The sequence below is a fragment of the Kinneretia sp. DJ1R-11 genome, from assembly GCF_025717595.1.
Taxonomy (GTDB): domain Bacteria; phylum Pseudomonadota; class Gammaproteobacteria; order Burkholderiales; family Burkholderiaceae_C; genus Paucibacter_A.
Genome location: NZ_JAJIRR010000008.1, coordinates 1 through 56,733, shown reverse-complemented (window position 1 = coordinate 56,733; position 56,733 = coordinate 1). Strand labels below are relative to the sequence as shown.

The 56,733-nt window shown below is 65.5% G+C and carries 50 protein-coding genes (1 of these 50 only partly in view); 13 read left to right on the top strand and 37 right to left on the bottom strand.

Annotation, left to right across the window (positions count from 1 at the left end; translation table 11 throughout):
• The 5 genes from LNV23_RS14360 to LNV23_RS14340 all read right to left on the bottom strand — a co-directional run.
• Positions 1–304, bottom strand: the 5' end (the start) of a protein-coding gene (locus LNV23_RS14360) for a cytochrome c oxidase assembly protein (protein ID WP_263563591.1). The gene continues 320 nt to the left of window position 1, outside the view; only the first 304 of its 624 coding nucleotides appear in the window; the start codon lies at positions 302–304; its stop codon lies off the left edge, out of view.
• A gap of 7 nt (positions 305–311) precedes the next feature.
• On the bottom strand, positions 312–428 hold the full coding sequence (locus LNV23_RS14355) for a cytochrome oxidase small assembly protein (protein WP_263563590.1): 117 nt from the start codon (positions 426–428) through the stop codon (positions 312–314).
• 4 nt (positions 429–432) lie between these two features.
• On the bottom strand, positions 433–2,061 hold the full coding sequence (gene ctaD / locus LNV23_RS14350; protein WP_263563589.1) for a cytochrome c oxidase subunit I: 1,629 nt from the start codon (positions 2,059–2,061) through the stop codon (positions 433–435).
• Between the two features lie 38 nt (positions 2,062–2,099).
• A complete protein-coding gene (gene coxB, locus LNV23_RS14345) occupies positions 2,100–3,266 on the bottom strand; it encodes a cytochrome c oxidase subunit II (protein ID WP_411910586.1) in 1,167 nt (388 codons plus the stop codon).
• Between the two features lie 235 nt (positions 3,267–3,501).
• On the bottom strand, positions 3,502–4,290 hold the full coding sequence (locus LNV23_RS14340; RefSeq protein WP_263563588.1) for a class I SAM-dependent methyltransferase: 789 nt from the start codon (positions 4,288–4,290) through the stop codon (positions 3,502–3,504).
• Positions 4,291–4,469: 179 nt separating this feature from the next.
• Here LNV23_RS14340 and LNV23_RS14335 point away from each other — a divergent pair, with 179 nt between their 5' ends.
• Together LNV23_RS14335 and LNV23_RS14330 are read left to right on the top strand one after the other, a co-directional pair.
• Complete coding sequence (locus LNV23_RS14335) at positions 4,470–5,225, top strand: ComF family protein (RefSeq protein WP_263563587.1); 756 nt, start codon at positions 4,470–4,472, stop codon at positions 5,223–5,225.
• 52 nt (positions 5,226–5,277) lie between these two features.
• A complete protein-coding gene (locus tag LNV23_RS14330) occupies positions 5,278–5,751 on the top strand; it encodes a tRNA (cytidine(34)-2'-O)-methyltransferase (protein ID WP_263517068.1) in 474 nt (157 codons plus the stop codon).
• A 3-nt stretch (positions 5,752–5,754) separates the two neighbouring features.
• On the opposite strand, the gene LNV23_RS14325 is transcribed toward LNV23_RS14330, so the two are convergent.
• The 8 genes from LNV23_RS14325 to LNV23_RS14290 all read right to left on the bottom strand — a co-directional run bounded on the left by LNV23_RS14325 (position 5,755) and on the right by LNV23_RS14290 (position 12,651).
• The gene (locus tag LNV23_RS14325) at positions 5,755–6,750 is read right to left on the bottom strand and encodes a Bug family tripartite tricarboxylate transporter substrate binding protein (RefSeq protein WP_263563586.1); all 996 of its coding nucleotides are present in this window, start codon (positions 6,748–6,750) and stop codon (positions 5,755–5,757) included.
• Positions 6,751–6,753: 3 nt separating this feature from the next.
• A complete protein-coding gene (locus tag LNV23_RS14320) occupies positions 6,754–7,782 on the bottom strand; it encodes an NAD(P)H-dependent glycerol-3-phosphate dehydrogenase (protein ID WP_263563585.1) in 1,029 nt (342 codons plus the stop codon).
• Positions 7,783–7,946: 164 nt separating this feature from the next.
• Positions 7,947–8,423 (bottom strand): protein-export chaperone SecB, encoded by a 477-nt coding sequence (gene secB / locus LNV23_RS14315; protein ID WP_263563584.1) that lies wholly within the window; start codon positions 8,421–8,423, stop codon positions 7,947–7,949.
• Positions 8,424–8,576: 153 nt separating this feature from the next.
• Positions 8,577–8,837, bottom strand: a complete 261-nt coding sequence (grxC, locus tag LNV23_RS14310; RefSeq protein WP_263563583.1) for a glutaredoxin 3 — start codon at positions 8,835–8,837, stop codon at positions 8,577–8,579.
• A gap of 71 nt (positions 8,838–8,908) precedes the next feature.
• A complete protein-coding gene (locus tag LNV23_RS14305) occupies positions 8,909–9,319 on the bottom strand; it encodes a rhodanese-like domain-containing protein (protein WP_263563582.1) in 411 nt (136 codons plus the stop codon).
• Positions 9,320–9,448: 129 nt separating this feature from the next.
• Positions 9,449–10,963, bottom strand: a complete 1,515-nt coding sequence (locus tag LNV23_RS23985) for a methyl-accepting chemotaxis protein (RefSeq protein ID WP_318023237.1) — start codon at positions 10,961–10,963, stop codon at positions 9,449–9,451.
• 57 nt (positions 10,964–11,020) lie between these two features.
• Positions 11,021–11,452, bottom strand: a complete 432-nt coding sequence (locus LNV23_RS14295; protein ID WP_263563581.1) for a type 2 periplasmic-binding domain-containing protein — start codon at positions 11,450–11,452, stop codon at positions 11,021–11,023.
• A gap of 11 nt (positions 11,453–11,463) precedes the next feature.
• The gene (locus tag LNV23_RS14290) at positions 11,464–12,651 is read right to left on the bottom strand and encodes a porin (protein WP_505191016.1); all 1,188 of its coding nucleotides are present in this window, start codon (positions 12,649–12,651) and stop codon (positions 11,464–11,466) included.
• A 241-nt stretch (positions 12,652–12,892) separates the two neighbouring features.
• Between LNV23_RS14290 and gpmA the strand changes: the two genes are divergently transcribed.
• Complete coding sequence (gpmA, locus tag LNV23_RS14285) at positions 12,893–13,636, top strand: 2,3-diphosphoglycerate-dependent phosphoglycerate mutase (RefSeq protein ID WP_263563579.1); 744 nt, start codon at positions 12,893–12,895, stop codon at positions 13,634–13,636.
• 53 nt (positions 13,637–13,689) lie between these two features.
• Here the strand turns inward: gpmA and LNV23_RS14280 are convergent, their stop codons facing one another.
• The 9 genes from LNV23_RS14280 to LNV23_RS14240 all read right to left on the bottom strand — a co-directional run bounded on the left by LNV23_RS14280 (position 13,690) and on the right by LNV23_RS14240 (position 21,994).
• Positions 13,690–14,841, bottom strand: a complete 1,152-nt coding sequence (locus tag LNV23_RS14280; protein ID WP_263563578.1) for an HD-GYP domain-containing protein — start codon at positions 14,839–14,841, stop codon at positions 13,690–13,692.
• 75 nt (positions 14,842–14,916) lie between these two features.
• Positions 14,917–15,816 (bottom strand): ribose-phosphate diphosphokinase, encoded by a 900-nt coding sequence (locus LNV23_RS14275; RefSeq protein WP_263563577.1) that lies wholly within the window; start codon positions 15,814–15,816, stop codon positions 14,917–14,919.
• Between the two features lie 20 nt (positions 15,817–15,836).
• On the bottom strand, positions 15,837–17,426 hold the full coding sequence (locus LNV23_RS14270) for a thymidine phosphorylase family protein (RefSeq protein ID WP_263563576.1): 1,590 nt from the start codon (positions 17,424–17,426) through the stop codon (positions 15,837–15,839).
• 47 nt (positions 17,427–17,473) lie between these two features.
• A complete protein-coding gene (locus LNV23_RS14265; RefSeq protein ID WP_263563575.1) occupies positions 17,474–18,211 on the bottom strand; it encodes a lysophospholipid acyltransferase family protein in 738 nt (245 codons plus the stop codon).
• A gap of 1 nt (position 18,212) precedes the next feature.
• Positions 18,213–19,526 (bottom strand): dihydroorotase, encoded by a 1,314-nt coding sequence (locus LNV23_RS14260; protein ID WP_263563574.1) that lies wholly within the window; start codon positions 19,524–19,526, stop codon positions 18,213–18,215.
• Positions 19,523–20,485: an aspartate carbamoyltransferase catalytic subunit gene (locus tag LNV23_RS14255; RefSeq protein WP_171825577.1), complete on the bottom strand. Its 963-nt coding sequence runs from the start codon at positions 20,483–20,485 to the stop codon at positions 19,523–19,525. Before LNV23_RS14255 ends, LNV23_RS14260 begins: the two co-directional genes overlap by 4 nt.
• Positions 20,486–20,490: 5 nt before the next feature.
• The gene (pyrR, locus tag LNV23_RS14250) at positions 20,491–20,991 is read right to left on the bottom strand and encodes a bifunctional pyr operon transcriptional regulator/uracil phosphoribosyltransferase PyrR (RefSeq protein WP_102767745.1); all 501 of its coding nucleotides are present in this window, start codon (positions 20,989–20,991) and stop codon (positions 20,491–20,493) included.
• Entirely contained in the window at positions 20,988–21,419 is a 432-nt protein-coding gene (ruvX, locus tag LNV23_RS14245) for a Holliday junction resolvase RuvX (RefSeq protein WP_263563573.1), read from the bottom strand. Before ruvX ends, pyrR begins: the two co-directional genes overlap by 4 nt.
• A complete protein-coding gene (locus LNV23_RS14240; RefSeq protein ID WP_263563572.1) occupies positions 21,416–21,994 on the bottom strand; it encodes a YqgE/AlgH family protein in 579 nt (192 codons plus the stop codon). Before LNV23_RS14240 ends, ruvX begins: the two co-directional genes overlap by 4 nt.
• Before the next feature lie 33 nt (positions 21,995–22,027).
• Between LNV23_RS14240 and LNV23_RS14235 the strand changes: the two genes are divergently transcribed.
• The 3 genes from LNV23_RS14235 to LNV23_RS14225 are packed head-to-tail and all read left to right on the top strand — an operon-like array spanning position 22,028 to position 24,111.
• Positions 22,028–23,527, top strand: coding sequence for a cryptochrome/photolyase family protein (locus tag LNV23_RS14235; protein ID WP_263563571.1), 1,500 nt, complete (start codon positions 22,028–22,030; stop codon positions 23,525–23,527).
• Between the two features lie 15 nt (positions 23,528–23,542).
• Entirely contained in the window at positions 23,543–23,827 is a 285-nt protein-coding gene (locus tag LNV23_RS14230) for a DUF2164 domain-containing protein (protein ID WP_263563570.1), read from the top strand.
• On the top strand, positions 23,824–24,111 hold the full coding sequence (locus tag LNV23_RS14225) for a hypothetical protein (protein ID WP_263563569.1): 288 nt from the start codon (positions 23,824–23,826) through the stop codon (positions 24,109–24,111). Before LNV23_RS14230 ends, LNV23_RS14225 begins: the two co-directional genes overlap by 4 nt.
• Before the next feature lie 13 nt (positions 24,112–24,124).
• On the opposite strand, the gene LNV23_RS14220 is transcribed toward LNV23_RS14225, so the two are convergent.
• The 13 genes from LNV23_RS14220 to LNV23_RS14160 all read right to left on the bottom strand — a co-directional run bounded on the left by LNV23_RS14220 (position 24,125) and on the right by LNV23_RS14160 (position 45,128).
• The gene (locus tag LNV23_RS14220) at positions 24,125–25,255 is read right to left on the bottom strand and encodes an alpha/beta hydrolase family protein (protein WP_263563568.1); all 1,131 of its coding nucleotides are present in this window, start codon (positions 25,253–25,255) and stop codon (positions 24,125–24,127) included.
• A 40-nt stretch (positions 25,256–25,295) separates the two neighbouring features.
• Positions 25,296–28,400, bottom strand: a complete 3,105-nt coding sequence (locus LNV23_RS14215; protein ID WP_263563567.1) for an efflux RND transporter permease subunit — start codon at positions 28,398–28,400, stop codon at positions 25,296–25,298.
• A 33-nt stretch (positions 28,401–28,433) separates the two neighbouring features.
• A complete protein-coding gene (locus LNV23_RS14210; RefSeq protein ID WP_263563566.1) occupies positions 28,434–29,636 on the bottom strand; it encodes an efflux RND transporter periplasmic adaptor subunit in 1,203 nt (400 codons plus the stop codon).
• Positions 29,633–31,105, bottom strand: coding sequence for an efflux transporter outer membrane subunit (locus tag LNV23_RS14205; RefSeq protein ID WP_263563565.1), 1,473 nt, complete (start codon positions 31,103–31,105; stop codon positions 29,633–29,635). The genes LNV23_RS14210 and LNV23_RS14205 overlap by 4 nt, the downstream gene beginning before the upstream one ends.
• 17 nt (positions 31,106–31,122) lie before the next feature.
• On the bottom strand, positions 31,123–31,956 hold the full coding sequence (locus tag LNV23_RS14200) for a CerR family C-terminal domain-containing protein (protein ID WP_263563564.1): 834 nt from the start codon (positions 31,954–31,956) through the stop codon (positions 31,123–31,125).
• A gap of 246 nt (positions 31,957–32,202) precedes the next feature.
• The gene (locus LNV23_RS14195; RefSeq protein WP_263563563.1) at positions 32,203–32,784 is read right to left on the bottom strand and encodes a porin family protein; all 582 of its coding nucleotides are present in this window, start codon (positions 32,782–32,784) and stop codon (positions 32,203–32,205) included.
• A 241-nt stretch (positions 32,785–33,025) separates the two neighbouring features.
• A complete protein-coding gene (locus tag LNV23_RS14190; RefSeq protein WP_263563562.1) occupies positions 33,026–34,123 on the bottom strand; it encodes a GGDEF domain-containing protein in 1,098 nt (365 codons plus the stop codon).
• Positions 34,124–34,232: 109 nt separating this feature from the next.
• Positions 34,233–40,985, bottom strand: coding sequence for a hybrid sensor histidine kinase/response regulator (locus tag LNV23_RS14185; protein ID WP_263563561.1), 6,753 nt, complete (start codon positions 40,983–40,985; stop codon positions 34,233–34,235).
• Positions 40,986–41,000: 15 nt separating this feature from the next.
• Complete coding sequence (locus LNV23_RS14180) at positions 41,001–43,304, bottom strand: methyl-accepting chemotaxis protein (RefSeq protein ID WP_263563560.1); 2,304 nt, start codon at positions 43,302–43,304, stop codon at positions 41,001–41,003.
• Between the two features lie 102 nt (positions 43,305–43,406).
• The gene (locus tag LNV23_RS14175; RefSeq protein ID WP_263563559.1) at positions 43,407–43,967 is read right to left on the bottom strand and encodes a chemotaxis protein CheW; all 561 of its coding nucleotides are present in this window, start codon (positions 43,965–43,967) and stop codon (positions 43,407–43,409) included.
• Positions 43,968–43,983: 16 nt separating this feature from the next.
• Positions 43,984–44,349, bottom strand: a complete 366-nt coding sequence (locus LNV23_RS14170; RefSeq protein ID WP_263517038.1) for a response regulator — start codon at positions 44,347–44,349, stop codon at positions 43,984–43,986.
• A gap of 127 nt (positions 44,350–44,476) precedes the next feature.
• Positions 44,477–44,890 carry a response regulator gene (locus LNV23_RS14165; protein ID WP_318023236.1) on the bottom strand — a complete coding sequence of 138 codons (414 nt, stop codon included), beginning with the start codon at positions 44,888–44,890 and terminating at the stop codon, positions 44,477–44,479.
• Positions 44,891–44,975: 85 nt separating this feature from the next.
• On the bottom strand, positions 44,976–45,128 hold the full coding sequence (locus LNV23_RS14160) for a rubredoxin (protein WP_263517171.1): 153 nt from the start codon (positions 45,126–45,128) through the stop codon (positions 44,976–44,978).
• A gap of 264 nt (positions 45,129–45,392) precedes the next feature.
• Between LNV23_RS14160 and thiD the strand changes: the two genes are divergently transcribed.
• The 5 genes from thiD to LNV23_RS14135 all read left to right on the top strand — a co-directional run bounded on the left by thiD (position 45,393) and on the right by LNV23_RS14135 (position 50,379).
• A complete protein-coding gene (thiD, locus tag LNV23_RS14155; RefSeq protein ID WP_263563558.1) occupies positions 45,393–46,370 on the top strand; it encodes a bifunctional hydroxymethylpyrimidine kinase/phosphomethylpyrimidine kinase in 978 nt (325 codons plus the stop codon).
• A 77-nt stretch (positions 46,371–46,447) separates the two neighbouring features.
• The gene (gene hemL / locus LNV23_RS14150; RefSeq protein WP_263563557.1) at positions 46,448–47,734 is read left to right on the top strand and encodes a glutamate-1-semialdehyde 2,1-aminomutase; all 1,287 of its coding nucleotides are present in this window, start codon (positions 46,448–46,450) and stop codon (positions 47,732–47,734) included.
• Positions 47,735–47,751: 17 nt separating this feature from the next.
• Positions 47,752–48,426, top strand: a complete 675-nt coding sequence (locus LNV23_RS14145) for an HAD family hydrolase (protein WP_263563556.1) — start codon at positions 47,752–47,754, stop codon at positions 48,424–48,426.
• 47 nt (positions 48,427–48,473) lie between these two features.
• Positions 48,474–49,922 carry a UDP-N-acetylmuramate:L-alanyl-gamma-D-glutamyl-meso-diaminopimelate ligase gene (gene mpl, locus LNV23_RS14140; protein WP_263563555.1) on the top strand — a complete coding sequence of 483 codons (1,449 nt, stop codon included), beginning with the start codon at positions 48,474–48,476 and terminating at the stop codon, positions 49,920–49,922.
• Positions 49,923–49,941: 19 nt separating this feature from the next.
• Positions 49,942–50,379 carry a GNAT family N-acetyltransferase gene (locus LNV23_RS14135; protein WP_263563554.1) on the top strand — a complete coding sequence of 146 codons (438 nt, stop codon included), beginning with the start codon at positions 49,942–49,944 and terminating at the stop codon, positions 50,377–50,379.
• Position 50,380: 1 nt separating this feature from the next.
• On the opposite strand, the gene LNV23_RS14130 is transcribed toward LNV23_RS14135, so the two are convergent.
• Positions 50,381–51,391 (bottom strand): transporter, encoded by a 1,011-nt coding sequence (locus LNV23_RS14130; RefSeq protein WP_263563553.1) that lies wholly within the window; start codon positions 51,389–51,391, stop codon positions 50,381–50,383.
• A 165-nt stretch (positions 51,392–51,556) separates the two neighbouring features.
• The gene (locus tag LNV23_RS14125; RefSeq protein ID WP_263563552.1) at positions 51,557–54,343 is read right to left on the bottom strand and encodes a zinc-dependent metalloprotease; all 2,787 of its coding nucleotides are present in this window, start codon (positions 54,341–54,343) and stop codon (positions 51,557–51,559) included.
• Between the two features lie 195 nt (positions 54,344–54,538).
• Between LNV23_RS14125 and LNV23_RS14120 the strand changes: the two genes are divergently transcribed.
• Entirely contained in the window at positions 54,539–55,147 is a 609-nt protein-coding gene (locus LNV23_RS14120) for a YqiA/YcfP family alpha/beta fold hydrolase (protein WP_263563551.1), read from the top strand.
• Between the two features lie 185 nt (positions 55,148–55,332).
• Positions 55,333–56,166 carry an N-acyl amino acid synthase FeeM domain-containing protein gene (locus LNV23_RS14115; protein WP_263563550.1) on the top strand — a complete coding sequence of 278 codons (834 nt, stop codon included), beginning with the start codon at positions 55,333–55,335 and terminating at the stop codon, positions 56,164–56,166.
• Positions 56,167–56,733: the final 567 nt, after the last annotated feature.

Sequence of the window (56,733 nt, the reverse complement as noted above, 5' to 3'; positions counted from 1 at the left end):
CCGCGTGAGACACCGCGGGCTTGAACTCCCAGGGGCCACGTGCATTGGCATCGAACTCGATGGTGATCTTGCGGCTGTAGTCGATCTGGCCGTTCTTCACGTCCTCGGCGCGCACCGCGTGCTGACGCTCACTGAGCGACAGCACATTGATGCCCAAGGCGGAGCAGATGGCGTTGTAGAGCGGCACCAGCGCGTAGCCGAAGCCGAACATCATCGTCACCACCACCAGCAGCTTGCCGACCAGGTGCAAGTTGTCCCTGCGCAGGGCAGAAGCCAAGGTCCACGGCAACTTGGGTTTGCTCATGTCGGGCTCAGAACCCCAGCAGGGCGATCTTGGTCACGAAGCCCAGTCCAAAGACCAGGGCCACAGTGAACAAGACCAGCGCCAAGCGCTTGTTGCTCTTGCGTTGCTCGGGCGTCGGGCTCATGGTTTCAGCCAATCACCTTGGTGGCGCTGGCGTTCAGCTTGGGCGGTTCTTCAAAAGTGTGGAAAGGAGCCGGCGACGGCACTTCCCATTCCAGGCCTTCGGCAGCTTCCCAGGGGCGCTGCGGAGCCTTCTCACCCTTGCCGCGCATCATAGGAATGACCACGAACAGGAAGAAATACACCTGCATCAAACCGAAACCAAAGGCGCCGACCGAAGCGATGGCGTTGAAGTCAGTGAACTGAACCGGATAGTCGGCGTAACGACGGGGCATGCCGGCCAGACCCAGGAAGTGCATGGGGAAGAAGGTGATGTTGAAAGTGATCAGCGAGCCCCAGAAGTGGATCTTGCCGCGGGTCTCGCTGTACATCACGCCAGTCCATTTCGGACCCCAGAAGTACACGCCAGCGAACAGGGCGTACAGGGAACCGGCCACCAGCACATAGTGGAAGTGGGCCACGACGTAATAGGTGTCCTGCACCTGGATGTCGATCGGCGCCATGGCCAAGATCAAGCCCGTGAAGCCACCCATGGTGAACACGAAGATGAAGCCAACGGCCCACAACATCGGAACTTCGAAAGTCATCGAACCGCGCCACATCGTGGCCAGCCAGTTGAAGATCTTCACGCCCGTAGGCACAGCGATCAGCATGGTCGCGTACATGAAGAACAGCTGGCCCGTCACCGGCATGCCGGTGGCAAACATGTGGTGTGCCCAGACGATGAAGGACAAGATGGCGATCGAGGCGGTCGCGTACACCATGGAGGCGTAGCCGAACAACTTCTTGCGCGCGAAGGTCGGAACGATCTGGCTGACGATGCCGAAGGCCGGCAAGATCATGATGTAAACCTCGGGGTGACCGAAGAACCAGAAGATGTGCTGGTACATCACCGGGTCACCGCCGCCAGCCGGGCTGAAGAAGCTGGTGCCGAAGTGACGGTCGGTCAGGGTCATGGTGATGGCACCGGCCAGCACAGGCATGACAGCGATCAGCAGGTAGGCCGTGATCAGCCAGGTCCAGCAGAACATCGGCATCTTCATCAGCGTCATGCCAGGCGCGCGCATGTTCAAGATGGTGACGATGATGTTGATCGAACCCATGATGGACGAGGCGCCCAGGATGTGCATGGCGAAGATGCCGGCATCCATGGACGGGCCCATTTGAAGGGTCAGAGGTGCGTACAGCGTCCAGCCGGCCGCAGGAGCACCGCCAGGCATGAAGAAGGACGCCACCAGCATCAGCGCGGCCGGAATCATCAGCCAGAAGCTGAAGTTATTCATGCGCGCGAAGGCCATGTCCGAAGCACCGATCTGCAACGGAATCATCCAGTTCGCGAAGCCCACGAAGGCCGGCATGATGGCGCCGAACACCATGATCAGGCCGTGCATGGTGGTGAACTGGTTGAACAGTTCCGGATTGAAGAACTGCAGACCGGGCTGGAACAACTCAGCGCGGATGCACAGCGCCAAGATGCCGCCGATCATCAGCATGGTGAACGAGAACAGCAGGTACAGGGTACCGATGTCCTTGTGATTGGTCGCGAAGACCCAACGACGCCAGCCCGTCGGGGCATGGTGATCGTGGTGGTCATGGTCATGAACGTCATGACCGTGGTGGTCAAGCACTGCACTCATCTTGTTTCCTTTATCAACGCTTGTCGACGTTCAGCCAATCACTTGCGCGCGGCCAGCACTTCAGCCGGTTGCACCGCTTGACCGGTCTTGTTGGACCAGCTGTTCTTGGTATAGGTGATCACGGCAGCGATCTCGGTGTCGCTCAACTGCTTCCAGGCCGGCATGGCGTTCTGGCCATTCAGCAGGACAGCCACTTGCTTGAGCTTGTCGTCGTTCAGCACCACGGCCGAACCATCCAAGGCCTTGATCGGACCAGCGCCCTTGCCGTCAGCCTTGTGGCAGACCGCGCAGTTGGCCGTATAGACCTTCTCGCCACGAGCCACCAGAGCCGCTTGCTCCCAGACTTTGCTCGGATCGTCCGCCTTGGCAGCCAGCTCCTTCTTCTTGCCGTCCACCCACTTGGAGTAGTCCTCAGCGGACACCACCTTCACATGGATGGGCATGTAGGCGTGTTCCTTGCCACACAGCTCAGCGCACTGACCGTAGAAGTCACCGATCTTTTCCGCCTTGAACCAGGTGTCACGCACGAAGCCGGGAATGGCATCTTGCTTGACGCCGAAAGCCGGCACCATCCAGGCATGGATCACGTCATTGGCGGTGGTGATGATGCGAACCTTCTTGTTGACGGGCACGACCAGGGGGTTGTCCACCTTGAGCAGGTAGTCGTCGCCTTCGGGCTTGCCGGCATCCGACATGGCGCGCTGCGCAGTGTCCAGAGTTGCCAAGAAGCCAATGCCCTCGCCTTCACCCTTGATGTAGTCGTAACCCCATTTCCACTGGTAGCCCGTGGCCTTGATGGTCAGGTCGGCATTGGTGGTGTCCTTCATGGCGACCACCACCTTGGTGGCCGGCAGGGCCATCAAGATGACGATGATGAAGGGCACGACGGTCCAGGCGATTTCAACTTTCACGCTCTCGTGGAAGTTGGCCGACACCGCGCCCTTGGACTTGCGATGCTTGAAGATGGAATAGAACATCACGCCGAACACAGCCACAAAAATGGCCAGGCAGATGATCAGCATGAAGTTGTGCAACCACATTTGGTCCGCCGCGATGCGGGTGACCGGGGGGTGCAGATTGAGCTGATTGACGGCGGGGCCACCCGGCAGATCTTGGACCGCCTGGGCCGCCACGGCCGAATGGGCCGCCAGCGTCGCGCCTGCCGCCAGGGCCACCTGTGCCAAGCGGCGCGCGGCCTGATGCACTCGTGTGTTCATCATCATCATGGTCGTCACTCTTGTTTCAAATTCGTCTCATGAGAGCCCTGGCGTGAACCCGCTTCACTGCCCGGCTTGCCCAACGATGCGACCGCTACAGCGCTTGTTTTTGAGGCTTGTCAAAGACGCTGGCAAGGCCTGACCCTAAAGTCACGGAGCATGCATTTTGGCTAAATGCGAATTTTAGCCTACGACTCTCTTGCTCACTGTCTCTTTAGCCGCATCAAGCCCCGGATCGGCGCACCATCGCGCGCATCTGCTCCAAAGACAGGCTAGTTTCGGGGCTCACCCGCACTTTCGGCATTGCCTTGAAGGCATGGCCGTAGACAATTTCGAGGCTCAGGTGCAGTCGGCCGTCAGGTCGGCGCAAGGTTTCCAAGGCTCCCAGCAACTTGCGGTGCCAGGTCTTGCCTCGACAACCCGCAAACCGATCCGGCGCGACATTGCCGCCAAGCAGTCGCAGATCCCTGAGCAGGTCCACCGGCTGCGCCCAGGTCAACTGAATCCGCTCCTGATCCATGACCGGATCGGCAAAGCCAGCGGCAACCAGGAGGTCGCCGATATCGTGCATGTCCCACCAGACCGGCCCTGGGCGACCCCAGCCCTGCCGGGCAAACAAGGGCCGCAACTCGACCAGGCTGTCTGGGCCGAAGCAGGAAAACATCAGGAAGCCGTCGACCTGCAAAGCCGAATGCCAGGCCGCCAGCGTGGCCGGCGGATCCGGCATGTTGTGCAAGGCCAGATTGGCCCAGACCAACCCGACTTGACCATGCCCGGCCAGCTCCTCTGGGGCCAGCACCTGCAAGGCGGGCGCACGACCGAGCGCCGATTGCCACCATGGAGTCTTTTGCAGCGCACGCGCGCGCAGCTGCAAGTCCAGCGTGGGCTCGACATCGGCATGTTCGGCCTGCGGATAGGCCAGACGCAAGGCCTCGTTGCCGCCGCCGAGCAGACCCGACCATTGCAGAACTCGCGCCGGCTGCAGCTTGATGATGGCCAGCCGCTCGGCCATGCGCTTCGCCACCTCCAGGCTCAACCATGAAGCCTGCCCATGCGCGGCCAAGCGCCGCGCATGCCGCTGCAGAGCGATGGGATCAAGTTGCTGGGGCCGCGGTAGCTGGGGCGCGGGGGACGCTTCGGTCCTAGGGGTAGACAAGGGTTCGGCCATGGGCCGGCAGTATATTGAGCGCCATGCTGACCCGGCGCCTCGCTCCCGTCAAACCCGCTTTTGTCGAGCGGGTGTTGATGCGCTGCCCGGGGCAATGCGCGGTCTGCCGGGCCTGGTCACGGCAACAAGTCTGCAGCGAATGCTTGCTGCGCTATGCCAGACCGGTGCCTCGTTGCTGGACCTGTGCTGCACGCTTGCCACCGGCCCTGGCCGGGCGCCGTGAGGCCAAATGTGGCGGCTGCCTGCGTGATCCGCCACCACTGGACCGCAGCATCGCCGCGCTCGACTACAGCTTCCCCTGGGACGGACTGCTCCAGCACTACAAGTTTCATCAGGCCATCGAACTCCGCGAGACCCTGCTGGATCGACTGAATCAGGCCCTCAATATCGCCGAAGCGGAAGCACCTGACCTGCTACTTCCCGTGCCGCTGTCGCCTCGCCGCTTGCGTGAGCGCGGCTACAACCAGAGCTTCGAACTGGCGCGGGCCCTGGCCCGCCGACGCAAGCTGACCTGCGAACCCGAACTGTTGCTGCGCGTGCGCAGCACGACGCAACAGGCCCAGCTGCCGCTCAAGGAAAGGGGCAAGAATGTGAGACAAGCCTTCGCCGTCGAACCCGGGCGGATCGGCGAGCTGCGCGGCTGCCATGTCGTCGTGCTCGATGATGTGATGACCAGCGGCGCCACTTTGTTCGAAATCGCCCGGGTGCTGCGCCAAGCAGGCGCCCTCAATGTGCAGGCCTGGGTGGTCGCCCGCACGCCCGACACCTCGCTGGACTGAGCCCCCCTCCTCCCTTCTTCTTTTTCGCTCGGCACCTCCGCCGCACTCAGCCATGTTCCATATCGTTCTGGTCCAACCGGAAATCCCGCCCAATACCGGCAATGTCATCCGTTTGGCCGCCAACACCGGCTGCAGCCTCCACCTGATCGAGCCCCTGGGCTTCTCCATGGAGGACCGCCTGCTGCAACGCGCCGGGCTCGACTATCACGAGTACACGGCCGTGCTGCGCCATCGCGACTGGGCCAGCTTCCTGGCCACTGCGCAACCAGCGCCGGAGCGCCTGTTCGCCTTCACCACCAAGGGCAGCCGACCCTTGGCCGATATCCGCTGGCAAGCAGGCGACTTCCTGGTCTTCGGCTCGGAAACCGCGGGCCTGGCGCCCGAGCTACGCGAACAGTTCCCCGAGCCACAGCGGGTGCGACTGCCCATGCGCCCTGGTCAGCGCAGCCTCAACCTGAGCAATAGCGTGGCCGTGGCCGTGTTCGAAGCCTGGCGACAGAACGGCTACGAGGGCAGCGCTCCCTGAGGCTCAGTCGCCGCGTACGCCTGCGGCCTTGATCACCTGAGCCCAGTGCTGGCGGTCGGAGCGCATCAAATTGAGCGCTCCCTCAGGTGCCGTACCCAGGGCACTGAAGTACAAGCCCAGGAGTTTGTTGCGGAAGGACTCGCTGCGACAAATGCGCAGCAACTCCGCCGACAGGCGCTCGACCACAGCATTCGGCGTGCGCGCCGGCGCCATCAAGGCCTGCCAGGAAATGGCCTCAAAGCCCGGGTAGCCCAGCTCGACCAAGGTCGGCAGCTCCGGCAATGCCGCCACCCGCCCCAGGCTGCTGACGGCCAGCGCCTGCAGCTTGCCAGCACGCACCTGCGCCATGGCAAGACCCGGCACCATGAAGGCCGCCTGCAACTCGCCACTGAGCAAGGCATTGAGCACCTGCGGAAAGCCGGCATAGGGCACATGGGTCATGGCCAAACCACTGCGCGCCTTGAACGACTCCATGGCCAGGTGCGAGGCACTGCCATTGCCGACGCTGCCGTAATTCCAGGCCCCGCGCTGGGCCTGGGCCTGACGCACAAAATCAGCGCAATCGCGTGCCGCCACGCCGGCACCCAGCACCAGCACATTGGGCGAACTGGCGACCAGACCGATGGGCCGCAAATCACGCTGCGGGTCGTAGGGCAGCTTGGGGTTGAGCAGGGGCGCCGTGACCAGGGGCCCCTGAATGGTCATCAGCAAGGTATAGCCGTCGGGCCCGGCCTGGGCGGCCAAGCCGGTGCCGATATTGCCACCAGCACCGGGTCGGTTGTCGACCAGCACGACCTGCCCCAGGGCCGCCGCCAAGGGCTCCGCCAGCCAGCGAGCGACCAGATCGGGCGAACTGCCGGCGGGAAAGGGCACGATGAGCTTGATCGGCCGGGCCGCTGGCCAGACCGGGTCAGCCGCCGAGGCGGCCTTTGAACCAAACAAGCTGGCTAAGGCCAGCAGCAAGCGTCGGCGCGAGTTGAGATTCAGGCTGGCGGCCATCGCTCAGTGCTCGGCCCTGGCCTCGCGGCCCATCAGCAGGTCCACCGCATCGACGGGACTCAGACGCCCTTCCAGAACCGCCACCACCGCCTCGGTGATGGGCATGTCCACACCCTTGGCTCGGGCGCGAGCCAGCACCGTTGGCGCGCTGTAAACACCCTCGGCCACATGACCGAGATCACGCAGAATCTGCGCCAGCGGCAGGCCATCGGCCAGCAGCAGGCCGACCCGGCGGTTGCGCGACAGATCGCCTGTGGCGGTGAGCACCAAATCACCCATGCCCGACAAGCCCATGAAGGTCTCGCCGCGCGCCCCCAGGGCCAAACCCAGGCGCAGCATTTCGGCCAAGCCGCGGGTGATCAAGGCCGCGCGGGCATTGAGCCCGGGGGCATCAAGCAATCGGCCGCTCGCCTCGGCGCGCAAGCGCAGGCCGTCGGCCGCACCGACGGCAATCGCCATCACATTCTTGACCGCGCCGCCGACCTCGACGCCGACCGGATCGGCTGAGGTGTAGACACGAAGGCGCTCGCTGTGGAAAGCCGCGACCGCCGCCTGGGCCAGCGCTTCGTCCTCGCTGGCGGCCACCAGCGCGGTAGGCTGACCGGCCGCCACTTCCTGGGCAAAGCTGGGCCCGGACAGAATGCCGACGCGCAGCCGCGGCTGCACGGCGCGGGCAATCTCATGGCCGAGCAGACCGGTGCCGGCCTCAAACCCTTTGCACAGCCAGAGCACCTGAGCGCCGTCGGGCAGCGAAGCCAGCATGGCGCGCAAGCCGGCCATGGGTGCGGCAACCACGACCAGCCCAGGCACTTCGCCGGCGCTGGCGTGGGCCACGGCGCGCGCCAGATCGGCCTCCAATTGCAAGGCGTCCGGCAACCGGGTGTCCGGCAGATAGGCCCGGTTGCAGCGTTCGGCCTGCATGGCGGCGACGGCCGCCGCATCGCGCGCCCACAACACCACCTCATGGCGGGCGGCGGCCTGCACCGCCAAAGCCGTGCCCCAGGCACCGGCCCCAAGAATACTGATCTTCATGACTGCAGCTTAATCCTCAAACATGCGTTCCACACCTTCTGGTGGGTTCTGTTTGAACCATGCAAAACGCCCCCGACCGTCGAACAGTGGGGGCGTCATGAATCCAAGGCAGTCGCTGAGAGCCGTGGCCCTTGCGGGCCCGCGGCCAAGCGCCGGCCAGACGCTCAGTTCAGCGTCGGTGCCACGGCGGCATCACCGCCAGCAGCAGCGTCACGCGCGGCCTGCTGAGCTTCGAACATGGCCTGGAAGTTGACTTCAGTCAGCAGCACGGGCGGGAAGCCCGCGCGGGTGCAGACGTCAGACACGACGGCGCGCAGATACGGGTAAATCATCTGCGGGCAGACGATGCCCAGAATGCCTTCGGTCTGTTCTTGGGGCACGTTGCGAATCTCGAAGATACCGGCTTGTTTGGCCTCGATCAGGAACAAGGTCTTGTCGCCAACCTTGGTCGTGACGGTAGCGGTGACAGCCACCTCGAAGATGCCTTCGGCCACCGGCTCAGCAGCCAGGGCCAGGTTGATGTCGACCTGGGGCTGTGTCTGCTCCAGCAGGATCTGCGGCGCATTGGGCTGTTCCAGCGACAGATCCTTCAGGTACATGCGCTGAATCTGGAAGACGGGGGTGTTGTTCTCTTCGGCCATGATGGGTTTCCAAAAAAGTAAAGGCCCGCCAGCGTCGGTGCTGCGGGCAGCGGCGCCGATTATGGCGCAGCGAATATTTCAGTCTGTGGGGGTCTGCCCGCTCTTGAAAAGCAGCGGTCGGGCGCCAAGCCCATTCCGCCCAGTGCGGTTCGCTCAGGCCGCTTGCAGCAAAGCCTGCAAACCACCGCGTTGGTCGAGCGCGATCAGGTCATCGCAACCGCCGACATGGGTGCTGCCAATGAAAATTTGCGGCACGGTACGGCGACCGGTCAGCGCCACCATCGCGTCGCGCTCTGCCGGGTTCTGATCGATACGAATTTCCTCGATCTGCTCGACGCCACGCTGCTTGAGCAAGGACTTGGCCCGCACACAGTAGGGGCAGACCTGGGTGGTGTACATCTTGACGTGGCTCATGGCCCATTCCTCGAAAAACTAGGGAAGCTGATGCCGCGCGGGCCCCTTGACCCAAACGCCGCAAGCCGAACTCAGGCGGACTTCTCGACCGGCAAATTCGCTTCACGCCAGGCGCTCAAGCCGCCGGCCAAAGGCTGAGCCTTTTCGTAGCCGAGCTTGCGCAGCTGTGCCGCGGCACGGGCAGCGCGAGCACCGCTCTGGCAGACCACGACCAGGGGCAGGGTCTTGTTGCTGGGCAGGCTTTTGTGTCCTTCCAGCGCCGCCAGAGGAATGTTGCGAGCACCGGCAACATGGCCGGCGGCAAACTCAGCCGGCTCGCAGACGTCGATCACCACCGCCTTCTCGCGGTTCAGCAAACGCACCGCCTCGGCCGTGTTGACGGCCGCACCTTGCGCGCCCTGGGCCAGCGTGGGCCAGAGCAAAAGGCCGCCAGACGTCAGCGCGGCCAAGACCAAAATCCAGTTGTCGAGCAAGAAGTTCAAAGGGCTGCGTCCGTGAGGCGTCCGTGAAAAGAAGACCCCGATTATAGAAAGCCCGCCGGTGCTCAGCAGCGGCGGGCTTGAAGACCCTCATGGGCCTGAGTTGGCGGCGCCTGCGCCGCCGGCGCTTGATCAGCGCAGTTTGAAGGTCGCAACTGCGGCCTGCAGTGCCTGGGCTTGCTGCTCCAGGCTGCTGGCCGCCGCTGCGGCTTCTTCCACCAACGCCGCATTCTGCTGCGTCATCTGGTCGAGCTGGACCACCGACTGGTTGACCAGGCCGATGCCCTGGCTTTGTTCACCCGAGGCGGCTGTGACCTCGCCGATGATGTCCGACACCCGCTGCACGCTGGCCACGATCTCGGTCATGGTGGCACCGGCATCTCGCACCAGGCGACTGCCCGATTCGACGCGGTCGACACTGGCGCCGATCAAGGACTTGATCTCCTTGGCCGCTTCGGCCGAGCGCTGCGCCAGAGAGCGCACTTCGCTGGCCACCACGGCAAAGCCACGGCCCTGCTCGCCGGCACGCGCCGCTTCCACGGCCGCGTTCAGCGCCAGGATATTGGTCTGGAAGGCGATGCCATCGATCACGCCAATGATGTCGTTGATCTTTTTGGAGCTGGTGTTGATCTCTTCCATGGTGGAGACCACCTGGCTGACCACTTCCCCGCCCTTGCGCGCCACCGTGGCAGCCGAACCCGCCAGCTGATTGGCCTGGGCGGCCGCATCGGCGCTCTGACGCACGGTGTCGGTCAGGGTCTGCATATTGCCCGAGGTCTGTTCCAGAGAAGTCGCCTGCTTTTCGGTGCGCACCGAGAGGTCATGGTTGCCGACCGCGATTTCACGCGAGGCCACGGACATCGAGTCCGTGCCCATGCGCACATCGCTGACGATGGCAGCCAAGCCTTGCGACATGGCACGCACGGCGTCCAGCAAACTGCCCTCAGCCCCAGGGGCCACATGAATGTCCTGAGACAGATCGCCATCAGCCATCTGACGCATCACATCACGGGCGTATTCCGGCTCCCCGCCCAGCTGACGCCAGACACTGCCGATCACCAGGAAGGAACCGACACCGAGCGACACCACCACCACCAGACCACTGACGAAGATCGCCAGCAAGCTGGCGGACACGCCACCTTCGGCCTTGAGCAGCCCACTGTCGAAGCCCTCGCTGGCCTCCACGCGCGCCGCCTTGACCTCGGTCTCCAGTGCCTTCAATGCCGCTTGCATCTTGGGAATCGCGCCGGCTTGATCGCCCTGCTTGATCCCCAGGAACAACTCCGCCGTGTCGACCGAAGCAGCAAAGTAAGCATCAAAGCCCTTCTTCAGCTTGGCACCCGTGTCGGCCTTGCCCTCAATCTTGGCAATTGCCGACAGGAGCTTTTGGATGCTGGAGGCGCGTTCCTTGGCCTCGTCCAGACGCTTTTTCTCGCCCTCCGCCACGGCACTCTGAATGGTGGCGCCCAATGCTTCCAGCTGAGCGGCCAGTTGCGTCGTCGCGTCAACATACGGATAGTGCACGCTGCCGACCGCATTGATGGCTGACGAGGTCCGAGCCGAAAAAGCCCAGACCACGGCGATGCCGATGGCGAAAATCAGTGCAGCAAACACAGGCAAGAGCCAGATTCTGGTCTTTACATTCATTCGAACCTCCAGTGCATGTGCGCCCAGCCCATCGGCGCACCAGGATTGAGCGTCAAATCAGTCTACGCTCAAGACCACCTTGACGCTGCCGTCGACGGCGGATTTCTCGATATAGCCAATCGCATCCGGATTGGCGGCGACGAACTTCTTCACTTCGGCGGCCGATGCCAATTCCTTGGGCGGAGTAGCCTTGCCCGAGAACACCAGGCGCGACCAGGCCGCCTTGACCTGTGGCGCCTGCTTGCCCGTGACCTTGCTGTAGAACTGATCGCGGGTGCCGGCGCTTTCCGGCAGGTCCACGGCTGCCGCCGCGGCACCACTGGGCAAGGTATTGGATTTGCCGAGGAAGATGCTGGCGACTTGGTCGGCCGTCATGGTGGCGGCGGCATTCTTCGGGTTGACGATCACGGCCACCTGGGCCTGGGCCAGCGGCAAGGCGCACAAGAGCGTGAGGGCTGCGCAGACCTGGATTTGCTTGAGTTGCTTCATGGTTGGCCCCTTCAGAACACCGTGTCCACAGCGATGCTGTAGACATTGGTTTTGCCGACCATCGTGCCATTGATCGGCACCAGGAACAGGCCCTGGGTCTTGGGCGAGATGCGCTCGAACTGGGCCTTGAAGGCAATATTGCGATAGGCATCCCAACGCAAGCCCAGCGCCCCGGTCTTCTGACTGATGGCCTGGCCACCCAGTACCAGGTTGACGCCCGCCTTCAAACCGGCCAGCTGAGGCGTCGGCGCCGGGATGTTGTTGACCGCATTGGCGTCAGTCACTTTGAGTTCGGACATCGTCAGGTAAGGCGTGAACTTGCCGAAGCGATGGCCCACCGTCACGTACCAGCCGTTGGTGTCTGACACATAAGAGTCAGTACGGCGCTGGGTGTACTCAAAATTGGCCAGCCAATCGCCTTGGTCGTAGCTGGCGCCGATACCGGTGAAGGTGGCTTTCTTGTCGGTGCCGTCCAGCTGGTTGCCTAGGGCTGCGAAAGTTGGGCTCAACGCGGCCAGCGCCGGATTGCGCAGCGCGCCCACGATGCCCGCCAAGGTGTTGCTGTGGACTGTCAACTTGCTGTTGACATGGCCGAAGCGCAGGGTCAGGCCACCGTCGAGTTCGACCGTGGCGTTGATGCCCATGACCTTGTCCAGTTCGACTTTGTTGCCGGTGACGTAGTTGGAGGACTTGCCGCCGTACAACTGAGCAGTCACGGTGGCCGAGCCCAGGGTGGTCTGGTAGCTCAGATCAGCACCATCAAAGTGGCTGACCGGCACTTGGCCATAGACATCCTGCGGGGGGCGCAGCCAAGTATTGGCGAAGCCAACATCTCGGAAGTCCGATACAGCGAAAAAGGGACCGCCCATACGGCCGAGTCGCAAGGCCAGATTCGGCGAGACTTGAGCCTTGACGAAGGCCCATTCCAGGCCCGGTGTGAACTTGCCCTTGCCGTCCTGCTTGGTCAGCACCTGCACGGTGCCGGAGAACATGGCGTTGGCGCGAGCAGTGACCTGCAGGCCCAGTTTGCTGTCCACTTCCCCGGTGGCCGATTTGTCGGCACCGCGCGGTTGGCCGTACAGAGCGTACTTGCCATTGTCATTGCTGGTCTGAACCAGTCCCAAGGTCCCAAAACCTGAGAATGAAAATGCCGAGTCTCCGGAGGCTTGCGCCGTCGCAGAACTCGCCAATGTGAGCATGGCCAAGGCCATGGGTGTCAGGAACAAGCTCGTTCCAATTCTCATGAATGTCTCCTTTTTGAACAGCTAAAAAAGCGTGACCGCACAAATGTGCGCCCAACGCCCCACTCTGTACAGACGTTGTCGGCCCCGACGCCACAGACTTAAGGCCCGAACTGCAAGTAAGCGAGGCGACAGGCTTTCGGTGCGGGCCGATAGAATCGCGGCAGCCCAAATCGGGCGGCCCTACCACGCAACGTCCATGTACAAACTCGTGCTCATTCGCCACGGCGAATCCACCTGGAATCTCGAAAACCGCTTCACCGGCTGGACCGATGTTGACCTGACCCCCACCGGCGTGGAGCAGGCCAAACAAGCCGGCCGATTGATCAAGGATGCCGGTCTGGACTTTGATGTGGCTTACACGTCGATGCTCAAGCGTGCGGTTTGGACGCTTTGGCATTGTTTGGATCAAATGGACCGCACTTGGTTGCCTGTTGTCCACAGCTGGCGCCTCAACGAGCGCCATTACGGCTCGCTGCAAGGCCTGAACAAGGCCGACATCGCCAAGCAATATGGCGATGAGCAGTTGCTGGTCTGGCGCCGCAGCTACGACACACCGCCGCCGGCCATGGAGCCCAGTGACCCGCGCAGCGAACGCTCCGACCTGCGCTACGCGAAAATGAACCCCGAGGACATTCCGCTGACGGAATGCCTGAAGGACACTGTCGCTCGCGTCCTGCCCTTCTGGGAAGGCAGCGTGGCCCCCGCGATCAAGCTGGGCAAGCGGGTCGTGATCGCCGCCCATGGCAACAGCATCCGCGCCTTGGTGAAGTACTTGGACGGCATTGGTGACAACGACATCGTCGGTGTCAACATTCCGAACGGCATTCCCCTGGTCTACGAGCTCGACGCCGATCTGAAGCCGATCAAGAGCTATTACCTCGGCGACGCCGAAGCTGCTGCCAAGGCGGCAGCGGCTGTGGCCAGCCAGGGCAAGGCCTGACCCCCGGGGGCTCAGCACCCCCTCTGATTCACCACTCCCCTGCCTGGCTCACATCAGTGCAGGGGATTGAGTGCATCCAGCCCGTGTAGGCCATACAGGCCATAGAGCCTTTCACTGGGCACACGCGCCAGCAGGCTCTTGTCGGGCACCACCGCCGCCACCGCGTGCTCGGGCCTTGAGGTATCGCGGCGCATGGGCACGGTGCAAGCCTTGCCCTGCGCATCAACCAAGGTCATCACCAGCGGGCATTGCAGGCTGGCGCCACGCCGCACCACCACGGCCAGCTCACCGCTGGTCAGGCGCAGCAGTTCGCCGGGCGGGTACATGCCGAACTCCTTGATCAAGGCCGCCACCATGGCGTCACCTGGCGCCATTTCATAGGTCTGGCGCGCGGCCAGCTTGATGTCCATGGCCGGGCGCTGGGTGCGGGCGCTGATCTTGGCCATGAAGACGTCAACCAGACGCAAGAGACGAGCCAGTTCCTCCACCTCGCTCAGGCCGCGCGGGTAGCCTCGCCCGCCCGGCTGCTCGTGGTGCTGGGCCACGGCGGCCAGCCATTCCTCGTCGGCCGTGCCGGCCGCGCGCAGGCGCTTGGTGGCGTCTTCGGGGTGGCGGCGAATCTGCTCGCGCTGACTCTCGGTCAGGCGACCGCCGGCCATGGCATAGCGGCCCTGCAATTCGATGATGCTGGCGTTCATGGTCAGCGCCGCCTTGACGGCGCAGCGCTGCCGCTCCTCGGGCCAGCCCAGACGCTGTGCCACCATCAGGCAGAGGGTGGCCACATGCAGGGAATGCGTGAGGCCGTACAGGCGCAGCTGCTGGTTTTCCTGCCGCACCGACTGGTAGAGCGCGACATCGCCGTCCTGCCTTGCCAGCATGATCAGCTCGGTGGTCACCTCATCGCAGCTGCTCAAAAAATGCTCGGCATCCGACAAGGACTTGAGCATCACGTCGAGCGACCAGACCGCCTGCTGCCAACGCGAGGCCAGCGAGGGTGCTTCGGTGGGTATTTCCTGACCGGCCTGCAGGGCACGCAGCTCCTGCACATCGGCATACATGCCGCGCTCCAGCAAGGACAGCAGCTGGCCCTGGCTGTGCAGCTTCTGGCCGCAGGCCAGCAAGAGACCGCCCGAGGCGTCGCGCACATTGAAGGGCAAGGGCACAGCCACCTGGACCTGCTCGGCCACCAACTTCAGCAATTGCATCGCGCTCAGCCACTCCTCGTGAAGAAGAAAGACAGTCGGGCTCGATCCTGCGAGCCAGCAGGACTCAGATTCAACTCACAACCAGCGCCTCAACACACCGGCCAGCAAGGGCACGATGCTGACCGCATTGCTGCCATGCGGCACGCTGTTGCTGCTCCAGACATGGCGCACGCCCGCCGCCTGCAGGGCCGGCAAAGCATCGCCGTTGAACAAGGCATGGGTCACGGCCACATCGACCGAGGCCGCGCCCCGGGCCAGCAGGCCTTGGGCCGCGCCGATCAGGGTGCGGCCGGTCGAGGCCATATCGTCCAGCAGCACGATGGCCCGGCCAGTCACCTCCAGCTGCGGCAAAGCCAGCTCGACCTGGTGGTCGCCATGGCGCACCTTGCGGCCGATGGCATGGTCCAGGCCCCCGGCGGCCGCGGCCTCGCGGACCCATTGCGCCGATTCTTCATCGGGCCCAATCAGCAGCGCGCCCGGCACATGCGCGGCAATCCAGGCACCCAGCACCGGCGCCACCGAGAGCGCAAAGCCGGCCCCGGCCGGCATCACCTCATCAAGGCTGGCGATGCGGTGCAGATGCGGGTCCAGGGTGATCACATGGTTGAACTGCTGGGCCAGCAAGCGGGCGATATGGCGCTGGCTGACCGCCTCGCCAGGCGTGAACTCCATGTCCTGGCGCATATAGGCCAGATAAGGCGAGACCAGCACCAGGCGATCGGCGCCCAGCTCGCGCGCGGTCGGCGCGGCGATCAAGAGCTCGACCAATTTTTCAGTGGGCTGCTGCAGGCCGCGCAAAAGGAAGACAGTGGGCGGCAAAGGCTTGGGCAGGACCAGGCGCAGCTCGCCATCCGGGAAGCGGTGGCGGCTGATGAAAGCCAGCGGCAGGCCCAGGGCCTCGGCCAGCTCCTGCGCCAGCGGGCGCTCGTCTTCGAAAGCCAGCAGCAGAGCCCGGGAATGCAGAAGATCGCTCATGGATGGCGAAACACTTTCATTCAGATGGAAAACAAAGAGCCGCTGGCAAATTCATGCGGCAGCTGGTCGAGCCGGCCGATCTGACAGCCCGACCCTTTTTCGGCCAGCTCACGGGCAAACTGCAGATCGGCTTCGAATTGGGCGTGGATGCGATAGAGCGGCTCGCCGGCTTTCACCGGCTCGCCCAGGCGTTTGAGCAGCAGCAGGCCGGCGCCCGCCACCTGCGGCGCACCGGCCAGGCGCGCGACCCGGGCAATGCGCAAATTGTCGATGGCGATGATGTGGCCCTCATGGGGCGCCAGCAACTCAAAGCTGAGCGCGCCAACCCCAGGAGCTGCCACGCGCCGACCTTGGGCATCGATAATGGCATTCATCTGCGCCAGGGCGCGGCCACTGTCCAGGATGTCGCGGGCGATCGCGTCGCCCTCGCCGCCGCGCACATCGGGGTCGAACTCGATCATGCGCCCGGCCAAGCGCAAGGCCTTCTGGCGCAGGTCCTGGGGCGCGGCCGGGTCGCATTGCAGCACCTGCATCACGTCCAGCGCCTCCAGCACCGGGCCGATGCCGCGGCCGATCGGCTGGCGGCCATCGCTGAGCACCACATCGATCTGCAGGCGCAAATGGCCGGCCACGTATTCGAACAACTTCTTCAGCCGTTGCGCCTCGACCATGGAGCGCACCTTGGCGCTCGGGCCCACCGGAATGTCCAGCACCAGATGGGTGGAGCCGGCTGCAATCTTCTTGGAAAGAATTGAGGCCACCATCTGCCCCGGCGAGTCGATGGACAGCGGCCGCTCGACCGAAATCAGGATGTCATCGGCCGGCGAGAGATCGGCCGTGCCGCCCCAGGCCAGGCAGGCGCGGGTGGCCCGCACGATCTCGACCATGCGCTCGAAGCCGAGCTCCACATTCGCCAGCACCTCCATGGTGTCGGCCGTGCCCGAGGGCGAGGTGATGGCGCGCGAGCTGGTCTTGGGGCAGAGCATGCCGTGGGCGGCGACGATGGGCACGACCAACATCGAGGTGCGGTTGCCCGGGATGCCGCCGATGCAATGCTTGTCCACCACTGGACCGGCGCCGACTTGGCCTTTCCAGTCCAGACGTCGGCCGACGGCGATCATGGCCTCGGTCAGGTGCAAGACCTCTTCGCGGTCCAGCTCGTACTGTTTGGTGGCCACGACAAAGGCAGCCAGCTCGATCTTGGAGTAACGCGCTTGTGCCACGTCACGGATGATGGCGGCCAGATCCTGGCGGCCCAAGCGTTCGCCATCGATCTTGCGGTGCAAGGCGGCGATGGAGCCGGGTGGCTCGGCATGGGCGATCGTCGCCGCATGACCATCGGCCACCCCCAGGCGGGCAAAGGCTTCTTCGCTCAAGCCCAGATCACATGCGCTGACGATGCGCTCGTCGTCCACCACATTGAGCACAGCCAGAATGCTGCGCGGGCCCTGACCGTTGTTGGTGTGGATCTCGACCTTGGACAGAGCCTGAAAACCGGCGGCACGAACCACCGGACAGTCCCGGTGCAGATATGCCACGTTCTCGCGCCAGGTGTCGATACCGACACGGCGGATGGACAGCGAGCTCTTGGGCAGCAGAGTAGCGCTCATTCGGACACTGTAACGGACGCGACCGCCCTGCCCGTCGGGCACTTGTTTCAATTCGCAGCCAGGGCCGCAACGATCTGCTCGCGCACATGCTCGGCCAGGGCACGTCGGTCGGCGTGCGCGCTCTCCAAGGCCGGCAGGATCTGGATCTCAATGCCCACGCCGCGTGCCTTGAGCACGGTCCAGAGGCTGGCGATCATGGTCGTGTCGCCGATGAATCGGGCCGAGCTGCTGAAGCGCTCGCCCGGCTCATGCCAGCGCAGCGCCAAGGGCTGGATCACCGTCTCGGTGGCAATGGCGGCCTGCAAGAGGTTGCCGTGGAAAGGCAGCAGCTCGGGGCCGGCCCCAGTTGTGCCTTCGGGGAAGACCGCCACGGTATCGCCGGCCTTGAGCGCATCGGCCATCTGGTGCACCACACGCAGCGCGTCACGCTTGCTGGTGCGTTCGATGAACAAGGTGCCCACGCCCGCCGTCAGCGCGCCCACCACCGGCCAATGCTTGACATCGGCCTTGGAGACAAAGCGCGCCTCGGGCAGCACCGCATGGACCGCGGCGATGTCCAGCCAAGACACATGGTTGGCGACGATCAACTTGGCACCCGGCCGGGCCTGGCCCTTGAACTCCAGGCGCACGCCCATCAGCGCCAGCATCTTGCCGGACCACCAGCGGATGCGGTGGTGGCGCTGCCCCAAGCTCAGGCTCGGAAACAGCAGCTTGATCATCAAAAGCCCGTGCAGCACATGCAGGACAAAGCGCAGCAAGCGCCAAGCAGCGAGCAGATTTCGCATCTCAGCGGGCAGCCTCAGCTTCGAAGGCCATATGGCCGGCCACCACCGTGTAGCGCACTTGAGCCGGCAGCTCGAAGCCGCTGATCTCGTAGGCAAAGGGCGTGTGCTTGCCCTGGCTGCTCAGGCGCTCGGGGGTGACCGCCCAGCTGGCGACCGGGTCGAAGACGCAGACATCGGCGACGCCGCCCTCGACCAGACGGCCGGCGCTGGCGCCCAGCGAACCCAGGGCGCTGCCCAGCACGCGCACCGGCGCGGCCGTGACCACGCCCAGGCTTTGCGCCATCGACAGGCCGCTGTCCTGACCCCAGCGCAGGGCCAGGCTCAAGAGCAGCTCCAAGCCGGTGGCGCCGGGCGTGGCTTCGGCGAAGGGCACGTTCTTCTCGTCGGGGGCGACCGGCATGTGGTCGGACACCAGCGCGTCCAGCGTGCCGTCGGCCAGGCCGGCGCGCAGGGCGTCGCGGTCGCGGCCTTGGCGCAGCGGCGGGTTCAGGCGCATGGCCGGGTTGAAGTAGCCAATGTCCACATCGCTGAGGTGCAGGGAGTTGATGGACACATCGGCCGTTAGCTTGAGGCCTTCCCGCTTGGCCGCACGCACCAGGGCCACGCCGGCAGCGCTGGAGATGCGGCACAGGTGGACGCGCGCGCCGGTCGAGCGCATCAGCTCGAAGATGGTGTGCAGAGCCACGGTCTCGGCTGTCACCGGCTCGCCGGACAAGCCCAGGCGGGTCGCCACGGCGCCGCTGGCGGCCACGCCGCCGGACAGGTAGGCATCGAGCGGACGCAGCCAGACGGTGTAGTCATAGGTGGCCGCATACAGCAGGGCGCGGGCCAGCACCAGGGTGTCGCGAACGGGCCGGTCGGCCTGCGAGAAGCCGATGCAGCCGGCCTCGGTCAGCTCGGCCATCTCGGTCAGCGATTCACCGCTCAAATGGGTCGTCAGTGCGCCCAGCGGAAATAGGCGGCAGCGGCTCAGCTTGCGGGCGCGGAACTTGAGCATCTCCACCAGGCCGGGCTCATCCAGCACCGGGTCGGTGTCGGGCGGGCAGACCAGGCTGGTCACACCGCCGGCCGCTGCCGCGGCCAGCTCGCTCTCGAGCATGCCTTCGTGTTCATGGCCGGGTTCGCGCAGGCGCGCCGCCAGGTCCACCAGGCCCGGCGCCACCACCAGGCCGCCGGCCTCGATGACGCGCTCGGCCGAAAACTCACCGACATCGCCGAGGCCGACGATGCGGCCGTTGGCGATGGCCAGGTCGCCGATGCGGTCCAGGCCGCTGGCCGGGTCGATCAGTCGACCGCCTTTGATCAAGATCTTCATGCTTCGTTTCCAGCGAGGATGGACATGACCGCCATGCGCACGGCGATGCCGAAGGTCACCTGCGGCAGGATCACGCTTTGCGCGCCATCGGCCACGGTGGAGGCGATTTCCACGCCCCGATTGATCGGGCCCGGGTGCATGACGATGGCATCAGGCTTGGCCAGGGCCAGCTTCTCGGGCGTCAGGCCGAAGTTCTTGAAGAACTCGCCGGCGCTGGGCAGCATGGCGCCGCTCATGCGCTCGTTCTGCAGGCGCAGCATGATGATGACGTCGGCGTCGCGCACACCCTCGGCCATGTCGTGGCAGACGCGCACGCCCATGTCCTTGAGGTCGCCCGGCACCAGGGTCTTGGGGCCGACCGCGCGGATCTCGGGCACGCCCAGGATGTTCAGCGCATGGATGTCGGAGCGGGCCACGCGCGAATGCACGATGTCGCCGACGATGGCCACGGTCAGATTGCGGAAGTCCTTCTTGTAGTGCCTGATCGTGTACATATCGAGCAGGCCCTGGGTCGGGTGGGCATGGCGGCCGTCACCGGCGTTGACCACATGCACATGGGGCGCGCAATGCTGGGCGATCAGATAGGGCGCGCCCGATTCGCTGTGGCGCACCACGAACATATCGGCATGCATGGCCGAGAGATTGGCCACGGTATCGAGCAGGGTCTCGCCCTTGGCAGTGCTGGAGCGGGCGATGTCGAGGTTCAGCACATCGGCCGACAGGCGCTTGGCCGCGATCTCGAAGGTAGTACGGGTGCGGGTGCTGTTCTCGAAGAACAGATTGAACACCGACTTGCCGCGCAGCAACGGCACCTTCTTGACTTCGCGGTCATTGACCGAGAGGAAGGTGCCGGCCGTGTCCAGAATCTGGTGAATGATGGCCTGGGGCAGGCCTTCGATGGACAAGAGGTGAACCAGCTCACCGTGCTTGTTCAGCTGGGGGTTGCGTTTGGAGAGCATGGCGTTCAGCCTTCCTTGACATCAAAACTGAATCGGCCGTCCTCGCTCTTGGCCAGGCGCAGGCGCTGTTCGGCCGGCAGGTGCACGCGCGCGGCCGAGAAGGCCGGCTCGATCGGCAGCTGGCGTCCGCCACGGTCCACCAACACCGCCAGGGTGACGCTGGCCGGGCGGCCGAAATCGAAGAGCTCGTTGATCACGGCGCGCGTGGTGCGGCCGGTGTAGAGCACATCGTCGATCAGGACGATGTGGCGGCCTTCCACCTCGAAAGGCAGCTTGGTGTGGTCGGCCTTGGCTGACATGCCTTTGGAGCCGAAGTCATCGCGGTGCAGGGAACTGGAGATCACGCCGGCCTGACCGGCCAGTCCCAGATCGCGCTGCAGCCGCTCGGCCAGCCAGGCGCCGCCCGACCAGATGCCCACCAGCGCCGCCTCGGGCTGCCAGAGTTTTTGCACGCCGCGCAGCAGATCGGCATAGATCGCCTCGGCATCTAGTAGCAAAGTGCTCATGTGTTCTCTCTGAAAAACTGTTCAAGAATCAAGGCGGCCGCGGCCGAATCGACATCGCGCGCGCCCTGGCTCTCGGCCTCGACGCTGGTGTAGCGCTCGTCCACCTCGAAGACGGGCAGGCGCAGGCGGCTCTTGAGCTGGCGGCCAAATTTGCGCGCGCGGGCGGTGATCTCGTGTTCGGCGCCGTCGGGGTGGAAAGGCACGCCGATGACCAGGGCCTGGGGCTGCCACTCGCGCACCAGCTTCTCGATCGCCTGCATGCGCGCCTCGCCCTCGACGGCGATGTGGCGCAGCGGCTCGGCCTGGCCGGTGAAGCGACTGCCATAGGCCACGCCGACGCGGCGACTGCCGTAGTCAAAGGCCAGAGCCGTCTGCACGGCGGCGGCGGCCGGTGCGGGAATGGGGGTCGCTGGGGCCGGGGCGGTCATGCGTGGCCGGCCTCTTGGCTCAGCATGCGCGGGTCCACGCCCAACAGACCGAGCGCACGCTCGTAGCGCTGCTCCACCGGGGTGTCGAAAATGATGTTGGGCTCGGCGTCCACCGTCAGCCAGCCGTTGCGACCGATTTCTTCTTCCAGCTGGCCGGCGGCCCAGCCGCTGTAGCCCAGGGTGACCAGCACGCGGCGCGGGCCGGCGCCGTTGGACAAGGCCTCCAGCACATCGCGGCTGGTGGTCATTTCCAGGCCACCGGGCACGGCCAGGGTGGCGTTGTAGTGCTTGCCCTCGGCATCCAGCGGCTCGTGCAGCACAAAACCGCGCTCGGTCTGCACCGGGCCACCGTAATAGACGGTGGAGGCGGCCAGCTCATCGCTGGGCGGGCTCAGCTCGACCTTCTCGAATAGATGACCGAGGGTCAGGGAGATGGGCTTGTTGATGACCAGGCCCAGCGCCCCTTTTTCATTGTGTTCGCAGAGGTAGATGACGCTGCCCGCGAAGGCCTCGTCGGCCATGCCCGGCATGGCGATCAGGAACTGGTTGGCGAGGACGATCCGATCTTGAGGCATGCAAGCATTTTATTCGCGGGCGACACTATCAGGATGACGCGCTCAATAAATGCCTCCGATCTATGCGCTGCCCCTGCCGGCAGCTTGCCGCGCGCCCTGGTCTGGTTCCGCCGTGACCTGCGCCTGGACGACCAAGCCGCCCTGTACCGGGCATTGCGGGCCGCGGATCAGGTCCTCTGCGTCTTCGTGCTGGACCGCGACATCCTCGACGCCCTGCCCCGCAGCGACCGCCGGGTCGATTTCATCCTGCGCAGCCTGGTCGAGCTGGACGCCGGCCTGCGCGCGCTCCGCCCCGGCGGCGGCCTGATCGTGCGCCACGGCCGGGCGGCCGAGGAGATCCCGCGCCTGGCCGCCGAGCTGGAGGTGCAGGCGGTGTTCTGCAACCACGACGACGAGCCCGCGGCCCTGGCCCGCGACGCCCAGGTGGCCGAGGCCCTGGCCAGCTTCAGCTGCCAGCTGCGCAGCTTCAAGGACCATGTGGTGTTCGAGCGCAGCGAGGTGCTGACCGGCGCCGGCAAGCCCTACGGCGTGTTCACGCCTTACAAAAACGCCTGGCTGCGCCAGATCAACGAGTTCTACTTGAGCAGCTACCCGGCGGCCCGCCACGCGGCGGCCCTGGCAAGCACAGCCCTGGCGCGCGGCGTGCCCAGCCTGGCCGAGATCGGTTTTGAGCCCACGGACCTGAGCGCGCATTTGGGCGCCGGCGCCTCGGGCGCTGAGGCCTTGTTCGCGGAGTTTCTGGACCGCATGGACCAGTACGAGGCCTCGCGCAACTTCCCTGCCGTCAAGGGCCCCAGCTACCTGAGCCTGCACCTGCGCTTTGGCACCATCTCGATCCGGCGCCTGGCGCGCGAGGCCTGGCAGCGTGCCCAGGGCGGTGACCGCGGCGCCGAGGTCTGGCTCTCCGAGCTGATCTGGCGCGATTTCTACCACCAAGTCATGCACCACCACCCGCATGCCATGGTGCGTGCCTTCAGGCCCGAATACGACGCCATCCGCTGGGACAGTGGCCCGGCGGCCGATCACCTGTTCAAAGCCTGGTGCGAGGGCCGGACCGGCTACCCCCTGGTCGATGCGGCCATGCTGCAGCTGAACCAGAGCGGCTACATGCACAACCGCCTGCGCATGGTGACGGCCTGCTTCCTGATCAAGGACTTGGGGCTTGATTGGCGGCGCGGCGAGGCCTATTTCGCCGAAAAACTGCTGGACTTCGACCTCGCCGCCAACAACGGCGGTTGGCAATGGGCCTCCTCCAGCGGCTGCGACGCCCAGCCCTACTTCCGCATCTTCAACCCGGTCACGCAGAGCGAGAAGTTCGACCCCGAGGGCAAGTTCATCAAGCGCTACCTGCCCCAGCTGGCCAAGCTGCCGCCCAAGCTGATCCACGCGCCCTGGTTGGCCAAGCCGCTGGAACTGGAGGCCTGCCGCGTGGTGCTGGGCCGCGACTACCCCACGCCCATCGTGCGCCACGACGAGGCCCGCGCCGCCACCTTGGCGCGCTATGCGGTGGTCAAATCGCGGGCCATTGAGTAAAGAAAACGAACCGCGATGAGCATCGAGATCCCCAAAGCCGCCCGTGAGCAAGCGATTCGCTCGATCGAGCGCTACTTCGAGCACAACATGGACGAGCCCATCGGCAATATCGCCGCCGGCGGCCTGCTGGGCTTTTTCCTCGAAGAGATCGGCCCGGTCATCTACAACCAGGCCGTGGCCGACGTGCAGGAGCGCATGCAGCAACGCGTGGCCGAGCTGGACATCGAGGTCCACGAGGACGAGTTCCAGTACTGGCGCAAGTTCGAGGGCAAAGCCGGCGCGCGGGGCAAGAAGCCATGAACGGCCCGAGCGCACCGGCTGACGAAGGCGAAGACTTCAGCCCTGCCCCGACCCGCCCATTCGATCTGGGTTTCAGCCACCGTGAACGCAAGGACGGCAGCCTGGAAGTGCTGCACGGCGGCCGCCAGGCGGCCCTGCTGCGCGGCAACCGCGCCCTCGCCCTGCTGCACATCCTGAACACCGGCAGCTTCGAGCAAGGCCAGCAGGCCATGGCCAAGATTACCGGCAACTACAAGCGCGGCAATGAGGGCCAGGCCCGCCGCCACCCGCGCAACCAGGGCTGAAGCGCGCTGCGCCTCAGTTCACACCGGCCAGAGCCTGGGCGGGGCCCGCCGGTGCTTCCCAGCGCTGCAACATGCGGCCGTAACGCTGCCGCCAAGGCTGCAAGCCTTGCGCCACCCCGCCGGTCGCAGGCTCGATCAAGGTCTGGCGCAGAAAAGCCAGGGCCAGTTCGCGTGTGGCCACCTTGACCTGCGGATTCAAAGCCAGCCCGCCGGTGCCGGCGCGGTCGGTGAAGATGCTGTGCGAGCCGCCTTCGAACACGGCCAGGGCCTTGCTCGGCCCACCCATGGCTTCGAAGACCTTGATGCGGTCTTCGGCGGCCGAGTAGTAACCGGGCACCTGGATCACGTCCTGGGTGGCCGTGATGTGCAGGGTCGGGATGCGGATGTCCTGCAGGATGGGCGCCAGATCGCTTTCGCCGTAGAAAGGCGGCGCCGAAATGAGGATGGCCGCCTTGATGCGCGGCTCCAGCAGCGGCAAGACCTGACCCTGGCGCAAGACGCGGGCCCCAGCCAGCAGCATGGTGGTGTTGGCGCCGTAGGAATGCCCGGCTGCGGCGATGCGCTGCAAGTCGATGGATTCGCCCTGCTCACTGGCCAGCAACTGGTCCAGGGCAAAGCGCACATCGGCGACGCGGTTCAAGGCTTCGCTCTCCTTGGCTGCATCTTGCAAGCGCCCGACCAGGCTGAAGATATTGCCGGTCCATAGTCCGCGATCGCTGCCCACATGCTGGACATGCAAGCTGGCCAAGCCTTGTGAAGCCAGGTAGGCGCCGAGATAGCTGTAACCGCGCCGCGAGCCACCCAGACCGTGCGAGAACAGCAGCAAGGGCAGGCCACCAGCCGGCGCGGCTTCGGCAGGCAAATACAGACGCGCTGGCACCGCGCGCTGGCGGCTCGCGTCCTGCCAATCGAAATCCAGTGATCGGTAGCGGCTGGCGGGGACGGTCAGCTCGGCGAAGTAGGGCGCCGAGGCAGCCTGAGGGGCGCTCGACGAACCCGTCTCAACGGCGATCTCTCCGACGCCAAAGGACTCGGGCTTGCAGCCCGCAAGGGCCGAGAGCGCCAAGGCCGCGCCCAGCCCCAAGGCCAGCCGGCGGCGCTGTTCATCGGCGAAGATCGGAGAGGAAGACTGGGTGTCTGGCATGGTCGGCATGCTCCTGCAGTTGGCGTTCAATCGTCCGATTTCAAGCCGGGTCGACCGGCACCGGTGCTGCTGCTGCGCTGGCTGAAGGCTTGCGCCGCAGCAGGCGCGCGAACAGCTGGATCAGGTCGTCCACATAGCTGAACACCACCGGAATCACCAGCAAGCTCAGGAAGGTGGAGGTGATCAAGCCGCCGATCACGACGATGGCCATGGGCGCACGAAAGCTCGGGTCCACGCCCATGCCGATGGCAATGGGCAACATGCCTGCGCCCATGGCGATGGTGGTCATGACGATGGGCCGGGCACGCTTGTGGCAGGCATCGAGGATGGCCTCGAAACGCCGCAGGCCATGATCGCGCCGGGCGATCACCACATAGTCCACCAGCAGGATGGAGTTCTTGGTGGCAATGCCCATCAGCATGATCAGGCCGATCATGGATGGCATGGACAGCGCCGTATGCGTCACGTAGAGCGCCAGGAAAGCGCCCGGAATCGACAAGACGAGCGCAGCCAGGATCGTCACCGGCTGGACAAAGTCCTTGAACAGCAGCACCAACACCACATAGATGCAGAGCACGCCGGTCAGCATGGCCAGGCCGAAGCTGGCGAACAGCTCACCCATGGCCTCGGCGTCGCCGACCGAGGTTTGCAGCACGCCCGGCGGCAGGTTCTTCAGGCTGGGCAGGGCCAAGGCCTTCTGCTCGGCCTCGCCCAGGGGCACGCCGTTCAACTCGATTTCGAAGTTGATATTGCGCATGCGGTCGTAACGGTCGATCTGGGCGGGGCCGCTGGCGATCTCCAGCGTGGCCACATTGCCCAGAGGCACAGGCCCATGCTTGCCCGGCACCGGCAGGCGCGAGAGCAAGGCCAGGTCGCTGCGCGCCTCGGCCGGCAGCTTGACGACGATGGGCACCTGGCGCTGGGCCAGATTGAGCTTGGCCAGGGCCTGGTCGTAGTCACCGGCGGTGGCGACACGCAAGGTGTCGGCGATCGCCTCGGCGCTCACGCCCTGGTCGGCCGCGCGGGCGAAGTCGGGCCGCACGATCAGCTCGGGTCGCACCAGACTGGAGGTCGAGTTGACGGCGCCGATGCCCGGGATGCTGCGCAGCTCGCGCTCGACCAGCTGGGCATGCTCACCCAGCACCCGACCATCTTCACCGGCCAGCACCAGCACATACTTCTCGGACGAGCCGCCAAAACCGACCTTGACGCGTGCACCGGGCAGCACCTCCAGCGCCTCGCGCAGCTGGGCCTCGATGGCCTGCTTGCTGAGGCCGGGGCGGTCCTTGCGCGGCGTCATATTGAGGGTCAGGGTGGCCTTGCGCACCTCGGCCACGCCGCCGCCGGCGAAGGGGTCGCTGCCGGCGTTGCCGCCGCCGATGGCGGTGTAGATCAGCTTGACCTGTTTGTTGGCCGCGACGATCTGGCGCGCTTGCTCGGCCATGCGCGTGGTCTGGGCCAGGGTGCTGCCGGGCGGCAGGGTCACGGTGACCTGGGTCTGGCTCAGGTCATCGGGCGGCAAGAAGCCGGTGGGCAGCAGGGTCACCAGGAACAGCGAGGCGCCGGTGAACAGGGCCGTGGCGCCCAAGGTGAGCAGGCGATGGCGCAAGCACCAAGCGGCCCAGCCGGTGTAGACGGCCAGCCAGCGCGGCTCCGCATGGAGCTTGGTGCTGGGCTTGAGGATGTAGGCCGCCATCATGGGGGTCAGCATGCGCGCCACCACCAGGGAAGCGAAGACAGCAATCGCCGCCGTCCAGCCGAATTGCACAAAGAACTTGCCGGCAATGCCACTCATGAAGGCGGTGGGCAGGAAGACCGCGATCAGGGTGAAGGTGGTGGCGATCACGGCCAGGCCGATTTCGTCAGCCGCTTCCATGGCTGCCTGGTAGGGCGTCTTGCCCATGGCCAGGTGGCGCATGATGTTCTCGATCTCGACGATGGCATCGTCCACCAAGATCCCCACCACCAGGGACAGAGACAAGAGCGTCACCGTGTTGACCGTGAAGCCCAGCCAGTACATCACCGCAAAGGCCGGAATCACCGACAAGGGCAAAGCCGTGGCCGCCACCAGGGTGGCGCGCCAATCGCGCAAGAAGAACCAGACCACGACGATGGCCAGCAGCGCGCCCTCGTAGAGCAGCACCATGGAACCGTCGTAGTTCTCCTGCACCGGCTCCACGAAGTTGAAGGCTTCGGCGAACTGAATTTCGGGGTGGGCCGCACGCAGCTCCTCCACCGCCTTGACCACGCCGGCCGCCACTTCGACCTCACCGGCACCGCGGGTGCGCGTGATTTCAAAACCGACCACCGGCCGGCCATCGAGCTGGGCCGCCGAGCGGCGCTCGGCCACCGTGTCCTGCACCGTGGCCACTTGGTCCAGACGCACGCGCCGGCCGTCGCCTAGCGTGATGTCCATGGCCGCCAGCTCCTGGGCCGTCTGCACGGTGGCCAAGGTGCGCACCGACTGCTCGACACCGCCGATATCGCTGCGGCCGCCCGAGGCCTCTTGCTGCACCTGGCGGAGCTGGCGCGAAACCTCGCTGGCCGTGGCGTTCAGGGCCAGCAGGCGGGCTGGGTCCAGCTCGACCCGCACCTCGCGGCTGACACCACCGACGCGCGACACCGCACCGACCCCGCGCACCGCCAGCATGCGCTTGGCCACTTGGTTGTCGACAAACCAGGACAGGGCCTCATCGTCCATGCGTTCGGCCGCCACGGTGTAGACCAAGATGGGCGAACCGGTCAGCTCCATCTTGGAGATCACCGGGTCGCGCAGATCGGCCGGCAGATCCGAGCGCACGCGCGAGACTGCGTCGCGCACATCGTCCACCGCCTGCTGGGTCGGCTTCTCAAGCCGAAACTCGGTGCTGACCATGACCACGCCGTCCTGGATCGTGGTGTAGATGTGTTTCACGCCTTGCAGCGTGGCCAGCTGGTTCTCCAGCTTGCGCGCCACCTGCGATTCCAGCTGCGCCGGCGAGGCACCGGGCAGGCTGGCCGTCACGGTGACGGTGGGCAGGTCAATGTCGGGGAAATTCTGGATCTTCATCCAGCGGAAGCCCAGCAGACCGGCCAGGGTCAGCATGATGAAGAGCAAGATGGCCGGTATCGGGTTGCGTATGGACGCGGAAGAAACGTTCAACATGGTGCTTGGGTTCCTGATCCTGTTGATGCCGGCTTAGGGCTTGGCGGCCGGGGCCGACGCAGCCACCACGCGCACGCTGTCGCCATCACTGAGGAAGCTGACCCCGCTCTGCACCACGGCCGCGCCAGACTCCAGGCCGCCAAGCAGCTCCAGCCGATCGCCGACGCGGCGACCGGTGCTGACCTTGACCTGCTGCACCTTCTGGTCCTTGCCCACTCGGAACACATAGCTGTTGCCATCGCGCAGCTGCACGGCAGATTGCGGCAGGCTCAGCGCCTGACCGCGGCCCAGCTGGATCTCGCCGCGCGCAAAACTGCCGGCGCGCATCAGGGCAGCACCGGGGCCGCTCAGATCCACATAGACCAGGCCCATGCGAGTTTGCGCATCGACCGTGGGCGCCACCACCCGCACCTTGCCCGGCACTTTGCTGCCGTCGCCAGCTGCCAACTGCACCGTTTGGCCGGCGCGCACGCGCGCCAGATCGGCGGCGGGCAGCTCGGCCCGCCATTCCAGCCGGCCCTGGCGGATCAGATGAAACAGCTCCTGGCCCGGCTGCGCCACGCCACCCACCGTGGCCAGGCGGGCCGAGATGATGCCCTCGTCGGGCGCGGTGATGCGAGTCTGGGCCAGGCGCAGCTCGTCGCTGGCCACCCGGGCCTGGGCGGAATCGAGCCGGGCCTTGGCCGTTTGTTCGGCGGTCAGGTACTGGGCCAGTTGTTGGGCACTCAAGGCGCCACTGCCGCCGGCCTGCAAGGCACGAGCGCGCTCGGCATCGCCCTGGGCGCTGTGCAGCAAGGCCTGGGCTTCGGCCGCAGCGGCGCGGCTCTGGGCCAGCTCGGCGCGCACGGTGGCATCCGAGAGCTGGGCCAGCAGCTGGCCGCGCTTGACCCGATCACCGACCTGCACCTTCACATCGGCCAAGCGCAGACCGGCGATCTCGGCGCCGATGATGGCTTCTTGCCAGGCGGTGACGCTGCCATGGGCGCTCAAGTTTTGCTCCCAGTCGGCGCTGCTGGCCTGGGTCAGCTGCACGGTCAGGGCCGGCCGAGACTTGGCCGGCGCGCTGGCCACAGCGTCGGCCGCCGAGGCCGGCTGGGCTTGCATCAAGCCCAGACTCAGGATCAAGGCCAGCAGCGGGGAGACGGAGTGGGTCGAAGTGGTGCGATTCATGGACAGTGGACTCGCGAACAAATAGGGGGTGTTGGTGTTCTTGGACTTCAGGCGCGTGGGCTTCATACAGCGCGCCCTTCTTCTTTCGTCTTCGGGTCGAGCGGCGCGGCCTGCCCGTTCCAGCCTGCACCGGTGGCACGGCACAAGGCGACCCAGGCGCTCAGCCCCTCGCGCTGCAGCTGCACCAGTGCCGAATCGGCACCCAAGCTCAGGCGCCGGGCATCCTCCAACTCGGCCGCACTGGCCAGGCCCGCGCGCCAGCGCCGCTCCGTCGCCTGCAAGCTCTGCCGGTAGCCGGCCGCAGCACGCTCTGCGAAGGCTTCGCGAGCGCGTGCAGCGTCAAGGCGCACCAGGCCCTCTTCCACCTCGCGCACCGCTTGCAACACGTTCTGGCGATGGCCGGCCAAGGCCTCCTCATAGCGGGCCAGAGCGCCTTGCGCCTGTGCCCGGCGTGCGCCGCCATCGAACAAAGGCACATTCAAGCTGGGCCCGAAGGACCAGCCGCGGCCTTCATCGCTGCTGCCGCCTATACGCAAGTTGGCCAGCGAGATGCTGCCGCTGAGCTGCAGCTGCGGGTAACGCGCCGCTTCAGCGGCACCACGCTCGGCCCAGGCAGCCATGACCTGCTGCTGACTGGCTGCCAGATCAGGGCGGCGGGCCAGGGCCTCGGCAGGCACTGAGGCCACGGCCAGGCCCAAGCTGGTCATGGCAGGCAACTGCGCAGCGCCGGGCTGGAGGGACTGGCGTAGAGCGCCCTCCTCCATGGCCGTCAGCGCCACCAAGCCCTTGATCGCCAGATCGCATTCGGCCCGCTGGGCCAGGGCCAGATTGGCGGCATTGGCCGCTGCGGCCTGCAAGAGCGCCTCGTTGGCCGCCGATTCAAAGCCGACGCGCAAGCGCTCGGCTGCGAAGCGCGCCAGCTGCTCGGTCGCCGCTGCATCGGCCTGGGCGATCTGCGCCAAACGTTCGCAGCTGCGCAGGTTCAGATAGGCCTGGGCCACCTCGGCGGCCAAACTCAGACGTGCGGCCTGCGCATCGAGCTCGCTTGCGTTCAGCCGCGCCTGGGCGGCCGAGGCCTGCTGGCGCACGCGGGCGAAGAGATCGATCTCCCAACTGCTGTCCAGGCTCAGCGAGGACAAAGTCTGGCTCGGGCTGCCGCTGGGTTGGGCGGGCCGGCTGCGTTGCACCATGCCGTTGGCATTGAGCTGCGGCAGCTGTGCACTGCCGGCTTGCTGAGACAAGGCCCGAGCCTGCTGCACGCGCGCCAGCACCTGCTGCAAGCTCGGGTTGGCGCTTTCCGCCTGGGCTTGCAATTGCAGCAGCAAGGGGTCGTTGAGGCGCTGCCAGACGTGCTGCCCGGGCTCTGTCGCAGGAGCTTCAGCTTGAGGTGCATGCCAGCGCGTGGCCGCAGGCGCCAGTTGCCGCGGCAGTTCGGCCGGGGGTGCCAGGCTGCTGCAGGCGCTCAAGACGGCCAAGGCGCTCGTGGAAAGAGCCAGGCGCAGGCCGGGCATGACGGGGCTGTTGTTGGCTCTCATCCTCACCTTCATGTTTTTCATGTTTTGGGTGCTTTCTGGGTTCTCTTTGGCTTCACTGCGACAACGGTGGCGGTCTTGGCCGCCGACTGGCGCAACGCCCGTTCATGTTCAATCAAGGCCTCGCCATAACCGACCAGGCGACCCAGCACCCGCTCGTAGGCGCCGGGCCCGCGCACCAGGCCCGGCACCAAGGCTTCCATATGGTCGGCCGACATCCAATAGTCATGGGCCAGCGCAACCAGGCCGAAGGCCAGCTGATGGAGCTCGGTGTCCACTTCCGCCACCCCGCAGCGCTGCGCCAGCATCTGCACCAGTTCCAAATGGCGCGGTGCGATGTACTCGGCACAAATATCCTGGTAGACCGCAGAGGGCTCGATCATTTCGCGCCCACACAGCCGCAACAGGCTGGCCAGGGCCGCCTCTTCCAACTGCAAGGGCTGCAAAAAGGCGCCGTAAAAGCTTTCCAGCCACGGGCGCAGCGGCACGTTGGCATCGGCCTCGGGCATGCGGCCGATCACATCGGCCACGGGCCGCATCATCACCTCGCGGTACAGGCCCAGCTTGTCCCCGAAGTAATAGGCAATCAGGCCGATATTCGCCCCGGCCGCCTGAGCAATCTCCCGCGTGCTGGCCTTGTCAAAACCTTTGAGCGCAAAAATGCGACTGGCCTCGGTCAAGAGCCGCTCACGGCGGCCCGGCGCCTCATCGCCCGGAATCGTTTTGTTTCGTTTCGACATGGCGCGCATGATAGCCAAATTAATCAATCGATTGATTAAACATTTCCGAATGGCCCCTGTGCGGAAATGAAGGGCTGGGCTCGAACGACGCACATTTGTGCGAATGAAGCGCATCGGGCGGCTATCGGCACGAAGCGGAAATTCAAATGCAACCACAGAGGCACAGAGGCACAGAGCTAAAACCAATACAGCTTTGAATTTCTCTGTGCCTCCGTGCCTCTGTGGTTGCCTTTTGCATTCGGCTGCTATGTGCCGATTCCAGCTGGCCGCCCGAAGAGCTTGCAGGACAAAAAAAACAGGCCCTCGCTTTCGCGAGGGCCTGCCCGACTCAGATGGACCTTAGGGTTGGGGTGACTGGAATCAGAAGCTGTACTTGACGCCTGCCGTCCAGGTGTTCATGTGCTCGCCGTAGGTGCTGACGACAGGTGCCTTGTTGTAGCGGGTCAACTCGGTGCGAAGCGACCAGTTCTTGTCCAGGGCGTACTCGGCGCCCAGGCCCAGCTTGAAACCGACGCGATGGCTGTCCTGGGCCTGGATGCCGCTGAACTTGCGATCCAGGTGGCTGGCACCGAGGCGGCCGTAGACCGAGAACTTGTCATTGACCGGCAGGCGGCCGATGGCGTCAAGCGAATAAGCGGTGGTCTTGGCTTCGCTGCTGCCAATGCCATGGGTGCCCAGGCGCTGCACACTCAGTTCGGTGGCGAAATGCGGATTGAATTGGTAGCCGCCGCTGATGCCGTAGACCGTGCCGCGCTTGTCGATGTTGACTGCAGGGCTGGTCGGGCTGCTCAGGTTGTTGCGAGACTGGCCCAGATCGCCGCTGAGGTAAAAGCCCGAGTTGTTGCCCGGAGCAGCCACGGCAGCGCCGGTCGCTGTTCCCAGTGCGAGGGCCAGGGCCGAGATGGAAGCCAGGGCGATCTTGGAGTTCTTGTTCTTGTTCATGGTGGGTTCCTTTCGTTCAAGGCGGCCACCGAGGGCGCGCCATCACAGGGTTTCAACACTCGCTGCGAGTGGCGTTTGCCTCTCTCGCTGCGATGAATTCATTGTGTCGAAGCACCCTCGTCGCGTCAGTGCAGGCACGGTGTGTGCTGTGTGACGGCGTGTGACGGGCGAAATGGGAAACCGGTCCAAACCGGCCGCAATCAAGCGGAGCGAGCGCGGCAGCGCTGCGCAGGGACTGAGACTAGAACAGCTCCATATCGCTGAGCTGAGTCACTTCCTGCATCTGCCCGGCAGAGACCAGGTCGGCATGGTTGTGCACCTGGTTGCGACCGTTATCTTTGGCGTGATAAACGGCCTTGTCAGCGCGCTCGAAGGCAGCCGCCGGTGAGTCGCCAACACGCACCTGGGTAAAACCGATGCTGACCGTGATGCGGCCCACCTGAGGGAAGGCGTAATGCTCGGTGTTGTGACGCAGTCGCTCGAAGGCATGGGCCGCATCCACGCCCTCGTCGCAGCGCATCAGCACGACGAACTCTTCACCGCCGAAACGGTAGAGCAGGTCGTGGAAGCGGAAGCTGCTGCGCATCAGGCGCGACAGCAGCAGCAGCACTTCGTCGCCGATCAAATGGCCGAAACCATCGTTGACGGCCTTGAAATGATCGATGTCGATCACACCCAGGAAATACTGCGGGTGGATGTTCTCGTGGCGACGGTCGTTCTCACCCGCCTGCGGATCGGCCGCCACCACCTGCGCCAGCGTCGACAGCTCGCTCAAAGCCTTGAGAAAGCTCTCCTCGAAGGTCTTGCGGTTGAGCAGACCAGTCAGGGTGTCGCGCTCGCTGTAGTCGAGCAGACCTTGGAAGTTGTGATAGATCCGCAGCACGCTGCTGACCATGCGCTGGGCCTTGCTCTTGAGGCGGCTGGCCGAATGGATCTCCAGCACGCCGATGACTTCGCGCTCGGTGGCAATTGGAAAGAGATTGATCCAGTCCAACGCTGACTTCGGCGCCGGGCCCGCCTCGGCCTCATCGGCAAGCGGCGGCTGCTGCCATTGCAGCACCGTCCGACTGCGCATGCATTCCAGGCGCTGAGGGAAATCCGCGGCCGGCGGCAGCCGATCGGGTTCCAGCCAGAGCGGGTCCGCGGTTGCCACGGCATCGTCTCCGCGCAAATGGGCGCGCGTCAGCCAACGTTCAACTCCGGGCTCCCCGATATAGCGATAGATCGCCACCGAGCGCGGCTCCAGCAGATCGCGCAGGGCCGACACCAGCGTCACATCCATGACATCGCGGTCTCGGAAGCCGGTCAACTCGGCAAGATGATCAACGACTTCAGACATGGGTCAGGGAAGAACGCCTCGTTGAGCCAGGGCAGGCACAGGGAACACAATGAAGAAGGGCGGGGCGGCTGCGGCACGGCTCGAAAGCCGCAGCACAGCCGCATTCAACTCACAGCGCCGCCGCTTGTGTGGCCTGGGCATGTGCCGCAGTGTAGCGAGCGATCAGCTCCAGCAGATGGGCTTCGTCATAGGGCTTGCCGAGATAGTGGTCCGCCCCGAGCTGCTCGGCGTAGTCGCGATGTTTCTGAGCAATGCGAGAAGTGATCATCACCACCGGCAGTTCGCGCAGACGGGCGTCGGCTCGGATATTGCGCAGCAGGTCGAAACCGTCCATGCGCGGCATCTCGATGTCCGACAGCACCAGCACTGGAAGCTCGTCGCCGCCGAGCGCCTCCATGGCATCCAGCCCGTCCTTGGCCAGCTGCACACGGTAGCCCTCGCGCTCCAGAAGACGCTGGGTGACGCGACGCACCGTCAAAGAGTCATCGACGACCAGAACCAGCGGCGGCAGGTCTTCGCTCGATTCGGCCACCGGCTTCGGCGCAATGCCCTGCTCGGCCACATGCTGGGCAGCTTCACGGGCCTCCAGCAGACGCTGCTGCGCCAGTGGGCCGTACCAAGCTGCCAAAGCCACAGGGTTGTAAATCAGAGCCACATCGCCCGAGGCGAGCAGGCTGACGCCCGCCAGACCCGGCACGCGGCTGAGCTGTGCACCGAGGTTCTTGACCACCACTTCCTGATTGCCCAGGACCTCGTCCACGTGCAGTGCCAGTGACTGCTGGGCACTGCGCATCAGCACCACCGGCAGGTACTTGCCCTGACCATGGCCGCGCCCGGGCTGGCCCAGCAGACCGCCCAGCCAGTAGAACGGCAGGACCTGTCCAGCATGCTGCAGATTGCCCGTGGCATAAGCCTCTTCCACCAAAGCGGCCGGCACTCGCTGCAGCGAAGCCATCAAACTGGCCGGCACCGCCACCACCTGATCGCCGCTGCGCAGCAGCACGACCTGGGTCAGAGCCGTGGTCAAAGGCAAGCGCAGCGCGAAACTGGTGCCCAGCCCCGGCTTGGACTCGGTGGTGATGGAGCCGCCCAAGGTGCTGACCTCGGCGCGCACCACATCCATGCCGACGCCACGCCCGCTCAACTCGGTCACTTGCGTGGCCGTGGAGAAGCCGGAGGTGAAGATCAGCTGCATCAGGGCCGCTTCCGACAGCGTTTCGCCGGGCTGAATCAGACCCAGCTGCTCGCCGCGTTCGCGGATGCGTTTCAAATCCAGGCCAGCACCGTCATCGCTGAAGGTCAGCAGGACTTCATTGCTTTCCTGACGCAGCTCCAGCCGGACCGTGCCTTGAACGGGCTTGCCCAGAGCCTGGCGCTGCTCGGGCGCTTCGATGCCATGGCTGATGCTGTTGCGCAGCAAATGCTCGAAGGGCCCGGCCATGCGTTCCAGGACGCTGCGGTCCAGTTCGGTCTGGCCGCCGATGATCTCCAGCTGGGCTTGACGGCCGGCATCGCGCGCCGCCTGGCGCACCACCCGGTGCATACGCTCACCCAAGCTCTCGAACTCGATCAAACGGGTGCGCAGCAAATCGTCCTGCAGCTCACGCGTCAGGCGCGACTGAGCCGCCAACTCGTCTTCACCGAGCTGCACATTGCGCTGCAAGGCGCGCTGCACCGTGGCCACGTCGCCGACCGACTCGGTCAGCATCTTGGTCAGTTCCTGGAAGCGGGTGTAGCGATCGAATTCCAGCGGGTCGAAATCACGGCCGGCCTTTTGATGGAGCTCCTGCTGCGTGCCCATCTGGGCCTCGGCCTGCAGCTCCAGCTCACGCAACTGATTGCGCAGGCGCGCCAAGTTGTCGTCCAGCTCGAGCAAGGAGCCCTTCATCTGAGCCAACTCGGACTCCAGACGCGCGCGCCGGATGCTGACCTCACCGGCCTGGGCCGCCATGCGTTCAAGCAGGCTGCCTCGCACGCGCACCATGGCTTGCGGGCCGGTGCCGGGCAGTTCGATGGTGATGTCGTCGGGGCTGGCCTGACGTTCGCTGAAGCGCGACCAGTCGATCTGGCGCGGCGGCGCTGGCGCGGCCTGTTCCTCAACCTGCTCGGCCTCCACATCGGCGCCGGGTTCGGCTGCAGCGAGGACCTCGAGCTCTGCTTCGGCAGCGGCGGCATCGGCAACGGGCGCGTCGCCGGACTCCAATGCAGGTACCAGCTCAGCCACCGGCAGCACCTCGGGCACTGGCACGGCCGCTTCGGGCTCCAGAAGCGAGGCCAGCAAACGATCCAGGCTGGCTTCGAGCGCATCGCCGCCATCCTGCAGGGCTTGCAGGCTGGCATTGTCTGGCGGGTCCATGGCCAGCGCCACCTCGACGGCCGACTCCAGCTCATGGGCCTGCTCGCCCAGACGCATGGCACCGGTCAGGCGAGCACCGCCCTTGAAGGTGTGCAGGGCGCGCATGCAGGCATCGGGCGCGCTGCGGTCTTGCGGCCGCAGCAGCCAGTCGCGCAGCGCGGCATGCAGCTGGGGCAGTAGCTCGCGCGCTTCCTCCTCGAAGATCGGCAGCAGCACGGCGTCGATTTCGTCCGGCAAGCCAGGCTCGACTTCGTCTTGATCGGCCGTCGGTCGGCTCGGCGCAGGCTCAAGCGCTGCCGCCGAATAGGCCGGCAGATGCAGGTCCAAGGTGTCGTCCACCACCGTCGGCGTGGGACCGATATCGCCTGCGTCCGGAGTTTCCAGATCATCCAAGGCGTCGAAGCTGCCCAGCAGGCTGCTGTCCACCTCGGGCTCGTAAGAATGCAGACGCTCGACCAGCGAGGCGTCATGCGGGCGCAGGAAGCCGGCCGCGAACTGATGCAAGAGCTGGCGAATGTCTTCGGCCGCCCGCTCGAACAGCTGAGCATCGGCTTCGCTGAAGCGCTGAGCGCGCTGGGCGCGGCCCAAGGCGTGCTCCAGGGCTCGCGCCAGGGTCGACAAATCCTCATAGCCCACGGTGGCCGAATTGCCGGCCAGCGCGTGCGCCAGGGCCTCGCACTGCGCGGGCAGCGGCGGGTTCAGCTCCATCGCCCATTCCGCCAAGCCGGTGGCCAGGCGACGCGAGAGCTCATCGGCCTCGTTCAGGAAGATGTTGAACAGGGTGATGCCGATGCGCAGGGAACCGATGCGCTTGACGCCTTCGTCCCCCTCTTCGGCAGTTTCGTCGGCAGCCTCGCCCTCGCCCGCATCCACATCGCCAGCCTGGCTGTTGCCAGAACTGACCAAGCTGAGATGAGGCACAGCCGGCGCTGCGACCGGCGGCTCAATCGCGTTCGCCAGGTCGGCAAGTGCTTCGGCCTCCGTCTCGGCGGCGTCCTCGGCTTCGGCCACCACTTCAGGTTCAGCCGGGACAAGAGGTTCACCCACCAACTCGCCCAGATCGAGGTTCAGCTCGAACTCGGGCAATTCAAAATCGGGTACGGCCTGGCTGACCGTCTCGGGCGCCGCTTCGGCAGCGTCCAAAGGCAGGTCCAAGGTCAGGGGCAGGTCGAGTGCATCCAGGGATGCAAACTCGCTGGCCGCAGCGTCCTCGGCCTCACTCGGCAGTTCGCTGAGAACGGTCTCGGCGGCGGCGGGCAGCACATCGGTCGGCGTCTGGGCTTGAGCGGCTTCCAGCGCGCTGTCCGCGGCGGCTTCGCCCTCGCCCAGCAGATCCAGTTCCAGCAAGTCCGTCAGCACAGGCGGCTGCGCGTCGGCCGCTGCACCGGCATCGAGCTCGAGCATCAGCCCGGCATCGCCAAGCAGCGGCTCGGCTTCGCCCAAGTCCGGCCCAAGTTCAGGCAGCAACTCGGTGGCCAGTTCAGTCAAGAGCTCGGTATCCGGGCCTTCAGACAGCACCGTGGGGGCAGGCTCGATGGCCGTGGCCTGCCAGCTCGGCAACTCGACCGGTTCATCCATGAACTCGGTCGGCGTCGGCTGGACCGTGGGCAACTCGTCCGACAGTGCCGGGAGTTCGAGGTCAAGACCCAGATCCGGGTCGGCCAGATCCGGCGCCAACGAAACTGCGGGCACTGCGGCCTCGTCGGTCAACAGGGGCGGTTCAGCCAGAGTCAACTCTGGAAGCGTCAGCTCGGGCAGCGCCAGCTCAGGCAGTTCCAACACCTCTTCGGACAGCTCCGGCAACTCGACCGGCAACTCCAGGTCTGCGCTCGGCTCAGCCTGCTCGGCCAGCTCAATCGCCTCGGCTTGCGACTCGATGGGCTCGGGCGCGGCTTCGGATTCAGGCAGCGACTCCATGCTGAGCTCGCCGCCCGGCTGTTCCGCCGAGGCATCGATCAAGGCTTGCAAGGGTTCCACTTCGGCTGCGGCCTCGGCTTCAGCCGGCGCGGGCTCGAACAGCTCCTGAGCCGGCGCTTCGGCCAGAGGCTCGGCCGGCATTTCTTCCGAAGGCAGCTGGCGTCCCGGCCAGTCCAGTGCCAGCGCCTCGCCCTGCAAACGCAAGGCGTTGGCACTGCGTCGCAGCGGGTCGGGAATGAAGGCGCCGCTCTGACGGCCGGCGATCTGCTCGCACCACTGGCCAAGGTAATCCAAGGCCTCGGCACTGAAGGCCAGCAAAGGCGCATCGGCCTGCGGCGTGGCATCGGCCAAGCGCGCATTGAAAAGCTGTTCGCAGGCCCAAGCACCCTCGCCATAGGCGTCAAAGCCCACCATGCGGGAGCTGCCCTTGAGGGTGTGGAAGGCACGGCGCAGAACCGTCAGCTGCTCGCGATCGCTGCCGTCTTCTTGCAAGGCAGCCAGGGCAGCGCGGGCATTGCCCAACACTTCGCCAGCTTCCTCGAGGAAGATCTCCTGCATCTCGGGGTCCTGCGCAAAGGCGGCCGGGGCCGGTTCGGCCGGCGCCAAGGACGCCTCGGCAGGCTCAGGCATGGAGGCAGGTTCTGCAAGCTCGGGCGCGCTGTCGAACCCGAAACTCAGCTCCGGCAGACCCAGGTCGCCCAAGGCAGCAGGTGACTGGCTGTCCAAGGTCTGCAGGGGCGTGGGTGCCGAGGGGCTGTCCAGGTCCAAGTGCATCAGGCCGTCCAGCGGCGCCGGTGCCGAAGCCACCATGGGCGGCAGCGGGCTGGCGTCGGCGCGTCGGCCCATGACCGGGTTGAGACGACCACTGGCCTCCTCGAACACAAACATGCGTTTGGCCAGCTGCGGCTGCACGCTCAGCATGTCGATCAGGAAACCCAGGGCGCCAAGATTGTTGGCGAGGCGCTCGAACAGCTCGCGCGGACCGCCACGCTCGGTGTCGACCTCAGTGTTGGCTAGCTCATCGACCTCGTCGCGCATGCGCAGGCAGGCCAAAGCCGCTTGGTCCAGACCCAAGACGGTCAGCACACCGCGCATGGCGGAGAGCTGGGCCGGCACCGGAATCAATTTTTGACGCTGCGCCGGGTCACGGAAATACTCATCCGCCTGGCGCTCGATGTCCGACAGGCTGGCACGCAGCTCATGAACCACGCTGCCCAGGGTCTGGCGGTCGGAGACCCGGCGATACAGATCCTCCATCCAGGCTTCCAGCGGCTGTGGTGCGTCGCCATGGGCGACCGCGTCAATACGCTGGGCCAGAGCGCGCACGCGCTCGGCTTGCTCGGGCTGGTCGAAGGCCGCGTCGTCGAGCGCCGCCTCCACATACAACATGCTGGTGGCCACTTCCATGGCCAGAGCGGGGCGCGGCGGCTGGCCCGAGCGCAAGGTGGCAACCACCGCGCGTTGCAGGGTCTGGCCCAGCACCTCGCCACTCGGGAACAGGCGCTGCAGCGATTCCGCCACGGCTGCGAATTGCTCGTCGAGGCCGGCCAGGCGATGGCTGTCGCCCTCGGCGGCACTGCCCCAGGACTCCTTGGCCACGCCGACGCGGCGGCGCGCCTGCGCCACCCAGGCCGGATCGATATGACCCAGGGTCTGGTCTTCGTAATCACCCCGGAATTCAGGGTTCAGGCCGAAAGCCCGGCGCACCGCACTCAGGCGTGGCGCCATGCGCTCGTTCGCCGGGTCGCGCGCCTGGGCGCAGAAGAAAAGCAGGTCTTGCGCCAGACGCTCTTGCACCGCCGGATCAACCTGACGACCCAGCTTGAGCTGGGACAGCAGGCGCGAGCCCAGGCGCTTGACGAAAGCGTCGCCGTCCAGCAAGCCCAAGGCCTGGGCCTGGAACTGCGCGGCAGCCAACTGCCAGAGGGTCTTGCTGTGCGATTCGATCAGGCCCGCGGCCAGGCCGGCGCAAAGGTCGCTCAAGCGGCCGGCAAAGGCCGGGCTGGGCGTGCGCATGTGCTTGAGCAGGGCCGCTTCGAACGGCGCGCGGCCGGTCTCAGGGGCCAGGGCCGGGCAGCCGGTTTCGTCCGGCACATCGCACCAGCGCCATTCGTACTGCCAGAGGTCGGCCGGGTGCACCCGCTCGGCGCCGACAAAAGTCTGCAGCTCACGGTAGGCCGGGAACAGGCTCAGCGTCGAGGCCTTGTTGCCAGCCAGCAGGCGGGCGATGTAGCTGAGCAGGGCGAAATTGGCGCGCTCGATGGTCTCGACGCGGAAAGGATCCACCAGATCGGTGCGCTCGGCCAGGAATTGCACCGCCTGTTCGGCAGCGCGCAGCACCGTGGCACCGGCCGGCAAGCCGACCAGGGACAACACGCCGGCCACCTGGTGCAACTGGGCTGCGGCGCCCAGCAAAGACTGGGAGCTGGAGCCGACTTCGGCACCCAACACGCTGAACTTGCTGTCGCCATCGCGCAGCATGCGCCGCAGCGCCTTGTGGACCGATTCAAGGGATCGGCGCAACTCCTCCTGCACCCACGCCAGGGGGCTGAGGTCGGGAGGAAACTCGGACTCGCGGAACTGATCCATGCCGGGCTCCGCCTCTTAGGCGACCTTGAACCGCGCCACCGACTGCTTCAAAGCCTCGGCCGAACGGGACAACTCGTGCACCATCTGTGCGGTCGAGCGCGTGCCTTCGCTGGTCTGTTCGGTCACGGCAAAAATATGCTGGATGTTGGAGGCCACCTCATTGGCGGAGGCGGCTTCGCTGAGGGCCTGGGTAGAAATCTGGGCGATCAAGTCATCGAGGCGACGCGACACGCTGTCGATCTCTTCCAGCGCCTTGCCGGCCGCATCGGACAGTCGCGTACCCTGCACCACGCCGAGCGTCGAGCGCTCCATGGCGGCCACGGCATCGTGGGTGTCGGTCTGAATGGTCTTGACCAGGGCGGCAATCCGGCGCGTCGCATCGCCCGAGCGTTCCGCCAGGCGCTGCACTTCTTCTGCCACCACCGAGAAGCCGCGACCGGCTTCACCGGCCGAAGCGGCCTGGATGGCCGCGTTCAGCGCCAGCACGTTGGTTTGTTCGGTAATGTCGGAGATCAGCTCGGTGATCTCTCCAATTTCCTGCGAGGACTCGCCCAGGCGCTTGATGCGCTTGGAAGTTTCCTGGATGTGCTCGCGGATGGCATTCATACCGCTGATGTTGTTCTGCATGGCCTGCAGACCCGACTCGGCGGCCTGACGCGACTGGCGCGCCACTTCGGCCGTGGACTGGGCCTGGTTGGACACCTCATTGATGCGCTCGGCCATCTGCAACACGGCCTCACCGGTGGAACGGATCTCGTGCAGCTGTTCCTTAGACGCGGCCAGCAGGTCGGTCGAGGTCTGGTCGACCTGACCTGTGGTGTCGGTCACCCGAGCGGCCGTGGCCTGCACCTGGCCGACCAAGCTGCGCAGCTCTTCCACGGTGTAGTTCACCGAGTCGGCGATGGCGCCGGTGATGTCCTCGGTCACCGTGGCTTGTTGCGTCAAGTCACCTTCAGCGACCGACTGCAGTTCGTTCATCAAACGCAAAATTGCGGCCTGGTTGGCGTCGTTGACGCGCTTGGCTTCGCGCTCTTGCGCCTTGGCCTCGCCCTCCTGGGCCTCGGCCAACATGGCACGCTGTTTTTGGTCCGCCACATAAAGGCGCAGGAAACCGAGCGAGCCGGCCACCAGGGCGCCCAAGGAGGCGATCATCAGCAGGGCCAACCACCAGCTCACGCCACCGGCCGACTCCAGCTCCAAGGCCAGGTCTTCCAAGCCCTTGCGCAGGGTTTCGCTGTCGCCCAAGATGCTCTTCTGGGCTTCGCGCGAAGCCACCAGGCCTTGCAGATTGCCCAGAATGGCGGAAGCTTGGGTGCGGGTCTGTTCATATTGCTTCAGCAAGGCGCCCAGGCGTTCGCGCAGCTGCGGGTCCTTGGCACTGGCCAGGCGCAGCTCGGAATTGCCGTTCAGCAGTGCTTCGGCAATCAGCTTGAAGGAGTTCAAGTCTTTGCCCAGCAGGAACACGGCCTCGGGGCTGACGCCGTCCTGGGTCAGGAATTCGTTGGCGCTCTTGCCGATACGCTGGGTCAACATCACCAACTGGCCGGCGGCGGAGATTTCAGCGGCCGAACCATTGCGCTGCAGCGACTCCGAGGCCACGGCCTCGGCGCTTTCCAGCAGATCGCTGGACTGGCGGTTGATGGCACGCAGGGCCTGGCCCACTTCAGTCAGCACCTTTTCCTGCGCCTGCACCACCTTGGCATTCTTTTCAGCGCGCTCCACCAGGGGCTGAACAATGTCCAGCACCGGCTGCACGCTTCCTGGGGCTGCGGCCAAGGGGCCGTCGCCGGTGCGCAAGTTGCCGACCACGCCGACCAGCACGCTGCCGCTCTCACGCAGCTCGGCAAACGCGCCTTGGTTACCCACCAGGGCGGTGGACACCGACTTGGCCATGCGCTGCGAGTGCATCAGGGCCTGACCGGCCGCGCGCACCTGGGCCGCACTGCGGCTGCCGCCAAGCAGACTCAGGCTGACCGTGGCGGCCGTGCCGAGCAAGCCCACCGCGACCAGGGCGATCAGTACCGTCTGGCGGCGGTTCTCTGGCGGCTTGCTGTCCGTCTGCTGCTCCGTCAGAGGGCCATCCAGGGCCGCGCTGGTGGTGGCAAAGGTTGCCGTGGTTTCACCAAACTCGGTGGCGCCTTGCTGCTCGGTGGGCAGGGCCTCAGAGATGATGGATGAGTTCGACAACTGGCCCGGGCCGGTGTGCGTCTGCGTGGACACCAGCACCGCACCGGAGGGCACGGAATCCGCATGTGCGGCTTCCACTTGGCCTTCGGTCTCGGTCTTGCCCAGGTTCTTGATCTTGTCCAGGAAGCTCATCTCACCCTCGTGAATTCGTTGAAAACCGGTCCTTCATGAACCGGTGTTGGCCGTGCCGCTAACCCTCGAGCCTAGCTGAATGCGCTCGGCTTGCTTATCAGATCAAACCACGACACGGAGAAACTGGTCGTGCTTGGCCAAGGCCTCGAGATCGAGCGTCTGCCAGCTGCGGCCGTCGGCGTCGAGCAGGCGGGGGCCGGCAAATCGAGGTCGTTGGCCGGCTGTCTCGCTGTCGGCCGGATCGGGCTGCAGCTGCTCGTCACCGCGCAAGCCCAGCAAACGGTCCACCAACAAGGCGCAGTTGGTGTTGAGCTCGGCATTGAGCGACACCATGCGCACCTGGGCCAGGTCCTGGCGCGCCTCAAGGCGAGCCGCACCGGCCTCACGCAAGCCCAGAAAAACCGCCAGATCAACGACCGTGAACAGGCCGCCGCGCAGATTGGCCACCCCAGCCAGCCAGGGCTGGGCATAAGGCAAGGCACGCATCGGCACCGGCGTGAAGATTTCCGCCGCCTGACGCAGGGACAGCAGCAAGCCGACACCGGCGCACTCCACTGCCAGCCAGCTGGCGGCCTGGATCTCTTGATCCCGCGCCGCCTGCATGCGTTGCGCGAGGCGGGTCTGCAGGTCACGCAGGGCCTGTTTGCTGGAGCTGCTACTCATTTCAGCGCTCGCATGTTCAGCCCAGGGCCTTGATCTTGGCGAGCAAGTCCTCGGCCTTGACCGGCTTGACCACGTAATCGCGCGCGCCTTGACGCATGCCCCAGACGCGATCAGTTTCCTGATTCTTGCTCGTGCACATGATCACCGGCACATGGGCAAAACGCTCATCACGGGTGATGGTGCGAGTCAGCTGAAAGCCGTTCTGACCCGGCATCACCACATCCATCAAGATCAAGTCCGGCGTTTCCTCGGCCAAGCGCTTGAGTGCCTCCTCGCCGTTTTCGGCGGTGCGCACCTGATAGCCACGCTTGACGAGCATTTCGCTCAGCACATGGAGCTCGGTCTTGGAATCATCGACCAACAGAATTTTTTGTATCGGCATTTGGCGTCCTCACGTCACCGCAGCGAGGCGATAAGCCCCGGCGACCGGACCGACCACAGGGTCGGCAAACAGAACCATCATCAACAACATCGTCAACAGCAACAAATCCGGTGCCGCGGCCTGAGTATCAGGCGCCGCGCCGGTGCGAAAGCACGGCTTTCAACAACTGATCCTTGGTGAATGGCTTGGTCAGATAGTCCTGCGAACCCACCATGCGGCCGCGCGCCTTGTCAAACAAGCCATCTTTGGACGACAGCATGATGACCGGCACGCCCGCGAACTGCGGGTTGCGCTTGATGATGGCGCAGGTCTGATAGCCGTCGAGACGCGGCATCAGGATGTCACAGAACACCAGGTCGGGCTCGTAATCACTGAGCTTGGCCAGGGCGTCGAAACCATCCTCGGCCAGCACCACCTCGTGACCACCTTGCTTGAGAAAAATCTCGGCACTGCGCCGGATGGTGTTGCTGTCATCAATGACCAGCACCTTGGCAGCGGTCGCCACGATGCCGCTTGCGCCTTGGGGAACTTGTACGTCCAAGCCTTATCTCCTCACAGCAGCACACTCATGGCCGGACAGCCATGACTCACTGCAGACGGGTGGGACAGCGCTACAGTGCGCAGCGTCAGATACGAACCATCTCGAAGTCTTCTTTGCGGGCGCCACACTCGGGGCAGGTCCAGTTCATGTCGACATTGGCCCACAGGGTACCCGGTGCAATACCGTGCTCGGGGTCACCTGCGGCTTCGTCGTAAATCCAGCCGCAGATCAGGCACATCCAGGTACTTGCTTCGCTCACGATGGGTATGGGTTTGCTATCTACAATGCGAAGATTGTAGCCACGCCGGCTTGCCCTCCCGGGCCAGCGAATCGGCAAGGATGCAACAGCTGGATTCCCCCTGTCGCGCATGCTTTCAAAGCAGGGTACACCCGAGCGTCAGGAGCCTGTTTTGCAGTGCTTGAGCACCCGCCCTCGCCGCCTGCGGCCCGCCTTTTTTGCATTTGCTTGCAATTTCTGTCCCCCGAACCCGCGCCGCACATCATGAACAAGACCGAACTCCCCAGCAGTACCGATCCGACGGCCGCCCTCGATGAGCAGGAAGCCCAGGCCCCGGCCTGCGTGCTGAGCTTCAATGCCAGCGACGCCAGTGGCGCCGGCGGCCTGGCCGGTGACATCGCCACCATCGCAGCCATGGGTGCCCATTGCCTGCCCGTGGTCAGCGCCATCGTGCTGCGCGACACGGCCGAAGTCTTCGAACACCACACCCTGGACCCGGACACCATTGCCGAGCAGGCCCGCTTGATCCTGGAAGATGTCCAGATCAGTGCCTGGAAGGTCGGCTTCCTGGGCAGCGCCGAGGGCGTCAGCGCGGTCGCGGAAGTGCTTTCGGACTACCCCGACGTGCCCCTGGTCGCCTACCTGCCCAATGTCGCCTGGCTCGACGAGGAGCAACAAGCCAGCTATCTGGACGCCTTCCGTGAGCTGGTGCTGCCGCAAACCCATGTGCTGGTCGGCAACCACAAGACCTTGAGTGATTTCCTGCTGCCCGACTGGGACGCCGACCGCCCAGCCTCGCCGCGCGAGCTGGCCGTGGCCGCCGGCCAGCACGGCACGGCCCATGTGCTGGTCACCGGCATTGCCCTGCCCAACCAGTTCGTCGACAACGTGCTGGCCACACCGGCCGGCCCAGTGACGGGCGAGAAGTTCGAGCGCTTCGAAGTCAACTTCGTCGGCGCCGGTGACACGCTCTCGGCCGGCTTGGCCGCCCTGCTCTCGGTCGGCGCCGAGATTCACTCCGCCGTCGGCGAGGCCCTGTCCTTCCTCGACCAGGCCCTGGACGGCGGCTTCCGCCCCGGCATGGGCAATGTCATTCCCGACCGCTTCTTCTGGGCCTTGCCGCCCAGCGAAGAGGAAGAAGCCGAGATGGCCGCCGAAGCGGCTGCGGCTGCGCAAGCGGGCAGCGTCACGGTCAAGCTGGATGAGGCAGCTCCGGGCCGCCCGCCGCGCCGCATGCACTGAAGTCCGCCCCCAATTGATCCTGCACGCCTAGAGGCAGCCTTTTTCCTCGGCCCTTTGTCCTGGCCCTTCAATTCATCATGTCCAAGAACCAAGAACTGTTCGAACGCGCCCAGCGCGTCATCCCTGGCGGCGTCAATTCGCCGGTGCGTGCCTTCCGCGCGGTCGGCGGCACGCCGCGCTTCATCACCCGCGGCGACGGGGCTTACATCGTCGACGCCGACGGCCAGCGCTACATCGACTACATCGGCTCCTGGGGCCCGATGATTTTGGGCCACGGCCACCCGGCCGTGCTGGAGGCCGTCACCAAGGCCGCCCGCGAAGGCTTCTCCTTCGGCGCGCCGACCGAGCGCGAGATCGAGCTGGCCGAAGAAATCCTGAAGCTGGTGCCCAGCATGGAGCAGGTACGTCTGGTGTCCTCGGGCACCGAGGCGACCATGAGCGCCATCCGCCTGGCGCGCGGCGCCACCGGCCGCAGCAAGTTCATCAAGTTCGAGGGCTGCTACCACGGCCACACCGACGCGCTGTTGGTCAAGGCAGGGTCAGGTCTTGCCACCTTCGGCCACCCGACCAGCGCCGGCGTGCCGGCCGAAGTGGCCCAGCACACCCTGGTGCTGGAGTTCAACCATCTGGCCCAGCTGGAAGAAGCCTTTGCCCTGCACGGCAAGGAGCTGGCCTGCGTCATCATCGAGCCGATCGCCGGCAATATGAATTTCGTGCGCACCCAGACGGCGTACATGAAGCGTCTGCGTGAGCTCTGCACCGAACACGGCGCCCTGCTGGTCCTGGACGAGGTGATGACCGGCTTCCGCGTCGGTCTGCACAGCGCCCAAGGCCATTACGCCAGCCTGATCCCCGGCTTCAAGCCCGATATCAGCGTCTTCGGCAAAGTCATCGGCGGCGGCATGCCCCTGGCCGCCTTCGGCGCCAGCCGCGAGATCATGAAGCACCTGGCCCCGCTGGGCGGCGTCTACCAGGCCGGCACCCTGAGCGGCAACCCGGTGGCCACCGCTTGCGGCCTGGCCACGCTGCGCGAGATCCAGAAGCCCGGTTTCTTCGAAGACCTGTCGGCCAAGACGCGTCGCCTGGTCGACGGCCTCGCAGCGGTCGCCAAGGACAATGGCGTGCCCTTCAGCGTCGATTGCCAAGGCGGCATGTTCGGCTTCTTCCTGATGGACCAGCTGCCGCAGGAATACCAGACCGTGATGACCACCGACAAGGAGCGCTTCAACCGCTTCTTCCACGCCATGCTGGACGCCGGCGTCTACCTGGCCCCGGCGCTGTACGAAGCCGGCTTTGTCTCCGCCGCCCACAGCGAGGCCGACATCCAGGCCACGCTGGACGCCGCTCGCCACGCCCTGCGCTGATCGCAGCGACCCCAGTCATGCCGCACACCGGCCGCCGCTTCACCGCGGCCATCTTTGATATGGACGGCCTGCTGCTCGATTCCGAGCGGCCCATCCGTGACGCTTGGCTGCGCCAGAGTGCGGCTGTCGGCACGCCGCTCAGCGAGGCCGACTACCTGCTGACCGTGGGCATCAACCGCTGCGACAGCCTGCGGGTGCTGGCCGACAAGCTGGGCTCGCATGCGCAAGCCGAGGCCATGTACGACGAGGTGGATCGCGAGGTTGAAGCGCAGTTTCAAGGCCAGGGCTTTGCCTTGCGCCCCGGTGCGTTGTCGCTGCTTCAGTCACTGCAAGCGCGCGGCGTACCTTGCGCAGTCGCCTCTTCCACCCGACACACCGAGGTGCTGCGGCGCCTGGGCCTCGCGGGCCTGCTGAGCTTTTTCGGCCCCATCCACGGCGGTGACCAGGTCACGCGTGGCAAGCCGCATCCCGACCTGTTCGAGCTGGCCGCCCGCAGCCTGGGCCTGGCGCCGGAGCAGACCTTGGTGTTTGAAGACTCCAGCTATGGCGCGCAAGGCGCACTGGCAGCCGGGGCCGGCGTGGTGCTGGTGCCCGACCTCAAAGCCCCCGACCCGGCGATCGCGCCGCGCTGCCTCGTGCTGAATTCGCTCGAAGCCGCCCCGCCCCTGGCCGAACAGTGGTTCACGGCCTGAGCCTGCCCCATAGTGTTCTGTTCCGTTTCTGACGATTGACGACGACCATGCACATCCACATCCTCGGCATCTGCGGCACTTTCATGGGCGGCTTGGCTGCTCTGGCGCGCGAGGCCGGCCACCGCGTCACCGGCTGCGATGCCAATGTCTACCCGCCGATGAGCGATCAGCTGCAAGCCCTGGGCATTGAGCTGACCCAAGGCTTTGGCGCGGAACAGATGGCACTGCAACCCGATGTGTTCGTGATCGGCAATGTGGTCACGCGCGGCGAGAAGTTCCCGCTGATGGAAGCCATCCTTGACGCCGGCGCCGCCTACACCAGCGGCCCTCAATGGCTGGCCGAGCATGTGCTGCAAGGCCGCCATGTGCTGGCCGTCGCCGGCACCCACGGCAAGACCAGCACCACCTCGATGCTGGCCTGGATCCTCGAACACGCCGGCCTGCAGCCGGGCTTTCTGGTCGGCGGTGTGCCGCAAAATTTCGGTGTCTCCGCCAAGCTCGGTTCGGGCCGCACGCCGAGCGCCGCCGGGCCGTCCCAAGGCGCGAACGCCCCCTCGGGGGGCAGCGAAGCGCCCGCAGGGCCGAGCGTGGGGGCTCCATTCGTCATTGAAGCCGATGAATACGACACCGCCTTCTTCGACAAGCGCAGCAAGTTTGTGCACTACCGCCCGCGCACGGCCGTGCTGAACAACCTCGAGTACGACCACGCCGACATCTTCCCCGACCTGGCCGCCATCGAAACCCAGTTCCACCACCTGGTGCGCACCGTGCCGGCCAGCGGCCGCATCGTGCTCAACGCCCGCGAAGAAGCGCTGCAGCGCGTGCTCAGCCGCGGCTGCTGGAGCGAGGTGCAGCGATTCGGGGCTCGCAAGGAAGAAAGCGGCGCCCTGCGTGCACGCGGCGAGCCTCAGGCTTTCGATGTGCTGCGTGGCAGCCTCAAGGTGGCGCGGGTCGAGTGGTCGCTGATCGGCGAGCACAACCAACTCAACGCCCTGGCCGCCATCGCCGCCGCCGAGCACCTGGGAGTGACGCCCGAGCAGAGTGCCGCCGCCCTGGCCGAGTTCAAGAATGTGCGCCGCCGCATGGAACTGCGCGGAGACGTAGCCGGCATCAAGGTCTACGACGACTTCGCCCACCACCCCACCGCGATCCGCACCACCGTGGACGGCCTGCGCCGCCGCATCGCACCGGCTGAGCGCATCCTGGCCATCTTCGAGCCGCGTTCCAACACCATGAAGCTGGGCACCATGAAGGCGCAGCTGCCCTGGGCCCTCGAAGCCGCCGACCTGAGCTTCTGCCACCAAGGCGGCCTGGACTGGGACGCGGCCGAGGCCCTGGCGCCGATGGGCGCCCAGGCCGTCGTGACGGCCAATATCGACGCATTGGTCACCGCCGTGCTCAAGGCCGCGCGCCCGGGCGATCATCTGCTGTGCATGAGCAATGGCGGTTTCGGCGGCATCCACGAGAAGCTGCTCGCGGCCCTGGCGCAGCGTTGAACTGAATATGCGGCTGCGCATGGCCTGCAGCGCCGATGTAGACGTGATGTTCCACATCCGAGCGCGCACGCGCGACAACGCGATCTCGCCGCAACGACTGGCCGAACTGGGCCTCACGCCCTCCACGCTGCGCGCGGCCTTCGATGACGGCGAGGTCTGCGGCTGGCTGGCCGTCGATGGCGACGATCAGGCGATCGGCTTTTGCAATGTGGACCCGGCCAGCGGCGAAGTGCTGGTGCTGGCCGTGCTGGCGGGCTGCGAAGGCCAAGGCCTGGGCCGCGACTTGCTGGCAGCGGCCGTGTCACATTTGCAATCGGTGGGCAGCCCCAGGCCCTGGCTGATGGCCGGCGCCGACCCGGCGCTGCGTTCGCATGGCTTCTACCGCGCTCAGGGCTGGCAACCCAGCGGCCGGCGCGATGGCCATGGCGACGAGGAGTTGTGCCTCGGCGCGGACTGAATCAGTCGCGCTTGCGAAAAGCCCACCAGCCAGCCACGGCCGTGAACAGCAGCACCAACACCGCCAGGATGGCGAAACCATGCGGATCGTCGGACAGGGGCACGCCGCCCACGTTCATGCCGAACATACCGGCCATGATGTTGATCGGCAGGGCCAACACGGTCACCACGGTCAAGGTGAAGACGCTGCGGTTGGTCTGCTCACCCACCTGGGCGGCCATTTCTTCTTGCAGCAGCTTGATGCGCTCCTGCAGCGCTGCCATATCGCGGATGACCAGGGAAAACTCCTCGGTGGCCTGGCGCAGCTCATCCAGGTCTTGTGGCACGACCCAGGGCGGCGGCAAGCGCAGCAGACGGAACAAGGCTCCCGGCTCCGGCGCCAGCAGGCGCTGCAGGCGTACCAGCACCCGGCGTAACTGGCCCAGTTCGCTGCGTTTGGCCTGCAGGCGGCCAGCCAGCAGGCTGTCTTCGATGCGGTCCACTTGCACGGTGGCGTCGCGCACGATGCGCACCAGCACATCGCCCTGGTCGCGAAACAGGTGGTTGAGCAGGGACACCGTGGAGTCGAAATGCGCACCCATCTTGACCGCCTCACGCAGCCGGTCGATGGAACGCAGCGGGTGGCTGCGCGCACTCACGGCCACCTGCGGGCTGACATTGACCCAGAGCGTGGCAATCTCGGATGGGTCGAAAGCAAACTCGTAGGCCACATCGTTGACCACGGCGATCAGGTGGTCGTCGGCATCCTCGATGCGGGTGGAGCGCGAGCCCTGGCGCAGAGTCTCGAAGAACTCGGGTGGCAGGCTCAGATGCGACTGCATCCAGGCCTGGGCCGAAGCATCGGTGAGATTGAAATGCAGCCAGATGAACTCGGGGCTGCTTGCCCGCGCGCGCGCGTCTGCCAGCCAGGCCAAAGCCTCGGCCAGGCTGAGCGGACGGCCGGCCTGACCTGGCGCCAAGACGAACCCGCAGATCAGGGCACTGTCCTGATGCGCACCAAAACTGAAACTCATACCGCCTGCCCTCCCCTGGCTCTGCTGCGGGCGCGATTGTGCGTCATGGAGATGTCAGGGCTGCTGTGGCGGGTGTCGCACCGAGCAGCCGAGGACCAGGTCAAAAAAAGGGCCGGCACCTCTCGGCGCCGGCCTGCTTCTTTCTATGCAACAGAGCGCGTCAGGTCAAGAACGCGACATCGAAGCCTTGAGGGCGCTGTTCAGCGTGTCCAGGCTTTCGGCCAAGTGAGCGCGGGTCTCAACGGTCTGCCCGCCCTTGGCCACCGCGGCGCGCAGATCGGCCACCAGGCTGTTGGCCTGCAAGCGGGCCAGGGCATAGGCATCGGCCATCTGGCCCGAGGCGCCGCCACCCTTGGTCAGGATGGTCTGCAGGCGCTTGAGATGCTCGCGCTGCAGATTGCGGCGCATGCGGTCGATCTCGCTGCCGCTCTTGAGCTCGCTCCAGATGGCGCCTTGCAAGGTGGCGTAGACCTCGTTGAGCGAGATCAGACCCTTGCGCTGGGCTTCCGGCACATAGGCCGGCATATCCATCAGGCGCAGAGCCGTGTTCTGGCTCAGCAGGCGGTCCAAAGCCACCAACTGCACCCGCGCAACCGAGGCCGGCACATTCAAGGGGCCGCCACGCTCCCATTCGTTGTAGTCGATGGTCAGGGTGGACAGGAACTCGGGCTTGAACTTGAAGCTGTCCACGCTGAACAAGCCGCTGGCCAGGAACTGCAAGGCCTCGCGCTGCTTGGCCGGCTCGACCGGCTTGAAGCTGGCACGGCCGGTGCTGCCGGGCAGGTCACGCAGGGCGTGCATGCCGCCGACATACTTGCCGACCAGCTCGGCAGAGCGGAACAGCTGGTTGAAGCCGCTCATCAGAGCGCGGCGCTGACGCAGCGGGTCGTCACCAACCTCAGGCTTGCGGTCCTGCACGCGAGTCCAGAGTTCCTTGGACAGCTTCAGGCGCTTCTTGTAATAGGCCAGCGGGTCATCACCCAGGTCGAAGCGGTTGGCCAGCGGGTCCATGCCGTCGTAAGGGCCGAAGCCTCCGGCATCGGCGTCATCGGCATACGCCAATGCCGGCTCGATGCTGCGGCTGGCGATCTTGGCCAGCTCGGCCGCTTCGTTCTCCACGCTGATGGGCTTGTAGGCGTACTCGATGGCCCAGTAGTCGTAAGCACCGAGGGTGGTGTTGTTGAAGGTGGTCGGGGCCTCGCCCTTGAGCGCCAGGTTGTAGGCGTTGTAGTCCATCACCGAGCCGGAGATGCCGTTGGCATCGGTATAGGCCTTGTCCTGCAGCTGCTTCTGGCTGATCGTGGTGGAGGCCTTGAAGTTGTGCTTCAGGCCCAGGGTGTGGCCCACCTCATGCATGATGGTGTCCTTGATGACCGCGGCCACAAAGGCTTCGGCCTCCGGGCTGTCGGGCGCCACATCGCCGCGTGCTTCCAGCACATCGAGCGCGAAATTCATCTCGGATGCCGCGTCGTGCGCATAGGTGCACAAGGCCTCGGCGGCGCCGTGGCGGTGCGCGCCCAGCGCCTGGGTCGCCTGCTGGGCCTGCTGCGCGCTGAAACCCACGTCTTCCACAATCATGCGGCGCGAACCACGCGAGAACACATCGCTCATGCCGATGTCGGCGTCGAGGATCTCACCGCTGCGCGGGTCGGCATGGCTGGGGCCGATGGCAAAGCCGACATCGGCGCCGACGAACCAGCGGATCGAGGCATGGCCGGCGTCCATATTGTCCCAATCGGCATCGTCCGGCTGCTGCTTGGCCAGCACGGCATTCTTGAAACCGATTTTCTCGAAGGCCTTGTTCCACTCGACGATGCCGGCTTCCACGGCCGGGCGGTACTTGGCCGGGATGTTCTTGTCCATCCAGTAGACGATGGGCTTGACCGGCTCGCTCAGGGCCGCGTTCGGGTCCTGCTTTTCCAGGCGCCAGCGCTTGATGTAGTGCACGCGCGCATTGGCCTTCATGTCATTGCCAAGGTCGGTGAAGGACTCCATGAAATGGCCGAGACGCGGGTCGCTCAGACGCGGGCGCAGCGGGGCCTCGGGCAAGGCCGCGAAGCTGTAGACAAAGCTGACGAACATGCTGCGCGCATCAGGCGTGGCCTGCGGCGGCGTCGGCATGGGCACCGGGCTCGGGGTCAGCGGCGGCGCTGGGATGCGCGGCGTGGCGAAATGCATGCGCGCGGTCAGGGTGCTCAGCGTGGCGTCGGCGCGGCTGGCTTCGATATGTGAGTTGGCACGGTCGGCCGCGAAAGGCAGTCGGTAAGCCGCCTCCAGACGGGTCGACAGGCCTGGGATGTCACTCAGGAACATAGCCGCATCGACCAGCACCGACTTGCGCTCCGGGTGCTCGGCGCTGGCCACCGGGCCGGCTGCCAGCAAACTGGGCGAGAAGGCCTGAGCCACGGCGGCCTTGCCGCCGCCCTCGCCGCGGAAGGCGGTGTTCAAGGCGATCAGCTGGATCTGGTTGCCGATGCGACGCCATTCGACCATCTGGTCCATGCCCATCTGGCTCGCGTAGAGACCGCGCTCTCCGACGGCATTGGCCACATTGGCGGTGAAGAGGAAGGGCTTGCCGATTTTGTCCTTGGACACTTCCAACCAGACCTTCTCGTCCTTGCGCCAGATCGGGAACAGACCGTCCTGCACCTTGGCGTCCTTGCTGACCTCGGCGAAGGGCTTGGGCGCCGTGGGATCGGCGGGCGGGCGAGCGGCACCGGGCACCGTCGCGGAGGCACCCGGCGCTGCAGCCGGCGCCGTGGCCGCAACTGCCGGGGCAGCAGCAGGGGCTGCGGCCGGTGCGGGAGCGGCGGCCTGGCCCGTCGGTGCGGTGGTGCTGGCGCAAGCGCTCAACAAGGCGACTGCGGCAGCAAGGCTGGACAACTTCAGAGCGCCCAGCGGCGAGGTCGGCGTCATGGGCGAAAACGGGGGTGTGGAGCGGCTCGTGAACATTCAGACTTCCTTGGCACGTTGCAGGTTCGAAATAGGGCCGCTGGCTCCGGGCACAGCTCGCGAAGCAGACGCGAAAGCCGACCACGGCGGCACAAAGGCGGCAACTGTGTCTTGTCATCTGCGGGCCGTCAATGGCCGCAGGCCCCGGTCGGCCGCGGGTAAGTACCAGGTCTGAGGCGACCTACACTCGCCGACATGACCCTGAACGCACGCCCTGCCCAGCGCCGCAGCCACTTGCTCTATCTGCATGGCTTCCGCTCCTCGCCGCGCTCGGCCAAGGCCTTGCGCATGCAGGCCTGGGTGGCAGAACATCGCCCCGATCTCCATTTCTCCTGCCCCCAGCTGCCGCCCTCGCCGCGTGCGGCTTTCGCACTGCTGCAAAGCCTGACGGAGGGCTGGCCGGCGGATGAATCGGCGGTCATGGGCAGTTCACTGGGCGGCTTCTACACGACAGCGCTGATTCAGACCCTGCCGCATTGGCGCGCTGTCGTCATCAACCCCGCAGTGGATCCAGCCCGCGACCTGGCCGCCTACATCGGCGAGCAAAGCTGCTGGCAAGACCCGACCGAACGCTTCTTTTTTCAAGCGGATTTCGTCGATGAGCTGCACGCCCTGATGCCGGAACAGCTCTTGAACCCGGAACGCTGCCTGGCCGTGGTGGCCAAGGGTGACGAACTGCTGGACTGGCGGGAGATGCAGACCCGCTACATCGAAGGCCCGATCCGCCTGCTGGAGGGCAGCGACCATGGTCTCAGTGATTTTGACGAGCACTTGACGGAATTGACCGCATTTCTGCAGCTCTGACGCCGTACTTACACTGACCATTGATATCAAGCCGATAATGGATACTCGAGAATGTTGCGGGAAGTGTGCACAAGGCTCGTCGTATTTGGAGACAATGCTGCGGCGCCCGAAGCAGACACCCTCTGCCCAGGCGGCAGCGAACTCAGCCCCCCGAGCCGAATGTGAGAGTGTGAGGAAGTAGTACTTTGCAAGGCGACACCATCATCGGCGTGACATTCGAGTCACCGCACAAGCTGCAATCGCTGCTGCCCGAATTGCTGCAGAGCGAAGCCGTGGGCAAAGGCCTGGAGATCAACCAGCGCCTGTTCAAGATCCGCAATGCCGATTCTTCCGGCCGTCGCAGCTCCGCCAGCGTGCTGATCCAGCGTCGCTATGCCTCCCGGGGATACATCGCCAGCGACCTGCCCGAAGAAGCGGAACCGCAACGCATCACCTTGATGGCCAGCGATGCTGAAGTCATCATCGGCACCATCACCATTGGCTTCGATTCCCCGGCCGGCCTCAACGTGGACGAAACCTTCGGCCCCGAGACCGACGCATTGCGTGCAGAGCGTCGCAATATCTGCGAATTCACCAAGCTGGCGGTGGACAACGTTTCCAAGTCCAAGCGTGTGCTGGCTTCGCTGTTTCACGTGGCCTACATCTACGCCCACCGCTTGATGGGCTTCGACAGCCTGCTGATCGAAGTCAACCCTCGCCACGTTCGTTTTTACGAGGCCATGCTGGGTTTCAAGGTCCTGACCGGCCAGCGGCAGAACCCGCGTGTCAATGCACCGGCGGTGCTGATGTGCCTGGACTTCAGCTATGTGCAGGAGCAAATCGCCACCCTGGGCGGCCAACCCGAGAAGTCACTGGAAGTGCGCTCGCTCTACCCCTATTTCCTGTCGATTGCCGAAGAAGCCAATATCGTCGGCCGTCTGAGCCGCGCCCACCAGGACATCGAGAGCCTGCGCGCGGCCACCAGCAAAGACGACTACCCAGACCTCGAAGGCGACACGGTCACCGGCGAGTTCCTCTGATCCTGAAACGGGAAGCCATAGCGGCTGCAAGTGCAGCTGCTGACTGGCAGGTCACGGCACATAGCGGAAGTTCGATGGCTGGGTTTGTCGCGCTGCGGTGACTCGGCCCGCCGCCGTGCTCATGGTGCCCGGGTCGGCTCTGCGAGCCGACTCCCCTCGGTGCTCACTGCGTGGCTCAGCGGCGCCAAACTCCCTCCGTTCGCTGCGCTCACTGTGGTCAAACAGTGGCGCCGAGTCAGTGCTTGAAGCGCGCTTGAAGCAAGCTTCGGCGCGCGCCTGAGCCGCTCCGCTGCGCTCTCGGCCGCGCACAAATCGCCCGTCGTCAGGCCGAGCCACCTCCGAAGGTGGCGTGTTCCACCGTCGAGGGGCAGATCGAGCGCGATGCAAGTGCCCTGCAGTCCGGGCTGCCGCTGGGCGATTTGTGAAGGGCTGAGCAGCGCAGCGGCTCGAAGCGCGCGCGTACCCGCGCGCTTCAAGTTCTGACTTGGCGCGTCTGTTTGAACGAAACGAACGGAGTGAGTGAAGAGAGTTATGCGCCAGCCCCGAGGCGCGAGCAGCGCAAGGCAG

Bases quoted from the DNA above. Each gene is read 5' to 3' on its own strand.
- LNV23_RS14355 (WP_263563590.1), bottom strand. From the start codon at position 428: ATGAGCCCGACGCCCGAGCAACGCAAGAGCAACAAGCGCTTGGCGCTG.
- ctaD (WP_263563589.1), bottom strand. From the start codon at position 2,061: ATGAGTGCAGTGCTTGACCACCACGGTCATGACGTTCATGACCATGAC.
- LNV23_RS14340 (WP_263563588.1), bottom strand. From the start codon at position 4,290: ATGGCCGAGCGGCTGGCCATCATCAAGCTGCAGCCGGCGCGAGTTCTG.
- LNV23_RS14335 (WP_263563587.1), top strand. From the start codon at position 4,470: ATGCTGACCCGGCGCCTCGCTCCCGTCAAACCCGCTTTTGTCGAGCGG.
- LNV23_RS14330 (WP_263517068.1), top strand. From the start codon at position 5,278: ATGTTCCATATCGTTCTGGTCCAACCGGAAATCCCGCCCAATACCGGC.
- LNV23_RS14325 (WP_263563586.1), bottom strand. From the start codon at position 6,750: ATGGCCGCCAGCCTGAATCTCAACTCGCGCCGACGCTTGCTGCTGGCC.
- LNV23_RS14320 (WP_263563585.1), bottom strand. From the start codon at position 7,782: ATGAAGATCAGTATTCTTGGGGCCGGTGCCTGGGGCACGGCTTTGGCG.
- secB (WP_263563584.1), bottom strand. From the start codon at position 8,423: ATGGCCGAAGAGAACAACACCCCCGTCTTCCAGATTCAGCGCATGTAC.
- grxC (WP_263563583.1), bottom strand. From the start codon at position 8,837: ATGAGCCACGTCAAGATGTACACCACCCAGGTCTGCCCCTACTGTGTG.
- LNV23_RS23985 (WP_318023237.1), bottom strand. From the start codon at position 10,963: ATGAATGTAAAGACCAGAATCTGGCTCTTGCCTGTGTTTGCTGCACTG.
- LNV23_RS14295 (WP_263563581.1), bottom strand. From the start codon at position 11,452: ATGAAGCAACTCAAGCAAATCCAGGTCTGCGCAGCCCTCACGCTCTTG.
- LNV23_RS14290 (WP_505191016.1), bottom strand. From the start codon at position 12,651: ATGCTCACATTGGCGAGTTCTGCGACGGCGCAAGCCTCCGGAGACTCG.
- gpmA (WP_263563579.1), top strand. From the start codon at position 12,893: ATGTACAAACTCGTGCTCATTCGCCACGGCGAATCCACCTGGAATCTC.
- LNV23_RS14280 (WP_263563578.1), bottom strand. From the start codon at position 14,841: ATGCAATTGCTGAAGTTGGTGGCCGAGCAGGTCCAGGTGGCTGTGCCC.
- LNV23_RS14275 (WP_263563577.1), bottom strand. From the start codon at position 15,816: ATGAGCGATCTTCTGCATTCCCGGGCTCTGCTGCTGGCTTTCGAAGAC.
- LNV23_RS14270 (WP_263563576.1), bottom strand. From the start codon at position 17,426: ATGAGCGCTACTCTGCTGCCCAAGAGCTCGCTGTCCATCCGCCGTGTC.
- LNV23_RS14265 (WP_263563575.1), bottom strand. From the start codon at position 18,211: ATGCGAAATCTGCTCGCTGCTTGGCGCTTGCTGCGCTTTGTCCTGCAT.
- LNV23_RS14260 (WP_263563574.1), bottom strand. From the start codon at position 19,526: ATGAAGATCTTGATCAAAGGCGGTCGACTGATCGACCCGGCCAGCGGC.
- LNV23_RS14255 (WP_171825577.1), bottom strand. From the start codon at position 20,485: ATGCTCTCCAAACGCAACCCCCAGCTGAACAAGCACGGTGAGCTGGTT.
- pyrR (WP_102767745.1), bottom strand. From the start codon at position 20,991: ATGAGCACTTTGCTACTAGATGCCGAGGCGATCTATGCCGATCTGCTG.
- ruvX (WP_263563573.1), bottom strand. From the start codon at position 21,419: ATGACCGCCCCGGCCCCAGCGACCCCCATTCCCGCACCGGCCGCCGCC.
- LNV23_RS14240 (WP_263563572.1), bottom strand. From the start codon at position 21,994: ATGCCTCAAGATCGGATCGTCCTCGCCAACCAGTTCCTGATCGCCATG.
- LNV23_RS14235 (WP_263563571.1), top strand. From the start codon at position 22,028: ATGACGCGCTCAATAAATGCCTCCGATCTATGCGCTGCCCCTGCCGGC.
- LNV23_RS14230 (WP_263563570.1), top strand. From the start codon at position 23,543: ATGAGCATCGAGATCCCCAAAGCCGCCCGTGAGCAAGCGATTCGCTCG.
- LNV23_RS14225 (WP_263563569.1), top strand. From the start codon at position 23,824: ATGAACGGCCCGAGCGCACCGGCTGACGAAGGCGAAGACTTCAGCCCT.
- LNV23_RS14220 (WP_263563568.1), bottom strand. From the start codon at position 25,255: ATGCCAGACACCCAGTCTTCCTCTCCGATCTTCGCCGATGAACAGCGC.
- LNV23_RS14215 (WP_263563567.1), bottom strand. From the start codon at position 28,400: ATGTTGAACGTTTCTTCCGCGTCCATACGCAACCCGATACCGGCCATC.
- LNV23_RS14210 (WP_263563566.1), bottom strand. From the start codon at position 29,636: ATGAAGCCCACGCGCCTGAAGTCCAAGAACACCAACACCCCCTATTTG.
- LNV23_RS14205 (WP_263563565.1), bottom strand. From the start codon at position 31,105: ATGAGAGCCAACAACAGCCCCGTCATGCCCGGCCTGCGCCTGGCTCTT.
- LNV23_RS14200 (WP_263563564.1), bottom strand. From the start codon at position 31,956: ATGCGCTTCATTCGCACAAATGTGCGTCGTTCGAGCCCAGCCCTTCAT.
- LNV23_RS14195 (WP_263563563.1), bottom strand. From the start codon at position 32,784: ATGAACAAGAACAAGAACTCCAAGATCGCCCTGGCTTCCATCTCGGCC.
- LNV23_RS14190 (WP_263563562.1), bottom strand. From the start codon at position 34,123: ATGTCTGAAGTCGTTGATCATCTTGCCGAGTTGACCGGCTTCCGAGAC.
- LNV23_RS14185 (WP_263563561.1), bottom strand. From the start codon at position 40,985: ATGGATCAGTTCCGCGAGTCCGAGTTTCCTCCCGACCTCAGCCCCCTG.
- LNV23_RS14180 (WP_263563560.1), bottom strand. From the start codon at position 43,304: ATGAGCTTCCTGGACAAGATCAAGAACCTGGGCAAGACCGAGACCGAA.
- LNV23_RS14175 (WP_263563559.1), bottom strand. From the start codon at position 43,967: ATGAGTAGCAGCTCCAGCAAACAGGCCCTGCGTGACCTGCAGACCCGC.
- LNV23_RS14170 (WP_263517038.1), bottom strand. From the start codon at position 44,349: ATGCCGATACAAAAAATTCTGTTGGTCGATGATTCCAAGACCGAGCTC.
- LNV23_RS14160 (WP_263517171.1), bottom strand. From the start codon at position 45,128: ATGTGCCTGATCTGCGGCTGGATTTACGACGAAGCCGCAGGTGACCCC.
- thiD (WP_263563558.1), top strand. From the start codon at position 45,393: ATGAACAAGACCGAACTCCCCAGCAGTACCGATCCGACGGCCGCCCTC.
- hemL (WP_263563557.1), top strand. From the start codon at position 46,448: ATGTCCAAGAACCAAGAACTGTTCGAACGCGCCCAGCGCGTCATCCCT.
- LNV23_RS14145 (WP_263563556.1), top strand. From the start codon at position 47,752: ATGCCGCACACCGGCCGCCGCTTCACCGCGGCCATCTTTGATATGGAC.
- mpl (WP_263563555.1), top strand. From the start codon at position 48,474: ATGCACATCCACATCCTCGGCATCTGCGGCACTTTCATGGGCGGCTTG.
- LNV23_RS14135 (WP_263563554.1), top strand. From the start codon at position 49,942: ATGGCCTGCAGCGCCGATGTAGACGTGATGTTCCACATCCGAGCGCGC.
- LNV23_RS14130 (WP_263563553.1), bottom strand. From the start codon at position 51,391: ATGAGTTTCAGTTTTGGTGCGCATCAGGACAGTGCCCTGATCTGCGGG.
- LNV23_RS14125 (WP_263563552.1), bottom strand. From the start codon at position 54,343: ATGTTCACGAGCCGCTCCACACCCCCGTTTTCGCCCATGACGCCGACC.
- LNV23_RS14120 (WP_263563551.1), top strand. From the start codon at position 54,539: ATGACCCTGAACGCACGCCCTGCCCAGCGCCGCAGCCACTTGCTCTAT.